The sequence below is a fragment of the Rhizobium sp. PAMB 3174 genome, from assembly GCF_052908375.1.
In genome coordinates, this window is record NZ_CM128608.1 from 168,014 (window position 1) to 223,509 (window position 55,496).

At 62.6% G+C, this 55,496-nt stretch carries 55 protein-coding genes (2 of these 55 running past the window's edge); 25 read left to right on the forward strand and 30 right to left on the reverse strand.

Annotated elements, in window-relative coordinates:
* Positions 1–1,186, reverse strand: the 5' portion of a protein-coding gene (locus ACU5AY_RS00820) for an ABC transporter substrate-binding protein (protein ID WP_446827614.1). It extends 404 nt beyond the left edge of the window; 1,186 of the gene's 1,590 nt are visible here — the first part of the coding sequence; the start codon lies at positions 1,184–1,186; its stop codon lies beyond the left edge, outside the window.
* 104 nt (positions 1,187–1,290) lie between these two features.
* Here ACU5AY_RS00820 and ACU5AY_RS00825 point away from each other — a divergent pair, with 104 nt between their 5' ends.
* On the forward strand, positions 1,291–1,647 hold the full coding sequence (locus ACU5AY_RS00825) for a hypothetical protein (protein ID WP_446827615.1): 357 nt from the start codon (positions 1,291–1,293) through the stop codon (positions 1,645–1,647).
* Positions 1,648–1,886: 239 nt separating this feature from the next.
* Here ACU5AY_RS00825 and ACU5AY_RS00830 read toward each other — a convergent pair whose 3' ends face one another.
* On the reverse strand, positions 1,887–3,395 hold the full coding sequence (locus ACU5AY_RS00830) for a carnitine 3-dehydrogenase (RefSeq protein WP_446827616.1): 1,509 nt from the start codon (positions 3,393–3,395) through the stop codon (positions 1,887–1,889).
* Positions 3,395–4,309 (reverse strand): 3-keto-5-aminohexanoate cleavage protein, encoded by a 915-nt coding sequence (locus ACU5AY_RS00835; RefSeq protein WP_446827617.1) that lies wholly within the window; start codon positions 4,307–4,309, stop codon positions 3,395–3,397. Before ACU5AY_RS00835 ends, ACU5AY_RS00830 begins: the two co-directional genes overlap by 1 nt.
* A gap of 123 nt (positions 4,310–4,432) precedes the next feature.
* On the opposite strand from ACU5AY_RS00835, the gene ACU5AY_RS00840 reads away from it, so the two are divergent.
* Complete coding sequence (locus ACU5AY_RS00840; protein WP_446827618.1) at positions 4,433–5,410, forward strand: GlxA family transcriptional regulator; 978 nt, start codon at positions 4,433–4,435, stop codon at positions 5,408–5,410.
* Between the two features lie 22 nt (positions 5,411–5,432).
* Here ACU5AY_RS00840 and ACU5AY_RS00845 read toward each other — a convergent pair whose 3' ends face one another.
* From ACU5AY_RS00845 to ACU5AY_RS00855, 3 genes are read right to left on the reverse strand one after another with little or no spacing between them, the layout of a single operon-like run.
* Entirely contained in the window at positions 5,433–5,837 is a 405-nt protein-coding gene (locus ACU5AY_RS00845; protein ID WP_446827619.1) for a DUF2177 family protein, read from the reverse strand.
* A gap of 25 nt (positions 5,838–5,862) precedes the next feature.
* Positions 5,863–6,534 carry a ChrR family anti-sigma-E factor gene (locus ACU5AY_RS00850; RefSeq protein ID WP_446827620.1) on the reverse strand — a complete coding sequence of 224 codons (672 nt, stop codon included), beginning with the start codon at positions 6,532–6,534 and terminating at the stop codon, positions 5,863–5,865.
* A complete protein-coding gene (locus ACU5AY_RS00855) occupies positions 6,531–7,331 on the reverse strand; it encodes a sigma-70 family RNA polymerase sigma factor (RefSeq protein WP_446827621.1) in 801 nt (266 codons plus the stop codon). The genes ACU5AY_RS00850 and ACU5AY_RS00855 overlap by 4 nt, the downstream gene beginning before the upstream one ends.
* Here ACU5AY_RS00855 and ACU5AY_RS00860 point away from each other — a divergent pair.
* The 3 genes from ACU5AY_RS00860 to ACU5AY_RS00870 are packed head-to-tail and all read left to right on the forward strand — an operon-like array spanning position 7,324 to position 10,701.
* Positions 7,324–8,682: an NAD(P)/FAD-dependent oxidoreductase gene (locus ACU5AY_RS00860; RefSeq protein ID WP_446827622.1), complete on the forward strand. Its 1,359-nt coding sequence runs from the start codon at positions 7,324–7,326 to the stop codon at positions 8,680–8,682. The two genes, ACU5AY_RS00855 and ACU5AY_RS00860, sit on opposite strands and share 8 nt — an antisense overlap.
* Positions 8,679–9,491: a DUF1365 domain-containing protein gene (locus tag ACU5AY_RS00865; protein WP_446827623.1), complete on the forward strand. Its 813-nt coding sequence runs from the start codon at positions 8,679–8,681 to the stop codon at positions 9,489–9,491. The genes ACU5AY_RS00860 and ACU5AY_RS00865 overlap by 4 nt, the downstream gene beginning before the upstream one ends.
* 58 nt (positions 9,492–9,549) lie before the next feature.
* Positions 9,550–10,701 carry a class I SAM-dependent methyltransferase gene (locus ACU5AY_RS00870; protein ID WP_446827624.1) on the forward strand — a complete coding sequence of 384 codons (1,152 nt, stop codon included), beginning with the start codon at positions 9,550–9,552 and terminating at the stop codon, positions 10,699–10,701.
* Between the two features lie 3 nt (positions 10,702–10,704).
* Here the strand turns inward: ACU5AY_RS00870 and ACU5AY_RS00875 are convergent, their stop codons facing one another.
* The 3 genes from ACU5AY_RS00875 to ACU5AY_RS00885 are packed head-to-tail and all read right to left on the reverse strand — an operon-like array spanning position 10,705 to position 13,072.
* Positions 10,705–11,235 (reverse strand): hypothetical protein, encoded by a 531-nt coding sequence (locus tag ACU5AY_RS00875; RefSeq protein WP_446827625.1) that lies wholly within the window; start codon positions 11,233–11,235, stop codon positions 10,705–10,707.
* Positions 11,232–12,257: an SAM-dependent methyltransferase gene (locus ACU5AY_RS00880; RefSeq protein WP_446827626.1), complete on the reverse strand. Its 1,026-nt coding sequence runs from the start codon at positions 12,255–12,257 to the stop codon at positions 11,232–11,234. The genes ACU5AY_RS00875 and ACU5AY_RS00880 overlap by 4 nt, the downstream gene beginning before the upstream one ends.
* Complete coding sequence (locus tag ACU5AY_RS00885; protein WP_446827627.1) at positions 12,254–13,072, reverse strand: DUF1295 domain-containing protein; 819 nt, start codon at positions 13,070–13,072, stop codon at positions 12,254–12,256. Before ACU5AY_RS00885 ends, ACU5AY_RS00880 begins: the two co-directional genes overlap by 4 nt.
* Positions 13,073–13,211: 139 nt before the next feature.
* On the opposite strand from ACU5AY_RS00885, the gene ACU5AY_RS00890 reads away from it, so the two are divergent.
* Positions 13,212–13,586: a DUF2147 domain-containing protein gene (locus tag ACU5AY_RS00890; protein ID WP_446827628.1), complete on the forward strand. Its 375-nt coding sequence runs from the start codon at positions 13,212–13,214 to the stop codon at positions 13,584–13,586.
* Positions 13,587–13,665: 79 nt separating this feature from the next.
* On the opposite strand, the gene ACU5AY_RS00895 is transcribed toward ACU5AY_RS00890, so the two are convergent.
* Positions 13,666–14,700: a glutamine synthetase beta-grasp domain-containing protein gene (locus ACU5AY_RS00895; protein WP_446827629.1), complete on the reverse strand. Its 1,035-nt coding sequence runs from the start codon at positions 14,698–14,700 to the stop codon at positions 13,666–13,668.
* Positions 14,701–15,123: 423 nt separating this feature from the next.
* Between ACU5AY_RS00895 and ACU5AY_RS00900 the strand changes: the two genes are divergently transcribed.
* The gene (locus tag ACU5AY_RS00900) at positions 15,124–15,330 is read left to right on the forward strand and encodes a DUF2735 domain-containing protein (RefSeq protein WP_446822959.1); all 207 of its coding nucleotides are present in this window, start codon (positions 15,124–15,126) and stop codon (positions 15,328–15,330) included.
* Positions 15,331–15,460: 130 nt separating this feature from the next.
* Here the strand turns inward: ACU5AY_RS00900 and ACU5AY_RS00905 are convergent, their stop codons facing one another.
* Positions 15,461–16,288, reverse strand: coding sequence for a 3-keto-5-aminohexanoate cleavage protein (locus ACU5AY_RS00905; RefSeq protein WP_446827630.1), 828 nt, complete (start codon positions 16,286–16,288; stop codon positions 15,461–15,463).
* Between the two features lie 79 nt (positions 16,289–16,367).
* Here ACU5AY_RS00905 and ACU5AY_RS00910 point away from each other — a divergent pair, with 79 nt between their 5' ends.
* From ACU5AY_RS00910 to nagB, 3 genes are all read left to right on the forward strand, one after another.
* Entirely contained in the window at positions 16,368–17,690 is a 1,323-nt protein-coding gene (locus ACU5AY_RS00910; protein WP_446827631.1) for an aspartate aminotransferase family protein, read from the forward strand.
* A gap of 93 nt (positions 17,691–17,783) precedes the next feature.
* A complete protein-coding gene (locus ACU5AY_RS00915) occupies positions 17,784–18,989 on the forward strand; it encodes an ROK family transcriptional regulator (protein ID WP_446827632.1) in 1,206 nt (401 codons plus the stop codon).
* A 171-nt stretch (positions 18,990–19,160) separates the two neighbouring features.
* The gene (gene nagB, locus ACU5AY_RS00920) at positions 19,161–19,913 is read left to right on the forward strand and encodes a glucosamine-6-phosphate deaminase (RefSeq protein WP_446827633.1); all 753 of its coding nucleotides are present in this window, start codon (positions 19,161–19,163) and stop codon (positions 19,911–19,913) included.
* Between the two features lie 47 nt (positions 19,914–19,960).
* On the opposite strand, the gene ACU5AY_RS00925 is transcribed toward nagB, so the two are convergent.
* From ACU5AY_RS00925 to ACU5AY_RS00970, 10 genes are all read right to left on the reverse strand, one after another.
* A complete protein-coding gene (locus ACU5AY_RS00925) occupies positions 19,961–21,274 on the reverse strand; it encodes a branched-chain amino acid ABC transporter permease (RefSeq protein WP_446827634.1) in 1,314 nt (437 codons plus the stop codon).
* Positions 21,271–22,284 carry a branched-chain amino acid ABC transporter permease gene (locus ACU5AY_RS00930; RefSeq protein WP_446827635.1) on the reverse strand — a complete coding sequence of 338 codons (1,014 nt, stop codon included), beginning with the start codon at positions 22,282–22,284 and terminating at the stop codon, positions 21,271–21,273. Before ACU5AY_RS00930 ends, ACU5AY_RS00925 begins: the two co-directional genes overlap by 4 nt.
* Positions 22,285–22,286: 2 nt before the next feature.
* Positions 22,287–22,991: an ABC transporter ATP-binding protein gene (locus tag ACU5AY_RS00935; protein ID WP_446827636.1), complete on the reverse strand. Its 705-nt coding sequence runs from the start codon at positions 22,989–22,991 to the stop codon at positions 22,287–22,289.
* Positions 22,988–23,770, reverse strand: coding sequence for an ABC transporter ATP-binding protein (locus ACU5AY_RS00940; RefSeq protein WP_446822966.1), 783 nt, complete (start codon positions 23,768–23,770; stop codon positions 22,988–22,990). Before ACU5AY_RS00940 ends, ACU5AY_RS00935 begins: the two co-directional genes overlap by 4 nt.
* A 63-nt stretch (positions 23,771–23,833) precedes the next feature.
* Positions 23,834–25,015, reverse strand: coding sequence for an ABC transporter substrate-binding protein (locus ACU5AY_RS00945; protein WP_446827637.1), 1,182 nt, complete (start codon positions 25,013–25,015; stop codon positions 23,834–23,836).
* Between the two features lie 278 nt (positions 25,016–25,293).
* On the reverse strand, positions 25,294–26,913 hold the full coding sequence (locus tag ACU5AY_RS00950) for a TRAP transporter large permease (protein WP_446827638.1): 1,620 nt from the start codon (positions 26,911–26,913) through the stop codon (positions 25,294–25,296).
* Positions 26,914–26,917: 4 nt separating this feature from the next.
* Positions 26,918–27,604: a TRAP transporter small permease gene (locus tag ACU5AY_RS00955; protein ID WP_446827639.1), complete on the reverse strand. Its 687-nt coding sequence runs from the start codon at positions 27,602–27,604 to the stop codon at positions 26,918–26,920.
* An 82-nt stretch (positions 27,605–27,686) separates the two neighbouring features.
* On the reverse strand, positions 27,687–28,688 hold the full coding sequence (locus tag ACU5AY_RS00960; protein WP_446827640.1) for a DctP family TRAP transporter solute-binding subunit: 1,002 nt from the start codon (positions 28,686–28,688) through the stop codon (positions 27,687–27,689).
* Positions 28,689–28,994: 306 nt separating this feature from the next.
* Entirely contained in the window at positions 28,995–30,374 is a 1,380-nt protein-coding gene (locus tag ACU5AY_RS00965) for a sigma-54-dependent transcriptional regulator (protein WP_446827641.1), read from the reverse strand.
* 3 nt (positions 30,375–30,377) lie between these two features.
* A complete protein-coding gene (locus tag ACU5AY_RS00970) occupies positions 30,378–32,123 on the reverse strand; it encodes a sensor histidine kinase (protein WP_446827642.1) in 1,746 nt (581 codons plus the stop codon).
* A 209-nt stretch (positions 32,124–32,332) separates the two neighbouring features.
* On the opposite strand from ACU5AY_RS00970, the gene ACU5AY_RS00975 reads away from it, so the two are divergent.
* Positions 32,333–33,550, forward strand: coding sequence for an argininosuccinate synthase (locus tag ACU5AY_RS00975; RefSeq protein ID WP_446822973.1), 1,218 nt, complete (start codon positions 32,333–32,335; stop codon positions 33,548–33,550).
* A gap of 51 nt (positions 33,551–33,601) precedes the next feature.
* Here ACU5AY_RS00975 and ACU5AY_RS00980 read toward each other — a convergent pair whose 3' ends face one another.
* Positions 33,602–34,843: a multidrug effflux MFS transporter gene (locus ACU5AY_RS00980; RefSeq protein WP_446827643.1), complete on the reverse strand. Its 1,242-nt coding sequence runs from the start codon at positions 34,841–34,843 to the stop codon at positions 33,602–33,604.
* Entirely contained in the window at positions 34,843–35,325 is a 483-nt protein-coding gene (locus tag ACU5AY_RS00985; protein ID WP_446822975.1) for a MarR family winged helix-turn-helix transcriptional regulator, read from the reverse strand. The genes ACU5AY_RS00980 and ACU5AY_RS00985 overlap by 1 nt, the downstream gene beginning before the upstream one ends.
* A gap of 306 nt (positions 35,326–35,631) precedes the next feature.
* On the opposite strand from ACU5AY_RS00985, the gene ACU5AY_RS00990 reads away from it, so the two are divergent.
* The 12 genes from ACU5AY_RS00990 to ACU5AY_RS01045 all read left to right on the forward strand — a co-directional run bounded on the left by ACU5AY_RS00990 (position 35,632) and on the right by ACU5AY_RS01045 (position 47,859).
* Positions 35,632–37,698, forward strand: coding sequence for a M3 family metallopeptidase (locus ACU5AY_RS00990; protein ID WP_446827644.1), 2,067 nt, complete (start codon positions 35,632–35,634; stop codon positions 37,696–37,698).
* Between the two features lie 22 nt (positions 37,699–37,720).
* The gene (locus ACU5AY_RS00995; protein ID WP_446827645.1) at positions 37,721–38,428 is read left to right on the forward strand and encodes a prolipoprotein diacylglyceryl transferase family protein; all 708 of its coding nucleotides are present in this window, start codon (positions 37,721–37,723) and stop codon (positions 38,426–38,428) included.
* Positions 38,429–38,460: 32 nt separating this feature from the next.
* On the forward strand, positions 38,461–38,910 hold the full coding sequence (locus tag ACU5AY_RS01000) for a hypothetical protein (RefSeq protein WP_446827646.1): 450 nt from the start codon (positions 38,461–38,463) through the stop codon (positions 38,908–38,910).
* A complete protein-coding gene (locus tag ACU5AY_RS01005) occupies positions 38,907–39,095 on the forward strand; it encodes a hypothetical protein (RefSeq protein ID WP_446822979.1) in 189 nt (62 codons plus the stop codon). The genes ACU5AY_RS01000 and ACU5AY_RS01005 overlap by 4 nt, the downstream gene beginning before the upstream one ends.
* Positions 39,096–39,163: 68 nt before the next feature.
* On the forward strand, positions 39,164–39,325 hold the full coding sequence (locus ACU5AY_RS01010) for a hypothetical protein (RefSeq protein WP_446827647.1): 162 nt from the start codon (positions 39,164–39,166) through the stop codon (positions 39,323–39,325).
* A gap of 39 nt (positions 39,326–39,364) precedes the next feature.
* Entirely contained in the window at positions 39,365–40,768 is a 1,404-nt protein-coding gene (locus ACU5AY_RS01015; RefSeq protein WP_446827648.1) for a radical SAM protein, read from the forward strand.
* 88 nt (positions 40,769–40,856) lie between these two features.
* Positions 40,857–41,846, forward strand: coding sequence for an ABC transporter ATP-binding protein (locus ACU5AY_RS01020; RefSeq protein WP_446827649.1), 990 nt, complete (start codon positions 40,857–40,859; stop codon positions 41,844–41,846).
* 4 nt (positions 41,847–41,850) lie between these two features.
* On the forward strand, positions 41,851–42,639 hold the full coding sequence (locus tag ACU5AY_RS01025; protein WP_446827650.1) for an ABC transporter permease: 789 nt from the start codon (positions 41,851–41,853) through the stop codon (positions 42,637–42,639).
* Entirely contained in the window at positions 42,639–43,442 is an 804-nt protein-coding gene (locus tag ACU5AY_RS01030) for an ABC transporter permease (RefSeq protein WP_446827651.1), read from the forward strand. The genes ACU5AY_RS01025 and ACU5AY_RS01030 overlap by 1 nt, the downstream gene beginning before the upstream one ends.
* Positions 43,443–43,566: 124 nt before the next feature.
* On the forward strand, positions 43,567–45,144 hold the full coding sequence (locus ACU5AY_RS01035) for an alkaline phosphatase D family protein (RefSeq protein WP_446827652.1): 1,578 nt from the start codon (positions 43,567–43,569) through the stop codon (positions 45,142–45,144).
* Positions 45,145–45,310: 166 nt separating this feature from the next.
* Entirely contained in the window at positions 45,311–47,143 is a 1,833-nt protein-coding gene (typA, locus tag ACU5AY_RS01040; protein WP_446822986.1) for a translational GTPase TypA, read from the forward strand.
* 209 nt (positions 47,144–47,352) lie between these two features.
* Positions 47,353–47,859, forward strand: a complete 507-nt coding sequence (locus tag ACU5AY_RS01045; protein WP_446827653.1) for an N-acetyltransferase family protein — start codon at positions 47,353–47,355, stop codon at positions 47,857–47,859.
* Positions 47,860–47,862: 3 nt separating this feature from the next.
* Here the strand turns inward: ACU5AY_RS01045 and ACU5AY_RS01050 are convergent, their stop codons facing one another.
* Positions 47,863–48,486 (reverse strand): hypothetical protein, encoded by a 624-nt coding sequence (locus tag ACU5AY_RS01050; RefSeq protein WP_446827654.1) that lies wholly within the window; start codon positions 48,484–48,486, stop codon positions 47,863–47,865.
* Between the two features lie 175 nt (positions 48,487–48,661).
* Here ACU5AY_RS01050 and ppa point away from each other — a divergent pair, with 175 nt between their 5' ends.
* Positions 48,662–49,195, forward strand: a complete 534-nt coding sequence (gene ppa, locus ACU5AY_RS01055) for an inorganic diphosphatase (RefSeq protein WP_446822989.1) — start codon at positions 48,662–48,664, stop codon at positions 49,193–49,195.
* Between the two features lie 10 nt (positions 49,196–49,205).
* On the opposite strand, the gene ACU5AY_RS01060 is transcribed toward ppa, so the two are convergent.
* Entirely contained in the window at positions 49,206–49,520 is a 315-nt protein-coding gene (locus ACU5AY_RS01060; protein ID WP_446822990.1) for a DUF167 family protein, read from the reverse strand.
* Between the two features lie 16 nt (positions 49,521–49,536).
* Complete coding sequence (locus ACU5AY_RS01065; RefSeq protein WP_446822991.1) at positions 49,537–49,827, reverse strand: YggT family protein; 291 nt, start codon at positions 49,825–49,827, stop codon at positions 49,537–49,539.
* 232 nt (positions 49,828–50,059) lie between these two features.
* Here ACU5AY_RS01065 and ACU5AY_RS01070 point away from each other — a divergent pair, with 232 nt between their 5' ends.
* Entirely contained in the window at positions 50,060–51,301 is a 1,242-nt protein-coding gene (locus tag ACU5AY_RS01070; protein ID WP_446827655.1) for an MFS transporter, read from the forward strand.
* Between the two features lie 34 nt (positions 51,302–51,335).
* Here the strand turns inward: ACU5AY_RS01070 and ACU5AY_RS01075 are convergent, their stop codons facing one another.
* The 4 genes from ACU5AY_RS01075 to ACU5AY_RS01090 all read right to left on the reverse strand — a co-directional run.
* Positions 51,336–51,827: a tellurite resistance TerB family protein gene (locus tag ACU5AY_RS01075; protein ID WP_446827656.1), complete on the reverse strand. Its 492-nt coding sequence runs from the start codon at positions 51,825–51,827 to the stop codon at positions 51,336–51,338.
* Positions 51,828–51,866: 39 nt separating this feature from the next.
* Positions 51,867–53,543, reverse strand: coding sequence for a heme biosynthesis HemY N-terminal domain-containing protein (locus ACU5AY_RS01080; protein ID WP_446827657.1), 1,677 nt, complete (start codon positions 53,541–53,543; stop codon positions 51,867–51,869).
* 13 nt (positions 53,544–53,556) lie between these two features.
* Positions 53,557–54,819 (reverse strand): mitofilin family membrane protein, encoded by a 1,263-nt coding sequence (locus ACU5AY_RS01085; protein WP_446827658.1) that lies wholly within the window; start codon positions 54,817–54,819, stop codon positions 53,557–53,559.
* 67 nt (positions 54,820–54,886) lie between these two features.
* Positions 54,887–55,496: the 3' portion of a uroporphyrinogen-III synthase gene (locus tag ACU5AY_RS01090; RefSeq protein WP_446827659.1), read on the reverse strand. The gene runs 125 nt beyond the window's last position; the window shows 610 of its 735 coding nt (coding positions 126–735); its start codon lies off the right edge, out of view — the gene reads right to left on this strand; its stop codon occupies positions 54,887–54,889.

The window sequence follows — 55,496 nt, forward strand, 5'->3', positions numbered from 1 at the left end:
TCTTGGCGCTTTCCTGATAGAGAACCGCCGCATCGACGGCACCCGGGAATGCGACTTCGGAGGTGCGCAGCAGAACGCTGCCGTCATGGCCGGACTTCTTGTAGTGGAAGGCGGCCTTGTCGGGATCGTAGGCGCGCTGCTCGATCCCTTCCGGGAAGAGTGCGTAGGTCTCGTTGATCGGGAAGTCGTTGCCGACCTTGCCGTAACCGCCGAGGATCTTGTCGACCATGGTCTCGCGGTCCATGGCGTATTTCAGAGCAAGGCGCAGGTCGTTGTTGTCGAACGGCGCCGTATCGCAGTGCATGATGAAGACGTAGTGGCCACGGCCGGAAGTGTTGAGGATCTCCACCGTCGGTGCACGCTTCAGGAGGCTGACCGTCTTCGGGTCGACGCGGTTGATGAAGTGGACCTGGCCCGACGAAAGCGCCGCGATACGCGCCGTCGCATCGTTCATGGTGATGACTTCGATGCTGTCGACGTAACCGCGATCGGAGCGCCAGTCGTTTTCGTTGCGCTCGAAGGTGGCGCGCACGCCGGCTTCCCAGCCGGTCAGCTTGTAGGGGCCGGTGCCGATGGCGGCCGTCGGCTCGTCAAATCCACCGCCCGGCTGGATGATCAGGTGATAGTCGGAGAGAAGCAGCGGCAGGTCGGCGTTGCCTTCGGTCAGGGTCAGCACCAGGTCGTCGCCATTGGCTTCGATCTTGGTGATGGACTTCATGACGCCGAGTGCGCCGGATTCGGACTTCTCGTCGGTGTGGCGCTGGAGCGTCTTGACGACGTCGTCGATCGTCATTTCCTTGCCGTTGTGGAACTGCACACCCTTGCGGATCTTGAAGGTCCACTGCGAGGCGTCTGCGGACGGCTCCCAGGATTCGGCGAGTGCGGCGACAGGTTCACCGGTCGTCGGGTGGGATTCGACCAAGAGGTCGCCCCAGTTGCGGTTGACGCAGAAGAGCACCTGCGACAGCGCCTTGGCCGGGTCGAGGCTGTCGGTTGCCGAACCGCCTTCGAGGCCAAGCTTCAGATGGCCGCCACGCTTTGGCTCCTGCGCCGAGGCGGAGGATGCGTAAAGGCTGCTGGCTGCGGTGAGCGTCAGGCCGGCTGCCATGGCACGTCCCATGAATTCGCGGCGGTTCATGCCGCCGGACGTCACGCGGCCTGCGAGAAATTTGGTGTAGTCACTCATTCCCTTGTTCCTTCTCTGGTTACTTTTATTCGTTGCAGGCGGAAGTTTTTGATTGTTTTGATATATTCCGCTGAATTCCGGCGGGACTATAAGGCTTTGCGGCCGTGCTTGAACCCCTTTCCTCCATCCGTCGATCCTTCGACGGTCAGTGCTCCTTCCCTGAATGCAGCCTGTTCGACTTGTGTGACAGCTTCCAACCTCTTGAGCGACAGGCAATCCGGGCATTTCCAGGCACGACGGTTGCGGCCATCCGGCCGGCGTCCACCATTGCTGTGGAAAACCTGACGTTAGGGGATGAAGATGCGCCCAAGGCGTGGAGAATCAGCGGGATGAGCCCCGAATTGACAGGGTCTAACCTGAGCATTCCTGCACAGTCTGCCATCGCTCGGCTCATGGCCGTGTCCCCGCATATTCGAGAAGGAAACCCGGATGAGGCTTCCTTCGATCACTTCTTGTTATGACTGAATTCTTAGCAGGTTGTGATCCTAATGAGGTCGCTTGTGCGACATATCCTGCCGCGGTGGGGCCAGTCATCGCGATCTGATCACCAAGGGCGACGCGCATTTCGGCAGACGTGGATACGGCAGCGCCGGGCCGGATAGACTGCCGGCGCCGGCGGATGTTCCGTGTTTGGTTTTCCGCCGCGGGCATGCCGCGCGCGGTGGGTGTCAGCATCGTTCCATCCTGACCCTTGCGTTCATTATTCAGCCGCCTCCCTGGCCTTCTTCTGCCCGACTTGCCGCCCGGCACCGTCCGGCCATGGCAGTCCGGCATGATCGGCGGCAATGGCGTTCAGCCTGTCGAGAACCCAGTCCGGCGCATTGGCGGCCTTGCCGGCAACGCTGTCGACATGCAGCAGCATCTGCTCGGCGGTAGCCAGCAGCGCATCGCTTGCCCCGTCGTGAATGCGATGGAAGACATGCAGGCGCTTGGCATCGACGGCAAGGATCTGGCAGGTCGAATAGATTGCCTGGCCGACCTTGGCCTCGCCGAGGTGGCGGATATGGGTTTCCACGGTGTAATAGGAATGTCCGGCCTCGACATAGGCGAGATCCACACCGATCAGGCGCAGCAGCGCGTCGGAAGTGTCGCCGAAGACCTGCAGATAGCGGTGCTCGGTCATGTGGCCGTTATAGTCGGCCCAGGACGGATTGACCTTGGTCTCGACGAGACGCAGCGGCTGGCCGGCGGATGCCGCGATATCGACCTCCGGCGCCTTGCTCCACAGTGATGTCTCGAATTCCTTCAGGAGCTTGCCGGCGCCCCAGCCTTCGCCGCCGCGCGAGCCTTTCAGTGCATGGAGAATGCCGACGAGATTCTCGTCGCGGATGCGCTCGAGTTCGCGGATCGACAGGCCATCGGCCTGTTCGTCGGACTGTGCGCCGATCTTTTCCACCAGCGCGTCGTCGAGGTCGACGACGTCGGTGAGCTTCGTCCACGGCCATTGCAGGCAGGGGCCGAATTGCGCGAGGAAGTGGCGCATGCCTGCCTCGCCGCCGGCGATGCGGTAGGTCTGGAACAGACCCATCTGCGCCCAGCGCAGGCCGAAGGAATAGCGGATGACGTCGTCCAGCGTCTCGACCGTGCAGATGTCGTCCTTGATCAGCCACAAGGCCTCGCGCCACAGCGCTTCGAGCAGGCGGTCGCCGACGAAGGCCTCGATCTCGCGGGCGATGTGGACGCCCTTCATGCCGATCGATTCCAGAACAGCGGAGGCGCGGGTGATGGTATCCGGCGCGGTCTTTTCGCCGCCGACAAGTTCGGAAAGCGGCAGCAGGTAGACAGGATTGTAGGGGTGCGAGACGAAGAAGCGTTCGGGATGCTTCATGTGCGCCTGGAGTTCAGTCGGCAGCAGTCCAGACGTCGAGGAACCGATCAGCGCGTCCGGCTTGGCGGCGGCGTCGATTGCGGTCAGGACACGGCGTTTCAGTTCCAGCTGTTCGGGCACGCTTTCCTGGATGAAGTCCGCGTCGGCAACAGCCTCTTCCAGTGTCTTGACGAAGGTCAGCGTGCCGCGCGGCGGTAGCGGCGCTGACGTGAGCATGCCATAGGCGCGCTCGGCATTGGCGATGACTTCGCCGACGATGCGCTGGGCTTCCGGATGCGGGTCGTAGACCGCCACGTCGATGCCGGAGAGCAGGAAACGGGCGATCCAGCCGCCACCGATAACGCCACCGCCGACACAGGCGGCCTTGCTGATCTTGGTCATCACTTCACCGGTGCCCTCTTCTGGAGTTTCAGTTTCGCACGGACCGCGTCCGGCCCGATGATTTTCGCGCCCATGCCTTCGATCACGGTGACCGCTTTTTCGACGAGCTGGGCGTTGGTCGCAAGCTGCCCCTTGCCGATGTAGAGATTGTCCTCAAGGCCGACGCGGACATTGCCGCCGGCGAGAACGGAGGCCGCCGGATAGGCGAGCGCATTGCGGCCGATGGAGAAGGCGGAGAAGGTCCAGGTCGACGGTACGTTGTTGACCATCGCCATGAAGGTGTTGAGGTCGTCCGGCGCACCCCACGGAATGCCCATGCACAGCTGGATGAGGACGGGATCCTCGATCAGGCCTTCCTCGACCAGCTGCTTGGCAAACCAGAGGTGGCCGGTGTCGAAGGCCTCGATTTCGGGACGAACGCCGAGATCGGTCATCATCTTCGCCATGGCGCGCAGTGTGCCGGGCGTATTGGTCATGACATAGTCGCCGAGGCTGAAATTCATGGTGCCGCAGTCGAGCGTGCAAATTTCCGGGCGGCATTCGGCGACATGGCTGACGCGTTCCGTCGCGCCGACGATGTCGGTGCCGGCGGGATTGAGCGGCAGGGGCGTTTCGACGCCGCCGAACACGACGTCACCGCCCATGCCGGCCGTGAGGTTGAGAACGACATCGATCTCGGCGTCACGGATGCGCTCCGTCACCTCGCGGTAGAGGTCGTTGCGGCGGCTCGGCTTGCCGGTCTCGGGTTCGCGGACGTGGCAGTGGACCACGGCGGCGCCAGCCTTGGCGGCGTCGATGGCGGAGGCGGCGATTTCGGCCGGAGTGACCGGCACATGGGCGGATTTCGCGGTGGTGTCGCCTGAGCCGGTGACGGCACAGGTGATGAAGACCTCACGGTTCATGGCAAGCGGCATGTTTTGTAGCTCCCTGTCGTTGCAGGGATTAGGCGGCATAATGCCAGGCTATGCTTTGCATTATCGGATGCAAATTGTACATTATCGGAAATTCCGAGTGCAGAATGGATGCCTGAACGTCAAATGGCTGAAACCACGACCATCGATCTTCTGGTTCTGCCGGACATCAACCTGATCCTGCTGGCCTCCGTCATCGAGCCGATGCGCGGGGCGAACCGTATTTCCGGCCGGGAACTCTATCGCTGGCGTATCCTCTCGCCGGATGGCAGGCCGGTCGTGACCACAAGCGGCATTCCCGTGCCGGTCGATGGCACCTTTCCGCCGAAGGAGGAGACCGCTCCGCTCTTCGTACTGTCCGCCTATTACTGGCAGCGGCATGCGACGGCGCAGGTCAAGATGATGCTCTCGCGCAGCGCGCGAACGAGGCCCTATGTCGCCGGTATCGAATCCGGCACCTGGCTGATGGCGGAAGCGAGCCTGCTCGACGGATTTTCGGCGACGGTGCACTGGGAGGATTTCGAGGAATTTGCCTCCGCCTATCCGCAGATCAACGCGGTGAGGGGCCGGTATGTCGTTGACGGCAAGAGGGTGACGGCCGGTGGTGCGCTTCCGACACTCGACCTGATGCTGGAGCTTATTCGGCGGCGGCACGGCTATTCGCTGGCGCTGGAGGTCTCACGGCTGTTCATCTACGAGCCCGGCGGCACGGCGGCGGCCGCACCGTCGCTGCCGCTGGCGCCGAGCCAGCGGATTACCGACGAGCGCGTCGTTTCAGCCATCAGGATCATGGAAGAACAGATCGAACAGCCGCTGCCCGTCAGCCGGATCGCGCGCCGGGTCGGCGTCAGCGCCCGGCATCTGCAATCCCTCTTCAAGGAGCATATCGGCGTTCTGCCACATGTACATTATCTGGCGCTGCGGCTGAATGCGGCGCGGCGCAAGGCAGTGGAGACGCGGCAGGCCTTTACCGAGATCGCGGTCGCCTGCGGCTTCAACTCCGTCTCGGCTTTTTCGCGCAGCTACCGCGCGCATTTCAGGGAGAGCCCGAGTGGTACCCGCAAGCGGTTGCGGCAGGCAAAGCCGCCGGCCGATCCGGCCTAGCCTTCAGGCGCATGCCTGATCGTTAGACCGAGAGCCGTCGTCCGGCGAGGTAACCGGCGGCCGAGGCCGAACCGGTGACGAATGCGCCCCAGGCAAGGTCGACGAGGGTGACCGACAGAGGCCAGTCCTTCATCGTGGCCATGTTTGTCAGATCGTAGGTACCGTAGGCGACGAGGCCGAGGAACGCACCGGACAGCGTGGCGCTGGTCAGGTTTCCGCGCGTCACTGCCGGCGCGACTGCAAAATAGAGCACGCCGAGGAGATAGAGCACGTAGAAGCAGGCCGCGGCCAGGAAGTCGGGCTCCGCGGCGAGCAGATGGCCGATCGTTTCGCGATAGAAGCCGATCGCCACGACGCCGAGCCAGATGGAATCGAGCAGAAGGAACACGAAGGCCGTGGCGGCAAATGCCGTTGCATAGATACGCATGGTTTGCTCCTTCTCCGGGACCTGCTCAGATGCCGAGAAGCGGCTGGATGAGGCGGACGATCCGGCTGCTGAATTTCAGCGGCGCGTCGGTGACGGCCAGGCAGATACAGTCTTCGCCCTTCTCGGCGATCGGCTGATGGTTGACGCTTTCGTCGGTTTCCTCGAAGTCGCCGGGACCGAAGCGGTCGTCGCCGTCGCGGAAAGCGCCCTTCAAGACGAGCGTCAGTTCGCGGCCGCCATGGGTGTGCTCGGGCACCGGCTTGCCTGCCGGAATGCGAAGCAGCCTGACCGAAATCTGCTTGTCCTTCGTCGGGATAGGATAGTGATAGGCGCCGAGCCCGAGCGCTCGCCATTTCAGCGTGTCGAGATCGCCGCCGAGATAGGAATTAAGCGGTTCCGGGACGCGGCGCGGCGATGGCGCGGCCGCTTTGCGGGGCGAAGCCGCTTCCGTCACTTTCGGAGCAGCGGCGAGCTTTTCGCGAAGCGCCGCCCAGGATTTGTCGTCCGTTTCCGAAGGTTCCGCCTCGATGCCCTCGAGCAGTGCGCCGGCGGTCGCTTCGATAGCCTGCAGGCGTTTGCGACAGGCAGGGCAGAGCGCCAGGTGCGTGGCGACGGCGATGCTCCAGCCCTCTTCGAGCGAGCCGTTGGCGTATTCGACGAGAAGTTCATCGCTGATGTGGTGATTGATGGATGTCATCGTCCTTCTCCCAGCAGGTCGCGCAGCCGTGCGAAGGCGAGGCGGATACGGGATTTGACGGTGCCGAGCGGCAGGTTCAGGCGTTCGGCGATCACGCTGTGGGACGCCTCCTCGAAGAAGGAGAGGCGGAGAAGCTCCACCTGCTCGGTCGGCAGCTTCTTCATTGCCTCGTGCAGGCGGTCGGCCTCATCTCCGGCCTCGACGATGGCGTCGGCGGCTGGAATGTCATCCGGCACGAAAGCCGGGTCGTTGGGGTCGAATTCGGGCCGGTTGGTCTTGCGGAACGTATCGATGCGCACATTGCGTGCGATCGTGAAGATCCAGCTCGACACCGATCCGCGGGCCGGATCGAACTGTTCGGCCTTCTTCCAGATCATCATCATGGTTTCTTGCATCAACTCTTCTGCCAGCTGCCTGTTGCCGCCGCGCTTCATCATGTAGGCGCGTATCTTCGGGCCGAAGTGCCGAAAGAGGACCTCAAACGCGTCCACGTTCCGATCTCGTCCGACTGCGGCTAGACAGGCTTTCAAATCTTGCCCGTCCGTTTCTCCCAGGGGTTCATTCATTTGGATGCGTCGCGGCTTTCGTTCGTGCAACGCCTTTCCTCTTTCCAGCAAGAGGAGCGGCATTTTCCGGTTATCGATGGCCCTGGCGGAAACGACTGTCTGCATGTCAGCGGTTACGGCGCCCAAGGTTCGGCGGATCACACCATCGAAGAATTTTCTCTTCTTTTCAATCCATTTGCCGGGCGACCGCGTAGTGAGTGTCAGACGCCAAAGGAACCATGCAATGCTCAAGTCCATCCATGAAAGAGATTTTTCACGCCCTTGCCGGGTGGCCGTCATCGGTTCCGGCATTTCCGGGTTGAGCGCCGCGTGGCTTTTGAGCAAGAGCGCCGAAGTGACGCTGTTCGAGGCCGACGGCCGGATCGGTGGACATTCCAATACGGTGGACGTCGCCTGTGACGACGGGATCGTTCCGGTCGATACCGGATTCATCGTCTATAATGACTGGAACTATCCGAACCTTGTCGAACTCTTTTCGACGCTGAACGTGCCGAACGAAGCGTCCGACATGTCGTTCTCCGCCTCGCTCGACAGTGGCGCGTTCGAATATTCCGGTACCAGTTTCGCGGCGATGCTCGGCCAGAAGTCCAATATCATCCGCTTCCGCTTCTGGCAGATGATCAGCGATATACTGCGCTTCTACAAGCGGGCGCCTCTGTATGCGAAGCAGGCGATGGCGGCGGAGATGACGCTCGGCGAGTTCCTGGATGCGGAAGGCTATTCCAAGAGCTTCGTCGACAATCACATCCTGCCGATGGGCGCGGCGATCTGGTCGACCACGGCACGGGAGATGCGCTCCTATCCGCTGGTTGCCTTCATTCGCTTCTTCGAAAGCCACGGGCTGCTGTCGCTCTCCAACCGCCCGGTCTGGCGCACCGTTAAGGGTGGATCGAAGGAATATGTGAAGCGCATTCTTGCCGACTTCAACGGCACCGTCCAGTTGCGCTGGCCGATCCACCAGGTGCGCCGCGTCCGGGCCGGCGTCGAGGTGGTCTCGCAAGGCTCCGAGGCCGAACTGTTCGACCATGTGGTGATCGCCACCCACGCCGATCAGGCGCTTGCGATGCTTGACGATGCCGCGCCGCAGGAACAGGCTCTGCTGGGCGCATTCAAATACACCCATAACCGCGCCGTGCTGCACAGCGATATCCGCCTGATGCCGAAGCGCCGGCGGGTGTGGTCGAGCTGGAATTATATCGGTAATCGCGACGACGGCCCTGACGCGCAGCTTTGCGTGAGCTACTGGATGAACAAGCTTCAGAATCTGAAGACCCGCACCGATCTGTTCGTGACGCTCAATCCGAACAGCGAGATCAGCGAAGACAACATTCACGCCGCCTTCGATTATACCCATCCGCTGTTCGACAATGCCGCGCTGGCGGCGCAAAAGGCGCTGTGGGATATCCAGGGCTCGGGCGGAGTATGGTTCTGCGGCGCGCATTTCGGCAGCGGCTTCCATGAGGACGGGCTGCAGTCCGGTCTGGCGGTGGCGGAAGCGATCGGCGGCGTCAAGCGCCCTTGGCAGGTCAAAGGGGAGTCGAGCCGCATCTACCTGCCAGAGCCGATGATGGCGGCGCAATGACCGGGGTTTCCTCGCTCTACGCCGGGCATGTGGTGCATACGCGCTCGCGTCCGAAGAAGCACAGCCTGAAATACCGAGTGTTCTCGCTGCTTCTGGATCTCGACGAGCTCGATCAGCTCGACCGGTCCCTTCGTCTCTTCGGGCATAATCGTCGCGCCCTCTTCAGTTTCTGGGACAAGGATCACGGTTCTCTGGAATCGGGAGTGAGCCTCAAGGATTGGGCGGTTGCCCATGTGCGCTCGCTCGGTATCGAGGACGACGGGCTGCGGGTGCGGGTGCTCTGCTATCCGCGCATTTTCGGCTATGTCTTCAATCCGCTGACGGTGTTCTTCTGCTACCGCAAGGACGGCGCGCTGGCGGCGATCCTCTATGAGGTCTGCAACACGTTCAATGAACGGCATACCTATGTCATTCCGGCCGAAGGACAGGCGGGAGCCGTACGGCAGAGCTGCGACAAGGCGCTCTATGTCTCTCCGTTCATGCCGATGGATTGCCGCTATCACTTTACCATCGAACCGCCTGAGAGCGGCGTTGCGGTCCGTATCGTGGAGACCGATGCAGAGGGCAAGCTGCTCTATGCGGCCTTCGAAGGCAGGCGCAACGCACTTTCGGATGGTGCGCTCATGAAAGCACTCTTGACCTATCCGTTAATGACCGTGAAGATTACCGCCGCGATCCACTGGGAGGCGCTGCGGCTGTGGTCGAAAGGCATCCGCGTGTTCCGGCACAAGCCGGCGGATGAGGCCGTGGCAAGCTCGCTGGTGGACACCAAGGAGCGGGGTGATTTGCATGAGCAAAGCTACGCATGATCGCGGAGCGGCAGCCGGATCGGTTCCGGCGGGCAGGCTCTCTCTATGGCAGAAAATCATGTGCAGGATGGTGGACCGGATCCAGGTGGGCAGCATCACGCTGCAGTTCCCGGGCGGGCGAAGCCACACGGTGGCGGGTGCGGAGCCGGGACCGGACGCGACCCTCTATTTGAAAAATCCGCGGCCGATCATTCGCCTGATGACATCCGGCGATCTCGGCTTCGCGAAATCCTACATCGACGGCGACTGGGACAGTCCGGATATCAGCGCGCTTCTCAATTTCGCGCTGCTGAACGAGAAGGCGCTGCGATCGGTGATCGCCGCGTCGGCCATCTGGGGCAAAGTCGCGCTGCTGCGCCATCGCCTGCGGCGGAACTCGAAACGCGGCAGCCGGCGCAACATCGCCTATCATTATGACCTCGGGAATGATTTCTACCGGCTGTGGCTGGACGAGACGATGACCTATTCGTCGGCGCTCTTCGAGGAGCCGCATTTGACGCTCTCCGAAGCGCAGACGGCGAAATATGCCCGTATCGTGCGCGAGCTGGAAATCGGCCCTGACGACCATGTGCTCGAGATCGGCTGCGGCTGGGGCGGCTTTGCCGAATATGCGATCCGCCAGACCGGCTGTCGGGTGACGGGACTGACGCTTTCCAAGGAACAGGCGGCCTTTGCCACGGACCGGCTCGACCGCGCCGGGCTTGGCGAGAAAAGCGATATCCGCATCGAGGACTACCGCGACTGTGGCGGCGAGTTCGACAAGATTGTTTCGATCGAGATGTTCGAGGCCGTCGGCGAGGAGAACTGGCCGGTCTATTTCTCGGCTGTCCGCGACCGCCTCAAGCCGGGCGGCAAGGCGATGATCCAGACGATCACCATCGACGACGAGCGCTTCGACGACTACCGGCGCAATGCCGATTACATCCAGACCTATATCTTCCCCGGTGGCATGCTGCCGTCGTTCGCAACATTCCGCAATGCCGCCGGAAATGCCGGGCTTGCGGTGAAGGACTGGCTTGGCTTCGGCAAGCATTATGCCCGCACGCTGTTGACCTGGGAGCAGGACTTCATCGCCCAGTGGGAGCGCATCCGGCCGATGGGTTTCGACGAACGCTTCAAGCGGATGTGGCGCTATTATCTCCACTATTGCGCCGCCGGTTTCCAGGCCGGCAGTATCAATGTGCTGCAGTTCAAGCTGGAGAAGGCCTGACGGTCAGGCCTTCGCTTGCCGCATGGGGAAGCGAAGGCCGATGAAGGCGAGCAGCGAAAACGCGCCGAAGACGTTCAGCGTGTAGAGCGTGTCTATGTCGCTGGCCGACAGCGAAAAGACCGGTGCGCCGTAGCGGCCGAAGAACACGGCGAACAGAGCGAAGACTGCGCCGATCAGGACGCGGGCCGTCCACTTCTCGGTCTCGTAGAAGGACAGGAATGCCAGCAGCAGGCAGGGGGCAAGGAACAGCCAGGCACCGCTCGCCTCGCCGAAGAACTTGGTGATCGCCAATGTGTCGAGCGTACCGGCCAGAACCATTCCTATTCGCGCGACGAACGGATTCTTCCGATAAAGATAGATGACGGCCGCGTAGAGCGGCAGGGACGCGGCGGTGACCAGCGACGCCTTGAAGGCGTCTTCCGCCAGCCACCAGACGTAGAGCGGATAGACCGGCTTGTTGAGGGCGATGACGACCGCGACCGAGCGGCTGGCGGCGCTGAGGCCGTCCAGCCCGGCCTTCGGTGCGCCGCTCATGCCGGCGTCAGCAGGTAGTGGGAGACGCCCCAGGTGGTGCCGCCATCGTGGCCGAACAGGCCGGCGGTCGCCAGGAAGAACAGGCGCCAGCGGCGGTGCCACAGATCGGCGTCCTTGCCGTATGTCTCTTCGAGGATCGCACGGACGGCGTCGTCATTGCGGTCATAATTTTCAAGCCAGTGCAGCGCCGTCTTCTCGTAATTGCGCCCGGACCAGCGCCACTCCTTCTCAACGGAATAGAGATCGGGAAAGCGCTTGATCAGGTCGTGGGCCGGCATGATGCCGCCGGTGAAGAAGTATTGCGCGATCCAGTCGGCCTTGTCGGTGTGGTCGAAACGGTAGGACCGATCCTTGTGGGTGAAGACGTGAATGAAGAGCTTGCCGTCCGGCTTCAGCCAGTCGCGTGTCTTCTCCAGCAGCGCCTGCCAGTTGGACATGTGCTCGAACATCTCGACCGAGACGATGCGGTCGAAACGGTCGGTCGCCTCGAACTCGGTCATGTTGGCGGTCTTTACGGTGAGGTTCGAGAGGCCGAGCCGTCGTGCTTCGTCCTCGATGAAGGCGCGCTGCGACGCGGAGTTCGAGACAGAGGTGATGCGGGCGTTCGGCATCCGCTCAGCCATGTAGAGCGAGAGCGAACCCCAGCCGCAGCCGAGTTCGAGAATGTGCTGGCCGTCATGGAGGTCTGCATGCGCCATGGTCTCGTCGAGCGCGGCGATCTCTGCCTCATCGAGCGTGGTTTCCTCTGTCGGATAGAGGCAGCAGGAGTATTTCTTGCGCGCGCCGAGCGCTTCCGCGAAGAAGGCGGCGGGCAGTTCGTAGTGCTGCTCGTTTGCCTCTTCGGTGTGAACGGCGATCGGAAAGCGCTTCATTTCCTCGGCGAAGTCTTGCTCGCTGATCGCCTCGGTGCGCGACAGCCGGCGCTTGGTGCGGCCGACCAGGAAGTCGACGCCGGCCGCGGTCAGCCAGTCGGGGACAGGGATGCGTTCAACGGCATTGATGGCATTGGCAATGATCGTCATCTTGCGATCTCCTCGGAGGCTGACGAGCGGCGGGGGCCGGGAAAGAAGGCGTTGACCTTCGACTGATAGATGCGGAAGCGCTCGCCGCGCGAGGCGAGCATATGGGCTTCGAGCGGCGGGATGCCGGAGACATGGACGAGCAGCCAGTACATGAGTATTGGAGCGAGAAGGGAAAGCAGCAGCGGCAGGCCGATGGCCGCATGACTGCCGAGCGCCATGACCGGCCAGGCGCACCAGAACAGCCATTCGAAGAAATAGTTGGGATGTCGCGACCAGCGCCAAAGTCCGACATCACAGATCGCCTTGCGGCCGGCATTGTCCTTGCGGAACTGTGCAAGCTGCCGGTCCGAGATCGCCTCGCCGGCGAGCGCCACCAGGGCGACGGCAGCCGCCAAGCCGTCGGTGATGGAGGGGAACGCGGCGTCGCCCGTCGCTGCCGCAAGGGCCGACAGAACGAGGATGAAGGCGGCTGCGGCCTGCGCCTGCAGGAACAGGAAGAGGCGGGATGATGCCTTGTCGCCCCATTCCTTGATCAGGGCTTCGTAGCGAGGGTCTTCGCTCGCACCGGCGCTGCGTCCGCCGATGTGCGTGGCAAGCCGTGCCGCCCAGAGAAGCACGAGCACGGCGGCCGTCCACTTGCGGCCGGTATCCCCGGTTGCCGCAAAAGCCAGAGCTGCGAGCGTTGCGATGCCGACGGATGCCGACCAGATGGTGTCGACCCAGCCGCTGTTACCGGTTCGCCGTTGGATGGCCCAGGCAAACGTCATGGCAGCGCAAAGGCCAACCGCAATCAGAAACAGCAGGGCGGACGTCATGGGTGTGGCACTCCTCTAAAACGGACACTTTCCAATACGCAGGAACAAGCTGGCCGGATTTCATCGCGTGGCGCGGCAAATGATCCGAAAGACGTTTTTCTGCGTATGACCGGATAGCTGTCAGATGAAGGAGGCCTTCATGCGCATGATATCGACCGCAGCATTGCTGCTTGCATTTCCCGCCGTGGCCGTGGAGGCCGGAGAAGGAGCGATCAACGGGCTTTGGGCCCGGGGCGACGGCAAGGCGCGTGTGAAGATCGAGAAATGTGGCGGCGATCTCTGTGCGGTCAATGTCTGGATTAAGCCGGGGACGAGCGGCGAGGCGGTCGGCGACCGCCTGGTCATGGATGTTGAGCCGGTTGCCGACGGCCGCTACGAGGGCCGCGCATCGGACCCTAAGCGGGGGCTGACCTACAACATCACCATCAATGCCGGCTCCAGCAGCATGACGACGCGGGGATGCGTCCTCGGCAAGCTGCTCTGCAAGTCGGTCAGCTGGTCGCGACTGCAATAGACGATCGGCAATCCTGCAAACGAAAACGGCGCCGGCAAAATTGCCGACGCCGTTCTTTTATGCCGGGTGTCTGTGCCGATCAGGCGGCAGCAGATGCCGATACCGGAACTTCCGAGATCGTCTTCAGAACCTGGGAAGCGATCGCATAGGGGTCGCCCTGGGAGTTCGGACGGCGGTCTTCAAGGTAGCCCTTGTAGCCGTTGTTGACGAAGGAGTGCGGAACGCGGATCGAGGCGCCACGGTCGGCAACGCCGTAGGAGAACTTGTTCCACGGAGCCGTTTCGTGCTTGCCGGTCAGGCGCATGTGGTTGTCCGGACCGTAAACGGCGATGTGGTCTTCAAGGTTCTTTTCGAACTGCGCCATGAGGGCTTCGAAGTATTCCTTGCCGCCAACTTCGCGCATGTACTTGGTCGAGAAGTTGCAGTGCATGCCCGAGCCGTTCCAGTCGGTGTCACCGAGCGGCTTGCAATGCCATTCGATGTCGATGCCGTACTTTTCGCACAGACGGAGCAGGAGGTAGCGAGCCATCCAGATCTGGTCGGCGGCCTTCTTGGAGCCCTTGCCGAAAACCTGGAATTCCCACTGACCCTTGGCCACTTCGGCGTTGATGCCTTCGTGGTTGATGCCGGCTGCGAGGCACAGGTCGAGGTGCTCTTCAACGATTTCGCGAGCGATCGAACCAACGTTCTTATAGCCGACGCCGGTGTAGTACGGACCCTGCGGAGCCGGGTAGCCGGCTTCCGGGAAGCCGAGCGGGCGACCGTTTTCGTAGAAGAAGTATTCCTGTTCGAAACCGAACCATGCGTCTTCATCGTCGAGGATCGAAGCGCGGGTGTTGGTCGGATGCGGGGTGACGCCATCAGGCATCATGACTTCGCACATCACGAGTACACCATTGGTGCGGGCCGGGTCGGGGTAAACGGCGACCGGCTTCAGCACGCAATCCGAGCTGCGGCCTTCGGCCTGTTCCGTCGACGAGCCGTCGAAGCCCCAGAGCGGCAGTTCGCCGAGAGAGGGGAACGTGTCGAATTCCTTGATCTGCGTCTTGCCGCGAAGGTTCGGTACCGGCTTGTACCCGTCGAGCCAGATGTACTCGAGCTTATACTTTGTCATTGCGAATCTCTCTTTAGGTTCTCGTTGCGTTTCAGCAAACCCCGAAATGTGACGGGCCTCCAGCTGACGCGCGGGCGCAGCCGGTGGGTACAGAAATAGAAGCATAATGCGTGCCAATTCGAATTCCCCGGCGCGCCTGCGGGTGTGATTCGAGGCTGCTGCGACATTTTGGCGTGTATGAGCGGGATCTTATGGCAGGGTTGGCGCGTTTCATCTCCGTCAGCCCTGATCCAGCAAGCTGGCGGATAGTCATTCCGTGCGAAAAATGTTCCTGATTGCCGCGACTGATCGATACCTGGCTGACTTTCGCTCAGAGAGATCGCAGTTTGTGATTATTTTTTTTGCAATTGGAACAAAAATTGTGCAATCTGTTTGCGTGTGGCTCCAAAACTAGTGCGCTGGATCAATCAGAAAGGCGATACGATGGCTACAGGTACATATAGAGAGACGGCGAAGATTATCGAATTTCCCCGTAACGGCCGCAAGCCGGCCGGCGGATACAAGGAATTCGGAGCCGTGACAGAGACGGCAGCGATGCAGCCGTCGCCAGCCGTATGTGATGCGGCGTTCGGCGGCAGCTGGTATCACGAGGAAGCGCTTCGCGAAGCGGAAGACGCGCTCAAGCATTGAGGCGCAATGATCGTCCATCGGCCGGGCATTCAGCCCGGCGCGGGAGGGGTTTGCCCGATTTTGCGTGGCCGGCGGAGGCCAAAACAGATTTTGTATGAAGAAGCGCCGGTAGGCGCTTTTTTGTTGCCTGCTACCAGCCCAGGGGGCGCCAGGCAGAAGCGTCGCCGAGCTTGAGCCCTGCCGCGGCCGTTGCGGCTGCGGTTGCCGCGACGATCTCGGCGTTCGATCCGGCAACGCCGCCGCCCGGAAGCCAGAGGTTGTTTTCAAATCCGACGCGCATGTGTCCGCCGAGAAGGGCCGCCGTCGTCACGCAGCCCGTTTCGCGCGGACCGAAGGCGCAGACGCTCCAGTGACCGAAGGACGGCAGGCCGGGTGCGAGGAAGGGCAGAAGATCCGCGGGTTCGGACATCTGCTTTTCCGTATAGCGGCCGAGCACGTAGAGGACCGGAATGTCTTCGGCGGGGATGAGACCGCGGCGCATCATGTCCGAAAGCCGGGCGGCTTCCTCGGGCGTGTAGAGGATGATCTGCGGAACGACATGCTCTGCCTTCATCCAGGACAGCAGCTCTGCGAAGGCCTTCTCCTCGCTCTCGTCAGGCACCAGTTCGCGCAGCGCCAGCGACGCGGATTGCGGCCTGACCTCCCGCACGACGGCGCGCTGCGCCTCGGGCGCATACTGGCCGAGCGCTTCGGAGGTGATCTGGACGACCATGCGATCGCCGGTTTCCGCCTTTATGGCCGCTGTTGCCCGCAGATAGGCGCCGGCATCCAGCAGATGTGTGCCGTCCGGCGTGCGGACATGCACATGGATCATTGCCGCGCCGGCCTCAAGGCATTCGGCGGCCGTCCGTGCGAGCTCCGCGGCGGTCAGCGGGACGGCGGGATGATCCGCCTTCGTCTTGCGCCCGCCATTCGGTGCGACGGCGATAGTGGCCAGGTTTCGTTCGCTGTCTGTCATTTCCGATCTTGCCAAAATCCGGTCGATGCCCGCACAGTCGTAGACACATTCTCCTGTCGTGCAACCGGGAAAATCTGCCGTGACCCATCTTCTGCATCGCGCCGCCAATGCCGTCATGCCGGTCGCCACCGGCAGCAGGGGCGTGGAAATCTTCGATCGTGATGGAAAGGCCTATATCGACGCCTCCGGGGGTGCTGCGGTGTCCTGTCTCGGTCACGGCCATCCGGACGTGGTGGCCGCGCTGCATGAGCAGCTCGACCGGCTCGCCTATGCACATACAGGCTTTTTTACCTCCGAGCCGGCGGAGGCGCTTGCCGATCATCTCGTCGCACATGCGCCCAAGGGGCTCGATCGCGTCTATCTCGTCAGCGGCGGGTCGGAGGCGGTGGAGGCGGCGCTGAAGATGGCGCGGCAGTATTTCGTCGAGACGGGCGAGCCGCAGCGCCGGCATGTGATCGCACGGCAACAAAGCTATCACGGCAACACACTCGGCGCGCTCGCTGCTGGCGGCAATGCGTGGCGCCGGGCACAGTTCAGTCCGCTCCTGATCGAGACGCATCATATTGCTCCTTGTTATGCCTATCGTCATCAGATCGAGGGAGAAAGCGAGGAGGCATACGGCCTGCGCGCGGCGCAGGAACTGGAGGACAAGATCCTCGAGCTTGGCGAAGGTTCTGTGATCGCCTTCGTCGCCGAGACGGTGGTTGGCGCGACGGCCGGCGCGGTGCCGGCGGCGCCCGGCTATTTCCGGCGTGTCCGCGAGATCTGCGACCGTTACGGCGTGCTCCTGATTCTCGACGAGGTGATGTGCGGCATGGGGCGGACCGGAACGCTGCATGCCTGCGAGCAGGAGGGTGTTTCACCCGACCTGATGACCATCGCCAAGGGGCTCGGCGGCGGATACCAGCCGATCGGCGCGGTCCTGCTCAGCGGCAAAATCTTCGACGCATTCGCCAATGGCTCCGGCTTCTTCCAGCATGGTCACACCTATATGGGGCATCCGATGGCGGCGGCTGCGGCGCTCGCCGTGCAGCAGGTGATCCAGCGGGACGGGTTGCTGGGCAACGTCGTCGATATGGGAGAGCGTTTGCGGGCTTCGCTGCAGGAGCGCTTCGGGCAGAACCCGCATGTCGGCGACATCCGCGGCCGCGGACTTTTCCAGGCCATCGAGCTCGTGGCCGATCGCGATACCAAGGCGCCCTTCGATCCGGCGCTCAAATTGCACGCCCGCATCAAGCGCGAAGCGATGGCGCGCGGGCTGATGGTCTACCCCATGGGCGGTACCATCGACGGCGTGTTCGGCGACCATGTTCTGCTGGCGCCACCCTTCATCGTGACGGAAGAGAATGTCGAGGCCATCGTCATGCGGCTCGGCGAGGCCGTGGATGCCGCCATCGGCTGAGCGGCGGGCTTGCGTCGCGGGATTTCCCTCCATAAAAGATTCAGTCAGGACAATCGCGCGGAGTGTTCAAGTGGCTGAGGGAGCGGGCAGACGATGAGGATCAGTGACAGCCAGCCACCTGTCCTCCGCCAGTTTTCCGTTCGCGCCGTCATCGATGTGCTGTTGCACCAGGGGCCGACCTCGCGCGCCGACCTCGCCAAGATCACCGGGTTGTCCAAGCAGACCATGTCCGAGGTTATCCGGGCGCTCGAAGAGGGCGGCTGGGTGAGGGTGCGCGGCAAGACCGGCGGTCACGTCGGGCGCCGGGCCGTCACCTATGAGATCGATCCGGATGCGGGCTACGTTGCCGGCATCGATTTCGGCGTGTCGTCGCTTCGTGCCGTGCTGGCCGACCTTTCGGGACGGGTCCTCGTGGAGGTCGCCGAGCAGGCGACGCCCCGCCCGCCGGAAGAGCCGTTGTCACAACTGCACCTCATGCTGCAAGGCCTGATCCGCAAGGCGGAGCTGGCGCCGGAGAAGCTGTTGTTTGCGGCCGTTGCCATGCCGGGCGTCATCGATCCGGACAGTGGCCGGCTGGCGCTTGCGCCAAACCTCGAAGACATGAGTGGCTTCGACATCGCCGGAGCGCTGTCCGAGCGGCTCGGCTGTGACGTTGCCGTCGAGAACGACATCAATGCCGGCGCGCTCGGCGAGGCCTGGCTCGGCGAGGCCGATCGCGGCGGGACGTTTGCCTTCGTCTCGCTTGGCGCCGGTGTCGGCCTCGGCCTGCTGGTCAATGGCAAGCTGATGCGCGGGTCCAGCGGTGCTGCCGGCGAAATCGGCTTCCTGCCATTCGGTGCGGATCCGACCGCGCCCGAAAGCCTGAAGCGTGGGACGCTGGAAAGCGCGCTCGGCACCAAGGCGATCCTGGAGGCCTATGTGCGGGAGGGTGGCTCTCCCTTCGCGACCGTCGCCAATCTCTTCGAGCAGGCGCGCGCCGGACAGAAGGCCGCGGTCTCGATCGTCGGCCAGGTCGCCGATCTCGCTGCACTCACCATCGTCGCGGTGTCGGCCTTCGCCGATCCCGGAAAGATCGTCGTCGGCGGGCCGATCGGGCGCCAGCCAATCCTGCTTCCGCTGATCCGCGAGAGCCTGAAAAAGGTCACGGCGCGCAAGCCGTTGATCGAGGCCAGCCGGCTCGGCGAGCGGGCGATCCTCATGGGGGCAATGGCGATCGCCCTGCAGCAGACACACAACCTGCTGTTCTCGCCCCATTCCCTGCCGACCGACATCAATCTTCCCGCTCCGCCACGCGGATAATTGTTGCAAACGGCTTCGCCGCCTATTGCGAAAGATTTTGCCGCCTCATATATTCGTCATCTTGACGAACTAATATTGTATTCGAACGGTTATTTGACGGGAGCGGCCGGCGTTGGCGTGATCCTCCGCCGTCAATCTGCGAACTCAAACGACCCCGAGCCACAGAGGCCCATGTACACAGTTTTCGAAAACAGCAGGGATGCTGCGCAGGCGTTGGCCGATCTGATCATCGCCCGTATCAATGAAAAGCCGTCCATCGTGCTCGGTCTCGCGACCGGCGCGACGATGGAGCCGGTCTATGCGGCGCTGATCGAAGCGCACAAGGCCGGCCGGGTGAGCTTTGCCGGCGTGACGAGCTTCAATCTCGACGAGTATGAGGGGCTTTCGCCGCGCCATTCGGGATCCTACAGGGCCACCATGGATCACCTGCTGTTCGACCATGTCGATATCGACAAGGCGAGGACGCACCTGCCGGATGGCATGACGGATGATCCCGAGCATGAGGGTGAGCGCTACGAGCGGCTGATTGCGGAGGCGGGCGGTGTCGATCTGCAGCTTCTCGGCATCGGGCGCAACGGGCATATCGGTTTCAACGAGCCCGGTTCGGCCTTTTCCTCCAGGACGCGGCTTGTGGTGCTCGAAGAGGAAACGCTGGAGGCCAATGCCGGTTTCTTCTCCGACCGCAGCGTGCCCGAGCGCGCGCTGACCATGGGGATCGCCACCATTCTCGATGCCCGCGAGATCGCCGTTCTGGCAACCGGCGCCGCCAAGGCGGACGCCGTGGCGCGCGCGCTGTTTTCGGAGCCGGACGCTGATTGCCCGGCTTCCGCGTTGAAGGTGCACGACAATGTGCGGTGGTTCCTCGATCGCGCGGCCTCCGCCGAACTGCCGGACGTCGATGTCCGGCTTCGGGCAGCCGACTGACAATCTGAACAAGGAAAGCAGCCGGCAGGAGCCGGCTACCTCTTCGCCTATCGGCGTTCGGGGATCAGTCCGTTCGGCCGGAAGCGCATGACAAGCAGCAGAAGCAGGCCCATCATCACCAGGCGCATCTGCTGGGCATTGTCCGTCAGATGCTGGCGGATGGAGCTGTCCGGGCCGAGGTTCGCGGTCAGGTGCTCCAGCAGCCAGACGCCGAAGGGTTCGGCTTCCATCCAGAAGAACAGGATGAGGAAGCCGCCAAGGACGGAGCCCCAGTTGTTACCGGACCCGCCGGCAATCACCATCACCCAGATGAGGAAAGTGAAGCGCAGCGGCTGGTATGAGCCGGGCGTGAACTGGCCGTCCATCGTCGTCAGCATCGCGCCGGCAAGACCGATGACGGCGGAGCCGAGGATGAAGACCTTCAGGTGAATGCGCTTGACGTCCTTGCCCATGGCTTCGGCGGCAACCTCGTTGTCGCGTACGGCGCGCATGGTGCGGCCCCACGGCGATTTGAGAGCGGTTTCCGCAAGCAGGAGCAGGACGGCGATCACGGCAAGGAACAGGCCGCCATAGCAGAGCTTGACGAAGATCGAGGCGAAGTCGGCGATCGGCATGTTCACCTTGTCGGCGAGATCGATAAACCACTGCGCGCCGCGCAAATCCACTTCATAGGGGACCGGACGGGGAAGACCGACAACGTTTTTCACGCCGCGGGTCAGCCAGTCCTCGTTGCGCATGATGGTCACGAGGATTTCGGAAATGCCGAGCGTGGCGATCGCGAGATAGTCCTCGCGCAGACCGAGGGCCACCTTGCCGATGACCCAGGCCGCGCCGGCGGCCAGCAGCGCACCGCCGATCCAGGAAAACAGGATCGGCATGCCGAGACCGCCGAGATAGCCCGTGGCCGACGGGTTGACGGCTTCGATGGCGCTGACGGCGGGATCGTAGAAATAACGCGAGCCGAAATAGCCGATGGCAATCACGACTGCGGTCGCGAAGGCGCGGAAGCGGCGGTTCTCGCGGCCGATCGCCTTGCGGACATAGACCGTCGCGGCAATGGTCGCGAGCAGCGCGACGCCGGCAAACAGAATGCCGGTGCCGCCGGCCGTCCAGGCTTCCATGACCGGGCTGGAGGCGACGAAGACCGCAGCGACGCCTCCAAGCGCGGCAAAGCCCATGACGCCGAAGTTGATGAGGCCGGCATAGCCCCACTGGATGTTGACGCCCAGCGACATGATCGCCGAGATGAGGCAGAGGTTGAGGATGTAGAGCGCCGAATTCCAGCTGTGCAGGTAGGCATCACCCGCCAGAAGCAGGAACATGAGCGCGAAGAGCGCGACGTTGCGCAGTGCGGAACTCATGACGACCTCCCGCCGAAGATGCCGGATGGCTTAATCAGCAGCACCAGCACGAGAATGATGAAGGAAACGGCGAACTTGTATTCCGTCGACAGCAGTTGGACGAGCCCGTCGGGCGCCCAGCTTTCCGGAACGAGATAGGTCAGCACCTTCTTGTAGGAGTAGGTGACGGCGACTTCCGAAAAGGCGACGATGAAGCCGCCGGCAATGGCGCCGAGCGGATTGCCAAAGCCGCCGACGATGGCGGCGGCGAAGATCGGCAGCAGTAACTGCTGGAAGACGAAGGGCTTGTAGCTCTTGTCGAGGCCGTACAGCGTGCCGGCGATGGTCGCGAGTGCTGCGGCGATCACCCAGGCGAAGGTCACGACGCGTTCCGGATTGATGCCGGAGAGCAGCGCCAGGTCCTCGTTGTCGGAGAAGGCGCGCATCGACTTGCCGGTGCGGGTGCGTTCCAGGAACCAGAAGAGCAGGATCACGCAGATGATCGCGGTCACCAGAGTAATGACCTGAGAGGCACGGATCGCCAGGCCTTCCTGCAGCCCGGTCCAGGCCTTGAATTCGCCGGCGGTGATGAGGAAGCGTGCGCCGTCGGCAAAATTCTGGTCGTCCGGTCCAATAATGAAGCGGATCAGGCCGGCCATGAGGAACATCACGCCGATGGAGACGATCATGAAGATGACGTTGTGCGAGCGCTGGCGGCGATAATAACGGTAGACCAGACGGTCTGTCGCGAGCGTCATCGCGGCGGCGCCGATGATGCCGATCGGCAAGGCGAGGAGGGCGGTCGCCAGCGGTGCGATGCTGACGCCGGCCGACTGCAGCGCCCAGGTAACGAGCACGGTGAGCATGGCGCCGAAGGACATGAGTTCGCCGTGGGCGAAGTTCGAGAAGCGCAGGATGGCAAAGACCAGCGTCGCGCCGAGCGCGCCGAGCGCCAGCTGGCAACCATAGGCGGTCGCCGGTACGATGATGTAGTTGGTCAGGACGACGAGGGCGTTCAGAAGGTTTTCCATGATCAGCCCCCGAGGAATGTCTTGCGGACTTCGTCGTCGGCGATCAGCGCCGGCCCGGTGTCCGTGAAGCGGTTTTCGCCCTGGACCAGGACGTAGCCCTTGTCGGCGATTTCGAGTGCCTGCTTGGCGTTCTGCTCGACCATCAGGATGGCGATGCCGGTCTTGGCGATCTCGATGATGCGGTCGAAGAGTTCGTCCATGACAATGGGTGACACGCCCGCCGTCGGCTCGTCGAGCATCAGGACTTTCGGGTTGGTCATCAGCGCGCGGCCGACGGCGACCTGCTGGCGCTGTCCGCCGGAGAGTTCGCCAGCGAGCTGGCGACGCTTTTCCTTCAGGATCGGGAAGAGGTCGTAGATCTGCTCCATCGTGGTGGAAATCTCGTCTTCACGAATGAAGCCGCCCATCTCCAGGTTTTCCTCGACCGTCATGGAGGTGAAGATGTTGCGGACCTGCGGCACGAAGCTCATGCCCTTGGCGACGCGCGCCTGCGGCGCGAGATTGGTCACGTCCTCGCCGTCGAACATGACCTTGCCGGTCCGAAGCTTCAGCATGCCGAAGACCGCCTTCATGGCGGTCGACTTGCCGGCGCCGTTCGGCCCGACGATGACGGCGATTTCGCCCTTTTCCACGCCGATGGTACAGTTGTGCAGGATGTCTGCACCGCCGTAACCGCCGGTCATGCTTTCCCCGATCAAAAAGCTCATATTCTTTCTTTTGGTTTGTTCTTCAGGCCTGTGCCAAGGTAGGCCTCGATGACTTCTTCGTTGGATTTGATTTCGTCCGGCGAACCGGTTGCCAATACCGCGCCTTCGGCCATCACGATCACCGGATCGCAGAGACGCGAGATGAAGTCCATGTCGTGTTCGATCATGCAGAAGGTATAGCCGCGTTCGCGGTTGAGCCTGAGGATCGCGTCGCCGATCTCGTAGAGCAGCGTGCGGTTGACGCCGGCGCCGACCTCGTCGAGGAAGACGATCTTCGGATCGACCATCATGGTGCGGCCGAGCTCGAGAAGCTTCTTCTGGCCGCCGGAGAGATTGCCGGCGCGCTCGTCGGCGACGTGGCTCAGCTTCAGGAAGTCGATGACCTCGTCCGCCTTTTCGCGGACTTCGCGGTCGGCGGCCCTGACGGCGCCGGGCCGGAACCAGACATTCATCAGCTTCTCGCCGGGCCGTCCGGGCGGAACCATCATCAGGTTCTCGCGAACGCTCAGCGAAGAAAATTCATGGGCGATCTGGAAGGTTCTCAGCAGTCCCTTGCCGAAGAGTTCATGCGGCTCGAGGCCGGTGATGTCCTCACCATCGAGAAGCACGCGTCCGGAAGTCGGCTTGTGCAGTCCGGCGATCACGTTGAACAGCGTGGTCTTGCCGGCACCGTTCGGGCCGATCAGGCCGGTGATGGATCCCGTCTTGATGGTGAGTGAGACCTTGTTGACGGCGAGCAATCCGCCGAAACGCTTTTCGATCTGTTCAACGACGATCATGCAAACAAAAGTCCTTCAACGGAAACCGCCCGGAAGGTCCGGGCGGTCCCCTCAATCAGAAAATCAGCGATAGCCGACGGTAACGATCTTTCCGCCTTCGATCTTGATCTCGCGGAACTTGCCGGCGCTTTCGCCGCCGCCGATCAGCTCGACGTCGGACGCGCCGACATAGTCGATGTCCCCGCCGTCAGCAAGGATTTTGAGGCCCTTGGCGAGTTCGCCGGGAAGAATCTTCTCGCCCGGTGCGTTGGCGACATCCATGACCTTTTCCTTCAGCTTGGCGCTGTCGGGCGAACCGGCGGCCTGCATGGCGAGCATGATCAGGGCAGCGGCATCATAGGCTTCTGCGCCATACGGGCCGACCTTGCCGCCGGCACCTTCGATCGCCTTGGCGTAGAGCTCGGCGCCGTTTGAATCCGTGCCGGGACGCTCGCCGTAGGAACCGTCGAGAGCCGGGCCGATCGCGGCCGGAAGGCTGTCGCCGATCATGCCGTCGGGCAGTACGAAGGTTTCGAAGGCACCGGCGTCGAGTGCGCCCTGGATGATGCCCTTGCCGCCCTGGTCGAGATAGCCGACCACAATCAGCACGTCGCCGCCGGCAGAAGCCAGCGCGCCGACTTCGGCCGAATAGTCGCCCTTGCCGTCGTCATGCGGCGCGGAGATGGTGATCTTGCCGCCCTTGGCTTCGAAGCTGGATTTGATGGCGTCGGCAAGGCCCTTGCCGTAGTCGTTGTTGGTGTAGGTCAGCGCCGCGGACTTCACGCCGTGATCGGAGAGAATGTCGGCGAGGATTTCGCCCTGGCGGGCGTCGGACGGCGCGGTGCGGAAGAAGAGGCCGTTGTCCTCGACGGAAGACAGAGCCGGCGAGGTCGCAGACGGCGAGATCATCACGACGCCGTTGGCGAGCGCGACGTTCTGGAGAACGGCGGTCGTGGCGCCGGAGCACATGGCGCCGACGATGGCGTTGACCTTGTCGGAGGTGACGAGCCGCTCGGCTGCAGCCGTTGCCGCACCAGCGTCGACGCAGGTGGAATCGCCGCGGACCGGAGTTACCTTCGAGCCGTTCAGCAGCGCGCCGCTGTCGGAGACTTCTTTCATGGCGAGTTCCGCGCCGGCGGCAATGTCCGGGGCAAGCGATTCCAGCGGGCCGGTAAAGCCCATCAGGACGCCGAGCTTGATATCTTCGGCCTTGGCCGGCAATGCCAGCATTGTCGTTGCTGCGAGGACCGCAAACATCCGTTTCATAGGTTCACCCTTTTTGATGTCCAGAAGTGTTCTTGTGTATCCGGGCGGAAAATCGCCCGTGTTGATCCCGTGCGTGCACAGGCAGGATTTCATCGCCCTTGATCAAGTCGTTCCCCCTGCGCAACTGCCCGTTTCACCGGATTTCCCCATGGGAAAGCCTGTTTCCCGCGCGCACATGCGGACAATGCACCCCCGAATGGCTGGAATCAAGAATAAATTGTCCAAATGGAAAACGGGCGGCGGATGGCTCCGCCGCCCGTTTTTGTCACTGCTGACGGCTACTGGTTGACGATCTCAGGCCCCATCAGACTGTAGGGAAGCCAGGTGGAAAGCGCCGGGACATAGGTGACCAGAACCAGGAAGAGCAGCAGCACGCCGACGAAGGGCATGGCCGCCTTGACAACCTGGACGAGGCTCATGCCGGTGATGCCGGACGTGACGAACAGGTTGAGCCCAATCGGCGGCGTGATCATGCCGATTTCCATGTTCACCACCATGATGATGCCGAGATGGATCGGATCGACGCCGAGCTGCATGGCGATCGGGAAGACCACCGGTGCCACGATCAGGAGCAGGCCGGAGGGTTCCATGAACTGGCCGCCAAGCAGCAGCAGCAGGTTGATCGCGATCAGGAAGGTGAACCAGTTGAAGCCGTAGGACAGCATCAGCTGTGTCAGCGTATCCGGAATGCGTTCTGCCGTCAGCACATGGGCGAACAGCAGCGCGTTGACGATGATGAACATCAGCATCACGGTCGTGCGCGATGCGTCGATCAGCACCTTGCGGGTTTCCTGGTGGAAGATCGCCGGAACGGCCTGCCTGGCCATGGCGCCGAGGTTGCGGCTCCAGATCGGCAGGCTGGCGGCGAGGTAGCTCGGGATATGCGCCGGATTGCTGCCCGGGTCGCGCCAGATGGTGTAGGCGACCAGGATTACGAGCGAGATGATCCCGCCGACCCAAAGGCGGTCCATCGCAGTGATGTTCGGCCAGTCGGCCGTTGCGAAGTAGGACAGCACCATGAAGACGAACAGGAAGGAGACGGCGTAGACCAGAGCCTTGAAGCCGAGCACCGCCTTGCGGCTGTCGGTTTCCCGGATCCAGACGATGTCCTTCATCGGCCCCATGTCGCGATAGATGAAGATGGCGACGAGGAAGGAATAGACGGCTGCGACGGCGGCGGCTTCGGTCGGCGTGAAGACACCGCCATAGATGCCGCCGATGATGATGACGATCAGGAACAGGCCGAAGCCGGCTTCCTTGCCGCCCTGCAGGATTTCGCCGAAGCCGCGCCATTCCCCTGCCGGCAATCCCTTGCGGCGGGCGATGATGTAGATCGCGCCCATCAGCATGAGGCCGGCGACGATGCCCGGCACGACGCCGGCGAGGAACAGGCGCCCGACCGAGACGTTGGTCGCGGCGGCATAGACCACCATGACGATCGACGGCGGGATGAGGATGCCGAGCGTGCCGGCATTGGCGATGATGCCGGCGGCGAACTCCTTCGAATAGCCGACCTGGCGCATGCCGGCGATGGCGATGGTGCCGATTGCGACCACGGTTGCCGGCGACGAACCGGACAGCGCGGCAAACAGCATGCAGGCCAGAACCGAGGCGATGGCCAGGCCGCCGCGCAAATGCCCGACGCTGGCAATGGCGAAGTGGATGATGCGTTTCGCCACCCCGCCTGTCGACATGAAGGCGGAGGCGAGGACGAAGAAGGGGATCGCCAGAAGCGTGTAGTTCTGCGAGGCGTCCATCATCTGCACGGTGACCGACGACATCGAATCCCGCGAGAAGAAGGCGGTGATGAGGATCGAGGAGAGGCCGAGAGAAATGGCGACTGGGACGCCGAGGAACAGAAACGTCAGGACGAGGATAAACAGGATCAGAGGTTCCATGACGTCAGTCCTTCAATACGTCTTTGTGCTCGGCGACGAGGTCTTCCGCCTCGTGGCCGGCGATCATCAGTTCCCGCTCGCCGCGTGCGATCTGCACGAGGGCCTGGGCGGAGCGCAGGCCGAACAGGGCGAGACCGACGGGCATGATCAGATAGGCTGACCAGCGCGGCAGGCGCTCCTTGATGCCGAGAGCGTCGACCATGATCTGCGGCCATTTCATCTCGTCGAGGCCGGCACCGGTGCGGTAGATGGTCGACCAGTAAAGGACGGCGCCGCCCTTGGTGTTGGTGCCGAGCACCTGCATCCAGGCGGAGCCCAGCAGGATTGCGGTATAGAGAATGCAGGCGAGGGCGCCGAAGATGGCGACCGCCCTGAACAGCGGAGCGGGGAACATGCGCACGAAGGCGTCGACCCCGAGATGGGTGCCGGTGCGCACGCCGTAGCTCATGCCGAAGAGGATCAGCCAGGCAAACAGGATGCGCTGGAATTCAAGCGCGCCGCTCCAGCCGGAATTGAAGCCGTAACGCGCGATCACCTGGGTAAAGGCGACGAGCGTGATGACGGCCAGCAGCAGGGCGAGCGTGTTTTCCTCGAACCGTGCCAGTCCCTCGGGATAACGGCGGTCGAGAATGAAGTAGACGACGACCAGGACGACAAGAAGCACCCATGGCCCGTACGGCAGGAATGACATTGGATCCCCTCCAGTGCAGTTTTTGAAAAGCCCGGCCGCAACAAGAGCGGCCGGGCTGTAATCGACACGTCAGCGGTGCGGATTACTTGTTGTTCGAAGCGACCGCGGCTTCGATCATGTCCTTGCCGACATCGCCTTCGAACTGATCCCAGACGGGCTTCATCGTGGCGACCCATTCCTTGCGCTGTTCAGGCGAAAGTTCGCGAACGGTGGCGCCGGCCTTGATCATGTCTTCCTTGCAGGTCTTTTCCTTGCCGGCGATGGAATTGTTGAACTCGTCGGTGACCTCGTCGAGGATCTTCATGAACTGGTCGCGAACGTCCGGCTCAAGACCGTCGAGCCAGTCCTTGGACGTGACCACCAGATAGCCGAGGAGGCCGTGGTTGGTCTCGGTCACGCCGTCCTGCACTTCGTAGAACTTCTGGGTGTAGATGTTGCACCAGGAGTTCTCCTGACCGTCGACGACGCCGGTCTGCAGGGCACCGTAGACTTCCTTGAAGGCAAGCTTCTGGGCGGATGCGCCCAAGGCTTCGATCATCGCCTGGGCGACGTCGGACGGCTGGATGCGGAACTTCAGGCCATTTGCGTCTGTCGGAACGAGCAGCGGCTTCTTGGCAGAGAACTGCTTGATGCCCGAAGCCCAGAAGTGCAGGCCGGTGAAGCCGACGTCGTCGACCGCGTGCAGGAGCTGATTGGCCGCGTCGGAGTGGTAGAAGCGGTTGACGGAGGCCAGGTCGTCGAACAGGAAGGGAAGGTCGAACAGGCGATACTTCTTGGTGTAGGCCTCGAACTTGGAGAGCGACGGCGCGGCGAGCTGGACGTCGCCGAGCAGCATGGCTTCCTTGACCTTGTCGTCGTCGAACAGCGTCGAGTTCGGGAAGACCTCCATGCAGGCCTTGCCGTTCATTTCCTTGTTCACGCGCTCCGCCAGCATCTTGGCCGCGACGCCCTTCGGATGGCTTTCCGCCACGTCATGGGCGAATTTGATGACGATCTCTCCAGAATCGCAATCATCGGCGAGTGCGGTGTTGGCGCCGGCTGCCAGCGTGAAAAGGCAAACGCCTGCGAGAAGCAGTTTCTTCATTCTGTAAGTCCTCCACTTTGGGCCCCCACGGCCCATGAAATCGGAATGATCCGGCTTGTTGCCGGATGCCGGGAAGACGTTGGGAGGAAACAGGGCCAAGGGTCCGCTTTCGCGGACACGGCGGCCGAAACATCCTCCCAATGTTCGCGGCGCTAATAGTGTAGCAATCCGCGTGCCAACCAGATCGGTGAATATATTATTCAATAAAATTAGGTACTTGATATGCGGACTCGTCTGGCGTCCGCCGAAGATGTATCCGGTGTGGGTAGCTGGCTACACGCCCGCTACGGCGCGTTGTGTCGCGTTCTACCCATTGAGGCTTTCGCCGCTTCCCTCGGTTCCGCTGATGCCGAGCCGCTTCATCTTATCGTAGAGACCCTTGCGGGAAATCTGCAGCGCTTCGTAGGTCGGTTTCATGGCGCCGTTGTTGCGGGCAAGTTCGGCTTCGATGACAGAGCGCTCGTAGCGGTCGAGGAGATCGGCAAGCGATCCCTCCGATGCATTCGAGGCTGTTTGCGGCTCTTCGCTCTCGCTGTAGAAGCCATTCCACATGCCGAGAACGAAACGGTCGGCATAGTTGCGCAGTTCACGCACATTGCCCGGCCATTCATAGGTCATCAGCTGCAGTTCGAGCCCGGCGTCGAGGTGCGGGATTTCGCGGCGGAAGCGGGCGCGAGCCTGCCGGGCCAGATGAAAGAAGAGCAGCGGGATGTCCTCGCGCCGGTTGCGCAGCGGCGGGATGGACAAGGTGACGACGTTCAGGCGGAAATAGAGGTCGGCGCGGAAGTTGCCCTGGTTGCTTGCCTGGCCAAGATCGGACTTGGTTGCCGCGACGAAGCGAATATCGAGCGGGATCGGCTTGTTCGATCCCAGCCGCTCTATGGTTCGCGTCTCGATGGCGCGCAGCAACTTGGCCTGCAGGTCGAGCGGCATGGATTCGATCTCGTCGAGAAAGATCGTGCCGCCATGGGCATGTTCCAGCTTGCCGATGCGCTGCTTCTGGGCGCCAGTGAAAGCGCCGGCCTCATGGCCGAACAGTTCCGCCTCGATGATGTCCGAAGGCAGGGCGGCGCAGTTGATGGCGACGAAATGGCCCTTGCTGCGGGTCGAGAAGTCGTGCAGGGCGCGGGCCACCACCTCCTTGCCGGCACCGGTCTCGCCGAGGATCAGCACGTCGACATCGGTATCGGCCAGCATGACGATCTGCTCGCGCAGCCGCTTGATGCCGGGCGTGCGGCCGACCAGCCGCTCGGACAGTTCGTCGCGTTCGTTCAGCTCCGAGCGCAGCGTGCGGTTTTCGAGAACCAGGCGGCGCTTTTCGAGGGCCCGCTCGATGACGGTGTAGAGGCGCGAGACCTGGAAGGGCTTCTCGATGAAGTCATAGGCGCCGGCGCGCATTGCATCGACGGCCATCTGCACGTCGCCGTGTCCGGTGATCAGGATGACCGGCATGGTCGGATCGATGGCAAGCGCCGCCTTCAAGAGTTCGAGACCGTCGACGTCCGGCATGCGGATATCGCTGACGATCACGCAATAGGCGTCGTGGGCGATCGCCGACAGAAGCGATTCCGCCGTGTCATGGACGGCGACCGGCAGTCCCTCGAGCTCAAGGCCCTGGGCGAGCGCATCGCGCAGGTCGTCATCGTCGTCGACGAGGTGGACTGTGGGCGTTACCGATTCCGTCATGCTTTATTCGGCTGCTTTTTGCTGTTGGTCGGCGGCAACGAGATGGACGGCAAAGGCGCAACCGCCGTTTGCCGATTCCTGCAACTCGATGCGGCCGCCGAAGTCATGGACGATATTGTAGGCGATGGAAAGCCCCATGCCGACGCCTTCGCCGGCCTGCTTGGTGGTGAAGAACGGATCGAAGACGGAGGCGCGAAGCTCCTCCGGAATGCCGGGTCCGTTGTCGGCGACGATAACGGTGGCGAAGCCGTCCTGGCTTCCCGCCGTGACGGTGATGCGGCTGTCCTTCTGGCCGGACAGGGCATCGATCGAATTGGAAATGAGGTTGACGATGACCTGTGAGAGCCGGACCCGGCCCCCCATGACGGTGTAGTCCCGCAGCTTCGGGTCGACCGTCAGCATCACGCCGGCCTTGCGCGCCCTCGGCTTGACGAGGATCAGCGCCTCGTCGACCACCGAGCCGAGATTGACGGCGCTGATGGTGGTGCCGGGCTTGCGGGAGAAGGAGAGCAGCGTCGAGGAGAGCTCCGCCATGCGGTCGACCATGGCGCCGATGCGGCCGAGATTGGTGGTCGCCTGTTCGAGCTTGCCGGCGGCAATCATGCGGTGTGTGTTGTCGGCATAGGTCTTCAGCGCGGCAAGCGGCTGGTTCAATTCGTGGCTGAGTGCGGCCGACATCTGGCCGATGACGGCGAGCTTGCCGGTCTGGACGAGTTCGGCTTGCGTCTTCTTCAGCTTGTCCTCGGTCGCGCGCCTTTCGTCGATCTCGCGGGAAAGCTCGCGGTTCGTGACGCTGAGCGCCCTGGTGCGGTCGCGGACGGTGCGTTCCAGCCTCAGTGCCGTGGCCCGATCGCGGCGCAACTGCAGGATCGTGCGCTCCCGCCGCATGATCCAGAAGAAGATCATCATGGCGCAGACCAGGCAGGCCATGGCGGCAAGTGCCGCGCCCCACAGGCCGGCGGCTTCGACCGGGCGCATGTCGCCGAGCACGTGCAGGCGCCAGTCGAGCAGCGGCAGGTCGCGCACCATGTCCAGATGCGACACCGCCTCACGCCCCAGCCGGTAGATCATGGTGCCGGACGTTTCATTCGAAACCGCCTCGACCGATTTCAGGCGCCATTCCGGACGGTTGGCGATCAGGATCGTGCCGTTGCGGTCGCTGATGTAGATCGGACTGGTCAGCAGGGACCACGTGGCCTCGATGCGCTCGAAATCGACGTAGACGGTCACGAGGCCGAGCGTCTCTCCGCCGCGGCGGACAGCGGCGGCGAAGGCGTAGGCGCGGGTGTTGTTGTCCGGCGAAATGACGGTGCGGCCCAAGCGGCCCTGCAGCGCGGCACCGAAAAGCTGGTTCAGGCCGGCGTCGCTGTGATCGAAGATGTGGCGTGCCGAAGCCAGCATCCGTCCGTCCGGCCAGAAGAAGGCGACGTCGCGGGCGCCGGAGAGGCCGGCGGCTTCCTCGGCCTTGAAGGCCGCCATTGCCGGATGACCGCCGGCGCGGAAGAGCGAGGCGATATCGTTCTGCCGCGCAAGCAGTGGCGGGAGGACCCGGTATTTCTCGAACATGCCGGCCAGCACTTCCGTCTGTATCGACAGCGTCTCCATCGCCTGCTGGCGGATCGTCACCATGGCCCTGTCACGCCAGTAGTCGGATGCGACGGTGATGGCGCCCAGCGACAGAATGACAATGCCGACGAGCAGGCCGAACCGGATGGCCCGGAACCGGCGACGCAACTTCCTCCCGCTCATTCTGCCGGACATCGGCTCCCCATGCATTTCTCTCGTCCCGGCGAGCTTATAGAAAATGACCGGCGGCAGAAAGTCCCGGTCCGGCATATGCCTCGGGACCGTTGCCGGATAAGCTGCCGACGACCCTTGCGCCTGCCGATAAACTCGCTAAAAGTGCGCCAAATTCAACAGAAGGGCGGTCCCGCCCGCGTTCGAAGTGGATCAGTCACATGGCATCGCATAAAGACGTGAAGAAAGTCGTCCTCGCCTATTCCGGCGGTCTCGACACCTCGATCATCCTGAAATGGCTTCAGACCGAACTCGGTGCAGAAGTCGTGACCTTCACCGCCGACCTCGGCCAGGGCGAAGAACTCGAGCCGGCGCGCAAGAAGGCCGAAATGCTCGGTATCAAGGAGATCTTCATCGAGGACGTCCGCGAGGAGTTCGTTCGTGACTTCGTCTTCCCGATGTTCCGCGCCAATGCCGTCTACGAAGGCGTCTACCTGCTTGGCACGTCGATTGCCCGCCCGCTGATCTCCAAGCACCTGATCGAGATCGCCAAGAAGACCGGCGCCGACGCCATCGCCCATGGCGCGACCGGCAAGGGTAACGACCAGGTTCGCTTCGAGCTTTCGGCCTACGCGCTGAATCCCGACATCAAGATCATCGCACCGTGGCGCGACTGGTCGTTCAAGAGCCGCACCGATCTGCTCGACTTCGCCGAGAAGCACCAGATCCCCGTTGCCAAGGACAAGAAGGGCGAGGCTCCGTTCTCCGTCGACGCCAACCTGCTGCACTCCTCGTCCGAGGGCAAGGTTCTGGAAGATCCCTCTCAGGAAGCCCCCGAATACGTGCACATGCGCACCATTTCGCCGGAAGCCGCTCCCGACAAGGCGACGGTCATCAAGATCGGCTTCAAGAAGGGCGATGCGGTGTCCATCAACGGCGTCGCCATGTCGCCCGCTACCCTGCTCAAGGCGCTGAACGACTATGGCCGCGACAACGGCATCGGCCGTCTCGACCTCGTCGAGAACCGCTTTGTCGGCATGAAGTCGCGCGGTGTCTACGAGACCCCCGGCGGTACCATCCTGCTGGCCGCCCACCGGGCCATGGAATCGATCACGCTCGACCGTGGCGCCGCTCATCTCAAGGACGAGCTGATGCCGCGCTATGCCGAACTGATCTATTACGGCTTCTGGTTCTCGCCGGAGCGCGAAATGCTGCAGGCCGCGATCGACCGCAGCCAGGAGCATGTCGAAGGCGAAGTGACGCTGAAGCTCTACAAGGGCAATGTCATGGTTACCGGCCGCGAGAGCGAGAAGTCGCTCTATTCCGACAAGTTGGTCACCTTCGAGGACGACCAGGGCGCCTACGACCAGAAGGATGCCGCCGGCTTCATCAAGCTCAACGCGCTGCGCCTGCGCACCCTCGCCAAGCGCGACCGGTAAGTCCGGCATTCAAATGTTTTGATGGATGACGGGGGCTTCGGCCCCCGTTTTTCATTCCGCAGGCTGTTTGCCGTTCTGCAACGGCGCGACAAGGCTGCTTTTGCGCACGGCGCGCAGATACACGAGGTAGCTCGCCAGGCAGATCACGCTCATTCCCGGCACCACGGTCATGAAGGCGAGCAAGGGCACGCCGATGATCGCCGCCGCCAGCCCGCAGGCAAAGCCTGTTCCCATCTGCAGGAAGCCCATCACCGCCGACGCCGAACCCGCCGTCTGATGGAATGGCACAAGAGCGGCGGTCGTCATGTGCGGCATGACGAAGGAAATGCCGAAAGCGTAGAGGCCGACGGGCATCATGATGGAGAGATAGGACGGCGGCAGGAAGCGGGCGGACAGGAACGCCGCCAGCCCGCCGGCGAACACGAACAGTAGACCCGGGATGACCAGCTGTTCGGCGCTCCATTTGCGCAGCAGCAGGCGGAAGAGGACCGAGCCGAAGAAATACATACCCGTCTGCATCAGCATGCCGATGCCGAACTGGAATTCCGTCAGGCCGACATCCTTGACGAGAACGAAGGGCAGGATGGTCGCCAGCGTGTAGAGTGCGCCGACGGCGAAGGAGAGCGTCAGCGCGGCCGAGACGAACTGCGTGTCGGTGAAGATGCGCCGGTATGTCCTCAGCAGGGGCCCCGGCTTCAGCCTCGTGATGTCCGGGACAGTCGTCTCCTGCATCAGGAAGTAGACGACGCCGACGGCCGTCAGGCCGAAGCCGACCATGATATAGAAGATCGCCTGCCAGCCGGAAATTTCCAGGAGAACACCGCCGATGGTCGGCGCCATCGCCGGCCCGATCGCCAGCATGATGTTGATCATGTTCATGATGCGCGACGATTGCGCGCCGGTGAACTGGTCACGCACGATGGCGCGAGATGTCGTCAGGCCGATCGAGGCGCCAATGCCCTGGACGAGCCGGCCCGCCAGCAGCATGCCAACCGTCGGCGCCAGCGCCGACATGACGCTGCCGATGAAATAGATGGACAGGAAAAGGATCGCCGAACGGCGGCGGCCGAGCGCATCGGAGGCAGGTCCGCACAGAAGCTGCGTCAGCGCAAAGCCGGCGAAGTAGAGCGAGAGGGTCAGTTTGACGGCGGCGGGCGAGGTGTGAAACGCATCCACCAGAACCGGCATGGCCGGGGTGTAGAGCGACATGGACATGGGGCCGATGGTGATCAGCAGCGCCCCGATCATGCTGGTCCGGCTTTCGCTCATGCGGCCGGGAACGGACAGACTCATTACGCCTTTTCTTTTTCTTCCTGTGCTGCCGGCTCGTCACCGAAGACCAGCGACTGGTTGTCGCGCATCTTGATCAGCGCCTGGCGAACGAGTTCCCGGGATTCCGCATCCACGCCCTGCTGCAGCTTGTCGACCACATCCTTTGCGAGATACCGGACCTTGCTGACCATCGCCGCTGCATCGTCTGTCGCGTAGATCAGTTTCGCGCGGCGGTCCGTTTCATCGGGGGTGCGGCTGATGAGGTCCAGCTTTTCAAGGCGGTCGAGATAGGCGCACAGCGTCATCGGCTCGATGCCCATCCTTTCCGCAATCGCCGTCTGGCGGAATCCGCCACAGGTGGATGCGTGCAACAGAGCTCGCGCTTCGCCTGGTGTTATCCCCAATCCGGCTTCGTTGATGCGCTTTTCAAACGCCGACCGGATGATGCGGGCGACATCGTTGATCAGGAACCCAACGGAATTGGGATCAGCCTTCATGGGCATTTTGCATTCCTCATTTTGTAAGTCTCACTTATTATTATTTTTTCGTGAGTTTTGCAATGGCTGTTCGCCGGTTGATCGATTGCGGCCGATCGCGGGCGAGACAGAACGCTTTCATAACCTTGCCACACTTCTCGGCCGCTGTGCCGTTTAATTTCCGCCGCTGCTTCAAATTGTGACGCCGAATTCCGCTTTTCGCGTCGCCGTCCCCGATTGTTTCCGCTGCGGGCTTCCCATATGCATGAGGCAACCATATCTGAAACGGCATAGATCCTATCGCCAGAACTCAAATTCCGGAGGGAATTTCACATGCAGGCAGAACCCGTCGTCAGCCCCGAATTCATCGACTGGAGCGGCCTGAACGGGCTCCCTCGCTTCGAGGCAATCGACGACAAGGACTTCGAGGCCGCTTTCGACGCGGCGCTTGCCCTGCATGATGCCGAGATCAATGCGATTGCCGACAATCCGGAGCCGGCGAGCTTTGCCAACACTGTCGACGCCCTGGAGATTGCCGGGGACGAACTGTCACGGGTGTCGTCGCTGTTCTGGAACCGGGCCGGCGCGAACACCAATCCGGTGGTCCAGGAACTGGAGCGCAAGATCGCGCCCAAGCTTTCCCGGCATTACTCGAAGATCGGCATGAACGCCACGCTGTTTGCCCGCATCGATACGCTCTGGAATACGAAGGATACGCTCGGCCTGACGCTGGAGCAGACCCGGGTGCTGGAGCGCCACTGGAAGGGCTTCGTGAAGTCCGGCGCGAAACTGCCGAAGGAAAGGCAGGAGGAACTGGCTGGCATCAATGAAACGCTGGCGGGTCTGGGCGCCAGCTTCGGTCAGAACGTGCTCGCCGACGAGAAGGGTTGGGTCCTGTTCCTCGGCAGCGAAGACGAGCTTGCCGGCATTCCGGACTTCCTGAAGGATGTCATGGCGTCCGCCGCGACCGAACGTGGCGAGGAGGGCAAGTTCGCCGTCACCCTGTCGCGGTCGATCATCGAGCCGTTCCTGACCTTTTCCGAGCGTCGCGACCTGCGCGAGCAGGCGTTCAAGGCGTGGATCGCCCGGGGCGCGAACGGCGGGGCTACGGACAATATCGGCATCATCCGCGACACGCTCGCCCTGCGGTCCAAGAAGGCCGAGCTGCTCGGCTACGGCAATTATGCGGAACTGAAGCTCGACAACACGATGGCCAAGACGCCGGAGGCTGTGTTCGGCCTGCTCAGGCAGGTTTGGGCGAAGGCCGTGGCTCGCGCCAAGGACGAAGAGGCCGATATCGCCGCGCTGATCGCCGACGAGGGCAAGAACCACGACGTCATGCCCTGGGACTGGCGCCATTACGCCGAGAAGATCCGGGCGCAGAAGTTCAGTTTCTCCGAAGCCGAACTGAAGCCCTATCTGCAGCTGGAAAAGATCATCGAGGCCTGTTTCGATGTCGCCGGCCGGCTGTTTGGCATCAAGGCCGTCGAGATCAAGGGTGTGACCGCCTATCATCCGGACGTCCGCGTCTTCGAGATCCGCGATGCGGCAAGCGGCGCGCTGAAGGCGATGTTCCTCGGCGATTATTTCGCCCGCTCCTCGAAGCGTTCCGGCGCCTGGATGAGTTCGTTCCAGTCGCAGCACCGGCTGACGCTGAAGAACGGTGCGCATGGCGAACTGCCGATCATCTACAATGTCTGCAACTTCGCCAAGCCCGCTGCCGGCAAGCCGGCGCTGCTGTCGCTCGACGATGCCCGCACGCTGTTCCACGAGTTCGGCCACGCGCTGCACGGAATGCTGTCGGACGTGACCTATCCGTCCGTGTCCGGCACGGGCGTTTCCCGCGATTTCGTCGAGCTGCCCTCGCAGCTTTACGAGCACTGGCTGACGGTTCCGGAAATCCTGAAGACCTATGCCGTGCACTACCAGACCGGCGAACCGATGCCGCAGGCGCTTCTCGACAAGGTTCTCGCCGCCCGCACCTTCAATGCCGGTTTCGCGACGGTCGAGTTCACGTCGTCGGCGCTGGTCGACATGGCCTTCCACACGGCAGGCAAGGTCGACGATCCGATGGCCTTCCAGACGGAATACCTGAAGGAAATCGGCCTGCCGCAGTCGATCGTCATGCGGCACGCCTCGCCGCACTTCCAGCACGTCTTCGCCGGCGACGGCTATTCGGCCGGTTACTATTCCTACATGTGGTCGGAAGTGCTGGATGCCGACGCTTTCTCGGCCTTCGAGGAGACCGGCAACGTCTTCGACCCGGCAACGGCCAGGAAGCTCAAGGACAATGTCTATTCGATCGGCGGTGCGGTCGATCCGGAAGACACCTACAAGGCCTTCCGCGGGAAGCTGCCAAGCCCGGACGCGATGTTGAAGAAGAAGGGCCTCGCGGCCTGACGACTTCGGGGAGGGCGTCGACGTGCTTCTCCATACGATCTTCGACGCTCTCGCCTGGCTGACGTCCTTCGCCGCCCTCTACGCTTTGCGGCGGACGTGGTTTCCGAAAAATCCGGTGAGCCGGCCCCTGCGGGGCGGATACATTGCAGCGGTCGTTTTCGGGGCCGGTGTGAGTGCGTGGGTCTTCGGATCGCTCAATCTCTGGCTTTCGGGCCAGCCCGGTTTCGGCCGCTCGGTGGAAGGCGCTCTGTTTGGTGCCATCGTCTCGGTGGAGCTCTACAAGCGCGCCTCCGGCATCTTAGAGCGGACCGGGGCGATCTACGCCCTGCCGGTGGCGCTCGGCATTGCCGTCGGGCGGATCGGCTGCCTTATGTCGGGCATGGAGGATTTCACCTACGGCATTCTGACCGGCGCAGACTGGGGCTGGGACTTCGGCGACGGTATTCTGAGGCATCCGGTGGCGCTCTATGAAAGCCTCGCCATGGCGTCGTTCGCGATCGTCTATATCGGCATGATGCTGCGCGGCTCGGCCTACTGGCGGGCAAATGGCTTCTATCTCGCCGTCGGTTTTTACGGCCTCGAGCGTTTCGTTCTGGAATTCTGGAAGCCCTACGGAGCGGTGATTGCAGGGCTCAGTGTCTTTCAGCTATTGTCCCTCCTCATGGTCGGCTATGCGCTGGTCATGCTGCAGGGGAGCCGGAGCGCGGTTCAGCCGGAAGGTGCCGGATGAAGGCGCGGGCGTCGGGTCAAGGGGGAACCTGAATGTTCGATCCGAATGGAGTGCCGGAAGAAAAGCGCGGCAATGCCGGTGTCACGTTGCGTGTCCTGCTCGGTGTGCTCTTCCTGTTGCCGGGCGCCTGTGGCGGGCTGTTTTACGTGGCGGCGCTGTTCGAATGGATTTCTGGCGGCTTCCGTTTTCGCGGCCCCGATAATTTTACCGGCGTGTTCGTCATCGTGGCCGCGCCGTCCATCCTGCTTTCCACGGTCTTGATCGGCCTCCTGCTGCGCTATGCATCCTGGCGCCGGGCACCGCAGGCCAGTCTTGCGCTTGCGATCATCTCGGCGGTGGTCATTCTGTTTTCTGTGCTGATGCTTTACGACGAGATGGGCATCGACGCGCCGGATGACATCATCATCACCATTCTGGTTACGGCCTTCGCGATCGGCGTCTCGGTTGTTCCGCCGTTCCTGCACTGGCGGGGAACGCGATGATTGCGCGCATCTTGCTGGTCGTCGGTGGCTGCATCCTGCTTCTTCCCGGGCTTTGCAGTCTCGCATTCAGCAACATGATCTTCATCGGTAACAGCATCGACATGGGCGTCCTGCCGATCTGGGGCGTCGGCATCCTGATCGGCCTCGGTGGCGTGAAGATGATTTATGATGGTTTGAGTAAGTGACTATCCGCCTGTGTCCTCCGTCTGGTAATGTCGGGGACTTGCGGCTCTTTCATCAGGTGGGGAAACAGATGACTGTGCGCCTTCTCACTATTCTCGGTGGTCTTTGCCTGCTGCTGCCGGGTATCTGCGCGACGCCCAACTTCCATTTTGAACCGTTTTCCGCTGTGTTGCTTGCGATCGTAGGCCTCATGGCCTTCAATGTGCAGTCAGTCCTGCCGGTCCGGCGCTGATCTGCGATCCTTTTGCCTCTGTTGCCACCGGAAGGCTGCATGAACCATCACGCCCATTCGCCGCGCAAATCCAAGCCGTATCTCTTCTATGGCGAAACGCGATCCATGTGCGGTACCTGCATGAAGCTGGTTCCGGCGAAGATCCTGATCGAGGGGGACGACGTCTTCTACGAGAAGCGCTGTCGCGAACACGGGGTCCAGAAGGTGCGGATCTCGTCCGATGCGGATTACTACCGGGCCGAGCTTTCCTTCCTGAAGCCCGGCGACCGGCCGCTGGAGGTGCAGACCCGCACCGACTTCGGCTGTCCCTATGACTGCGGGCTCTGTCCCGATCACGAGCAGCATTCCTGCCTGGCGATCATCGAGGTCAACGAGGCTTGCAACCTGACCTGCCCTGTCTGTTTCGCCGGTTCTTCGCAGGCGCTGACCGGCCACAAGCCGCTCGAGACCATCGGGCGGATGATGGATGCCCTGGTTCGGAGTGAAGGCGAGCCGGACCTGTTGCAGCTCTCCGGCGGCGAGCCGACCATTCATCCGGACATCCTCACCATCATCGACATGGCGAAGGCGCGGCCGATCCGGCACCTGATGATCAACACCAACGGCCTCAGGATCGCGACCGATCCTGCCTTCGCCGATGCGCTTGCCGAGCGGAAGAAGGGGCTGGAAATCTATCTGCAGTTCGACTCGCTCGAGCCGGACGCGATCCGTAACCTGCGCGGCGCCGATCTTTCCAAGGTCCGTCGCAAGGCGCTGGAGGCACTGGAGGCGAGGGGCATTTCGACGACCTTGGTGGCGACGGTGAAAAAGGGCGTCAACGACCACGAGATGGCGGCGATCATCGATCATGCGCTCGGCTTTTCCTGCGTGCGCGGCGTCACCTTCCAGCCGGTGCAGGATGCCGGGCGCAACGAGGATTACGATCTCAAGAAGAACCGCGTGCTGCTCTCCGACATTCGCCGGCGTATCATCGAGGACAGCGGTATCTTCGGCGAGGCCGACATGATCCCGCTGCCGTGCAATCCGACGGCGATCTCGATCGGCTATGGTCTCAGGAACGGCAAGACGGTCATTCCGGTGACCTCGATGATCCCGAAGGACGAGCTGGTCGAGGCGGTGCCGAACGCGGTCAATTTCGAACGCTATCCCTCACTCAAGCAGAAGATCTTCGATCTGTTCTCGCTCTCCACCATCGAACCGAACGTTGCCGGTCGCCTCGGCGATCTCCTCTGTTGCCTGCCGCAGGTGCCGGTGCCGGAGGGATTGTCCTACGAGAACATCTTCCGCGTGGTGATCGTCAATTTCATGGACCGGCACGATTTCGACGTCGGCAACGTCAAGCGGTCCTGCATCCACTTCGTCACCGAAAACGGGCAGCTCATTCCGTTCGAGACCTACAACCTCCTTTACCGGGACGGATCGGTCGCGCGCTTTCGCGATTGACCTGCAGAATTCAGGGTTCCCGGATGCAGGGTGCCGGGGCTAGAGTGCGCGCGCAACGTGCCCCGCATCCGATTCTCCAGGTCCCGCCATGTCTCCCATCATTCGTGCCGACCGCGCGGCAAAGATCTTCCGCCAGCGCATCCGCCAGCCGGGCCTGGCCGGATCGCTGCGCTACTATCTTGCGCCGGAGACGAAGGAAGTCAGGGCGGTCGAGGATATTTCGTTCGAAATCGGCATGGGCGAGGCGGTCGGCTATCTCGGCCCCAACGGCGCCGGCAAGTCGACCATGATCAAGATGCTGACCGGCATCCTGGTGCCGACGGCGGGCGAGGTGCGGGTGCTCGGGCGCACGCCTCACGAGGAGCGGATCGCCAATGCCCGCGAGATTGGCGTCGTCTTCGGCCAGCGCAGCCAGCTTTGGTGGGACCTGCCGCTTGCCGACAGTTTCGACCTCCACCGGCGCATCTACAGGGTTGATGAGGCAAATTATGAGCGGACCCGTGACGAACTGGTCGCGATGCTACAGATCACGCCCTACATCGACCGTCCCGTCCGCCAACTGAGCCTCGGCCAGCGCATGCGCGCCGAAATCGCCATGGCGCTCATGCATTCGCCGAAGATCCTGTTTCTCGACGAGCCGACGATCGGCCTCGACGTCGTCGCCAAGGACGTCGTGCGCAAGTTCCTGGCCGAGATCAACCGCGAGCGCGGCACGACGATCATCCTGACGACGCATGATCTCAAAGACATCGAGGAGATCTGCCCGCGGCTGATCATGGTCGATGAAGGTCGGCTGCTGTTCGACGGGCCGCTTGCCCGCCTGAACGAGACCTTCGGCGCGCGGCGGAAGCTGACGCTGGAATTTGCCGACGATCCGGGCCCGGTTGCCGTGCCGGGTGCCGAACTTGTCGAAGGGGAGGGCGTTCTCAGGGTCTTCACGCTCGACCATGACCGCCGGTCGCTGGTCGAGATCATCGCCTCGCTGGGGGATGGCCGGGCACTTGTCGACGTGCGGCTGGAGGAGCCGGATATCGAGGACGTGATCCGCACCTATTACCAGTCGCGAATGGCGGGGTAGGCCGATGTTCTTCGCCTATGCTCTATCGGCGTTTCGCACACAGGCAAGCTTCCGCTCGCAGACCTTCATGCGCATCATCGGCGGTGCCGTGGTGGTGTTCTCCCGCGTGTCGATCTGGACCTCCGTCTACGGCCACGAGCAGTCGATGGACGGAATCGGGCTCCTCCAGATGGTCACCTATGCGATCATCGGCACCACGCTGCTGTCCGCCTGGGACGCAAGCCAGATGGTGCGCGAAATCGGTGCTGACATCCGCAGCGGCGACGTCGTCAGCCAGTTGATGCGGCCCTATAGCTATCCCGTCTCGCTGTTTGCCCGGCAATTCGGCGTGCGCGGTTTCGACATGCTGGCCGTCGGTGTGCCGGTTCTCGCCGGCGCGAGCCTGCTCTATGGCTTCCAGCCGCCGGCGAGCCTTGCTCACGCGCTGATGTTTGTGCCCTTCGTCCTGCTGTCACTCACCATCCTGTTCGGGCTTGCAACCTTCGTCGGGCTTCTGGTGTTCTGGGTGATGGATGTGCTGGCGCTCGACTGGTTCCTGCGGGGCATGCTCGCCTTCTTCTCCGGCGGGCTGGTGCCGCTGTGGTTCTTTCCCGACTGGGCGCAAGGGGTGGTACAGCATCTGCCGTTCGCCTGGGTGACCTTCTATCCGATGGCGGTCTATCTCGGGCAGATGGATGTCGCGACCGCCTTCCTATATCTGGCGTTCGGTGCCGGATGGGCGCTCTTTCTGGCCGGGCTTATTGCCTTTACCTGGCGTCGCGCCTGCCTGCGCCTGGTCATCCAGGGAGGCTGATGATGATCGCGAGCCTCTCCCTCTACTGGTATCTGATCCGGCTGCAATTGCGCACGCGGCTCGAATATCGCGCCAATCTTGTCATCGCCTGGTTCGCCCAGGCCTTCGGCTATGCCAGCGTCTACGGTTCGATCTGGGTGATCGCCAACCGGTTCGAGATGATCGGCGGCTGGACATGGCCGGAGCTTGCGTTTCTCCTTGGCTTTCACGTGCTGGGCTATTCGCTCGGCGCGATGTTCACCTTCGTGCAGCTGCGCAACATGGAGGAGCGGGTGCGCAACGGCACCTTCGACGTCCTTCTCGTCCAGCCGATCAACCCTTGGGCGTTTCTCGCCTTTTCGGGTTTCAACATCGAATATGGCGGCCATGTCACGCTCGGCATCGGCCTGATCGCCTGGGCCGCGCCGAATGCCGGCATCGACTGGTCGATCATCGCCGGCCTGCAGCTTGTCCTCAGCCTGATCAGCGCGGCGCTACTTTCGGGGGCGATCCTGACGATGGTCGCCGCCGTGGCGTTGATCCTGACACGCTCGCGCTATCTTTTCGGCCTCTATTTCGACTTCTGGGAAATGGCGCGCTATCCGCTGACGATCTTCGCCTGGCCGGTGCAGGTCCTGATGCTGACCATCGTGCCGCTCGGCTTCATGGCCTATGTGCCGGTCGCGTCCCTTCTCGGAAAGCCGGTCCCTTTCCTGGGGGATTATGGCGGGCTGGCCAGTCTGCTCGCCGGCCCCGCCGCCGTGCTGGTGGCAGCATGGTTCTGGCGCTTCTGCCTCAGGCGGTACCAGGGCGCCGGCGGCTGAGCGTCGTCTTTACCGTCATCAAACATCCATCAAACTGTCGTGGATCCTTGATCTGACTGACACATGGCCGTGGTCCTTTTCCGGCGCGGGAGTTCGTCCCGTTTCCCATCAAAGGAGAGGTTTGATGTCAAAGGCCCTGATGGCGCTGTCGCGCCGTAGTTTCCTTCGCTCGTCCGCTGCCACCGGACTGGTTGCCGCTTCCGGTCTGGCGCTGCCCGCTTACCTGCGCGCCGCAGATCGTCCCGTCTTCACCCATGGCGTACAGTCTGGCGATGTCGACATGTCGTCCGGCATGGTCTGGAGCCGCGTCGATCGTCCGTCGCGCATCATGATGGAATACGCGACCACCGAAAGCTTCTCGGATGCCGTTCGCCTGGCTCCGCTCAACGCCCTTCCGGAAAGCGATTACGCCGTCAAGCGCCTGATCGAGGGCCTGCCGTCCGATCAGGACATCTTCTACCGCTTTGTCGCCGCCGACCTGCAGGACATCAACATCGTGTCCGAGCCGGTCGTCGGACGTTTCCGCACCGCGCCGTCGTCGAAGCGCTCCGTACGTTTCGCCTGGTCGGGCGATACCGCCGGCCAGGGCTGGGGCATCGACGAGACCGGCATGAAGACCTATGCCACGATCGCCAAGCATCAGCCGGACTTCCTCGTTCACTCCGGCGACACGATCTATGCCGATGGCAGCATGCGGGACGAGGTCGACCTTCCGGACGGCACGAAGTGGATCAACAAGGTGCTGATCGACGAGAAGCGCAATGTCGCCCAGACGCTGGACGAGTATCGCGGCCAGTGGAAGTACAACATGATGGACGAGCATGTGCGCGCGCTGAACGCTGTCTGTCCGACCTTCTTCCAGTGGGACGACCATGAGGTGCTGAACAACTGGTCCGACTCGAAGGACCTGTCGCATGACGATCGCTACAAGGAAAAATCGATCCATGTGCTGTCGGCCCGCGCGGCCCGCGCCTTCCACGAAATGACGCCGATCCGCTACATCCCGGCCGAGCCCGGCCGTGTCTACCGCAAGATCGCCTACGGTCCGCTGGTCGATGTCTTCTTCCTCGACATGCGCTCCTATCGTGGCCCGAACCATGACGGCTTCGAGACCGAGATGACGCCGGAATCGCGCATTCTCGGCGCCGAACAGGTTGCCTGGCTGAAGCGCGAGCTGGCCGGCTCCAAGGCCACCTGGAAGGTGATTGCCGCCGACATGCCGCTCAGCCTGATCGTCTGGGACAACTATTCGGAGCGCAAGGGCGACGAGGCGGTTGCCAATGCCGACAACGGCTTGCCGAAGGGCCGCGAACTGGAAATCGCCGACCTGCTGCGTTTCATGAAGACGGCCGGCATTTCCAACACCATCTGGGTGACCGCCGACGTGCATTACACGGCCGCGCATTATTACGACCCCAGCAAGGCGCAGTTCCAGGATTTCGAACCCTTCTGGGAATTCGTCTCGGGTCCGCTGCATGCCGGCACCTACGGCCCGAACGAGCTCGACATGACCTTCGGTCCGGAAGTGAAGTTCGTGAAGGCGCCGCCGGAAGGCCAGTCCAACCTGCCGCCGTCGGCCGGCTTCCAGTTCTTCGGCCTCGTCGATGTCGATGGGCAGACGGAACAGCTCACAGTCCGCCTGATGGACCGTGACGACAACGAACTCTGGAAGATCACGCTCGATCCGGTTCGCAACGCCTGACAAGGTCAAAACGGCATTCAGCCGGGACGATAAGGCCGGAGCCATTGCGGTTGCCGGCCTTATCCCCCTTTCGCAATCGCGAAAAACAATGTATGAGCGCGCCAAATGTAACTGGCGCGTCCTCCCAATGCCCGTATCGCGCCTCAGCCATCAAGAGATTTGAACAATGCAGATTCGCAACATTGCGATTATCGCCCACGTTGACCATGGGAAGACCACGCTCGTTGACGAGCTTCTGAAGCAGTCGGGCTCGTTCCGCGAAAACCAGCGTGTTGCAGAACGCGTGATGGACTCCAACGATCTGGAAAAAGAGCGTGGCATCACCATTCTCGCCAAGGCGACCTCGGTCGAGTGGAAGGGCGTGCGCGTCAACATCGTCGACACCCCCGGCCACGCCGACTTCGGCGGCGAAGTCGAACGCATTCTCTCGATGGTGGACGGCGCGATCGTTCTTGTCGACTCCTCCGAAGGCCCGATGCCGCAGACCAAGTTCGTGGTCGGCAAGGCTCTCAAGGTTGGTCTGAAGCCGATCGTCGCGATCAACAAGATCGACCGTCCGGACGGCCGCCACGAGGAAGTCATCAACGAAGTCTTCGACCTCTTCGCCAACCTCGACGCCACCGACGAGCAGCTCGACTTCCCGATCCTCTACGGTTCCGGCCGTGACGGCTGGATGAACTACAATCCGGAAGGTCCGAAGGAAGAAGGCCTCGCGCCGCTTCTCGACCTCGTTCTGAAGCACGTTCCGGAGCCGAGCGTCGGCGACGAAGACGGCGCCTTCCGCATGATCGGCACGATCCTGGAAGCCAACCCCTTCCTCGGACGCATCATCACCGGCCGCATCCATTCCGGCTCGATCAAGCCGAACCAGGCCGTCAAGGTTCTCGGACAGGACGGCAAGACGATCGAAACCGGCCGTATCTCGAAGATCCTCGCGTTCCGCGGAATCGAGCGCACCGCGATCGAAGAAGCCCATGCGGGCGATATCGTCGCGATCGCCGGTCTCTCCAAGGGTACCGTCGCCGACACCTTCTGCGATCCGTCTGTCAGCGAGCCGCTGGCTGCCCAGCCGATCGACCCGCCGACGGTTACCATGTCCTTCCTCGTCAACGACTCGCCGCTCGCCGGCACCGAAGGCGACAAGGTGACGAGCCGCGTCATCCGCGACCGTCTCTTGAAGGAAGCCGAAGGCAATGTCGCGCTGAAGATCGAGGAAGCCGAAGGCAAGGACTCGTTCTTCGTGTCCGGCCGTGGCGAATTGCAGCTCGCCGTGCTGATCGAAACCATGCGCCGCGAAGGCTTCGAGCTTGCCGTGTCGCGTCCGCGCGTCGTCATGCACAAGGACGAGAACGGCCAGCTGCTCGAGCCGATCGAGGAAGTCGTCATCGACGTCGATGAAGAGCATTCCGGCGTCGTCGTCCAGAAGATGTCCGAGCGCAAGGCCGAAATGGCCGAGCTGCGCCCGTCGGGCGGCAACCGCGTCCGCCTCGTGTTCTTCGCGCCGACCCGCGGCCTGATCGGTTACCAGTCGGAGCTTCTGACCGACACGCGCGGCACCGCGATCATGAACCGCCTGTTCCACGACTACCAGCCCTTCAAGGGCCAGATTGCCGGTCGCGTCAACGGCGTGCTGCTGTCGAACGGCTCGGGCGAGGCAGTCGCCTATGCCATGTTCAACCTGGAAGACCGCGGTCCGATGATCATCGAGCCGGGCGAGAAGGTCTATGCCGGCATGATCATCGGCATCCACTCTCGCGACAACGATCTGGAAGTCAACGTGCTCAAGGGCAAGCAGCTGACCAACATCCGCGCCGCCGGTAAGGACGAAGCGGTCAAGCTCACCCCGCCGATCCGCATGACGCTCGACCGCGCTCTTTCCTGGATCCAGGACGACGAGCTGATGGAAGTGACGCCGAAGTCGATCCGTCTTCGCAAGCTCTACCTCGACTCGAACGACCGCAAGCGCTTCGAAAAGACGCGCAACCAGGGCGCCGCCTGATAAACCGGTTGATAGAAGACAACAAATCCCCGGCAGGTCTTGCCGGGGATTTTGTGTTTCTGGCATCAGGCTAATCCTGTGTGTTCGTCACGGTGGACCTTGCCGGTGACGTTAAAAAAGCGTTAACGTCCGAATACGCCCATGACGGCGGGTCGGAATAAGTCACCAACCCCGGGCGCGTGTATTTTGTTTTAAGCCGGGGCGACGTTATGAAGACGTTATCGATTGATGTCAGACATGCGGATCCGCAGGACGCGCGGGCGATCTCCGAAGCCCACCGGGCGGCCTGGCGACATACCTACTCAGGCATCATTCCGCACAAGCCGCTGACGAACATGATCGAACGCCGGGGTGAAACCTGGTGGCGAAAGGCGACACGCGGTCCGGCGACGCTTCTGGTCGCAGACGTGGCGGGCATGATCGCCGGTTATGCGACGCTCGGCCTCAATCGCGCCCGCGGCCTGCCGCAGGAAGGCGAGATCTACGAACTTTATCTCCGTCCCGAATATCAGGGCATCGGCCTCGGCACGCTTCTGTTCGGCGAATCGCGGCGGCTCCTGAAGTCGCTCGGCTGCGAGGGCATGGTCGTCTGGTGCCTGGAAGACAGCGAGCAGGGCGAACGCTTCCTGCGCTCCAAGGGCGGTCTCGATCTCGTCGAGGGCACCGAGGATTTCGGCGACAAGAAGCTGAAGAAACTCGGCTTCATCTGGAACTGATATTCATTCGACCTTGAGACGCTCGGGCAGGTGGCGCATCGGCTCGCTTGCCTTGTCGCCACGGTCTCCATGCCAGGCGGGTTCCTGATAGCCGCAGGCAAAGTCGAGGGCCTCGTCGTCGGCCACCTTGCGGGCGATCTCGTTGGCATCCTTGTTGGCTAGCGCATCGACATAGCCGACCGCACAGGATACGCCATCCGCCGGATCGTTGGCGACGTGCGATATGACAAGAACTTGTCCCGCCGTCTTCGGTGTGGTCGCGCCGGTTTCGTCCACATTGTCGATGAACCAGCGGTGGATGGCCGCGAACGGCTTGCCGGCGCCGTCCAGCCGCCACTCGATCTTCGTGCCGACGTGGTTGAAGGCGCCGAAGCTTTCGAAGGCTTCGGCGAGCATGTCGGCGGCGGCTGGGCCGTAGAGCATGGACTGGCGCAGATCACCTTCCTTGAAGTAGACCGGATAGTCCTTGTAACCCTCGCATTTCAGCACGCCGCCGTCGGGGTCCTCGGAGATCGTCTCGCATTGTTTGACGTCGAAGTCGGTGTAGGCGCTCGAATTGGCGACGGCGGTGCCGGCGCCCGCAGCGAGGAGGGCTGCCGCCATCCGCAGTGTCGCTATGCTGGCCATGTCTTCCTCCCTGCCGCTCGTGCCGGCATCATTCCCCATCTACCTGTCAAAGTGAAGCATTCGCGCATCGAAACGTCCCGATGTCTTGCCGCCATGCGCTTCGCGTGTTGCGTTGCGGCATGTTTGCCATTATCGAGACGGCAACAGTTTCGAACCCAGCTCATTGGAGACGTGAATGCGCATTGATGCGATTGCCATCGGCAAGAACCCGCCGGAAGATGTCAACGTGATCGTCGAGGTCCCGGTCGGCGGCCATCCGATCAAGTACGAAATGGACAAGGAAGCCGGCACGCTCGTCGTCGACCGCTTCCTCTATACGCCGATGACCTATCCGGGCAATTACGGCTTCGTGCCGCACACGCTCTGCGAAGACGGCGACCCGCTCGACGTCCTGATCTGCAACACGCGTCCGCTGGTGCCGGGCTGCGTCATCAACGTCCGCCCGATCGGCGTGATGATGATGGAAGACGACGGCGGCAAGGACGAGAAGATCCTCGCCGTGCCGGTCAGCAAGCTGACCCGTCGCTACGAGAACGTCCACAACTACACCGACCTGCCGGAAATCACCCTGCAGCAGATCGAGCACTTCTTCTCGCACTACAAGGATCTCGAGCCCGGCAAGTGGGTCAAGATCGGCGACTGGCAGGGCGTCGATGTCGCCAAGCAGCTGATCCTCGAATCAATCGAGCGCGCCAAGAACGCCAAGTAGGCGTCGGGCGTCAGCCGTCCTCGAAGGCGGCAATCTTGCGCTTCAAATCCTCCGGGTCGCCGTCGATCCGGAGGATTTTTTTACGCGCGGTTTCGCCGCCCTGAAGGGCGATGGATGATTTCGGGATGGACAGTGCCTTGGCGAGAAGGGCGATCAGGGCCTTGTTGGCCTTGCCCTTTTCCGGAACCGAGGTGACGCGGGCCTTGAGATAGGTCTCGCCGGCCGCATCCGTCTCGACGCCTTCAATGCTGTCGCGGCCGGCATTGGGCGTCAGCCGCACGGAAAGCGTCACGTGGTCTTCGAAAAGCCGGAGCGCTCCGGACACCGCGATCCTCCGGCCGTCAGAGAACGGCGTTGGCGATCGTGGTGTTGAGCAGGACCTGGATGAAGTAAAGGATGATCAGCACGACGATCGGCGACAGGTCGAGCCCGCCCATGTTCGGCAGTATGCGGCGGATCGGCCGGTACATCGGCTCGGTGATCTGGTAGAGCGAGCGGCCGATCATGTTGACGAACTCGTTGCGCGAATTGATCACGTTGAACGCGTAGAGCCAGGAGAAGATGGCCGATGCGATGATGATGAACCACAGAATGTTGATAATGAAGTTCAACGTGGCAATGACGGCGATCATGTCTGTCTCCAGTTTCCTGATTGTGATCGACATGTAGACATTGACGGCCAAACACTCAAGGGATTCCGGGCCGGTCGAAGGGAAACATGCTTAACATGCGTACCGTGCGGTTGCAGGGCAGGCTTGACGTCGCCTCCGAAAGGCATATTAGCCACATGATCGTATGGCTCCCTTATCGGCGCGGGAAGGAGCCAACCCCATGCCCGCCCGGCCGGCGCCATCGGAAAGCCTCATGCATTCACAGACCCAGTCCGGACGTTTCGCGGCTTTCCGCCACTCCTCCTACCTCCGCTTCTTCCTGTCGCGCTTCCTGCTGACCTTCGCGGTGCAGATCACCAGCGTCTCGGTCGGCTGGCAGATGTATGACGAGACCGGCAGCGCTCTCTATCTCGGCCTGATCGGGCTGGTGCAGTTCCTGCCGTCGCCGGTGCTCATGCTGGTGACCGGAACCGTCGCCGACCGCTATAACCGCAGGGCGATCATGGCGGCCTGCATCGGCGTGCTGGGCGCTTGTACGGCGGCTATCCTGGCGTTGACGCTGGCCGGCCTCTTTCCACCTTTTGTCATCTTCGCGATCCTGCTGGTTCTCGGCATTGCCCGAGCCTTCATGGGGCCTGCCGTCCAGTCGCTGGCGCCCAACCTCGTGCCGAAGGAAGATCTCGGCAACGCTGTCGCCTGGAATTCTTCCGCCTGGCAGACCGCGACGATCGTCGGTCCGGTGACCGGCGGTCTGCTCTATGGTCTCGGCGCCTCCGTGCCCTATTCGGTCGCGGTCCTGCTCTTCATAGCCGCCGCCGTTCTGGCGCTCCTCATTCCCAAGCCCGCCTCGCGGGGGCCGGCGAAGGCTGTCGGGCTGGAAACGGTGCTGGCCGGGTTCCGGTTCATCCTGTCGGAAAAGGTTGTTCTCGGCGCGATCTCGCTGGACCTGTTTGCCGTGTTGCTCGGCGGCGCGGTGGCGCTGATGCCCATCTATGCGCGCGACATCCTCGTTCTCGGGCCGCTTGGTCTCGGCCTCCTCAGGGCCGCGCCTGCTTTCGGCGCCATCGGCATGGCGCTGTTTCTCGCAAGCGTGCCGATCACCAAGCATGCGGGTGTGTTCCTGTTCCTCGGCGTCGCCGTCTTCGGCGCGGCAACAATCGTCTTCGGGATCTCGCAGACCGCCTGGATATCCATCGTGGCGCTCCTGTTCATGGGCGCGGGCGACATGATCTCGGTCTATGTGCGCGAAACGCTCATCCTGTTGTGGACGCCCGACGAGGTGCGCGGCCGGGTGAGCGCGGTCAACATGGTGTTTGTGGGGGCTTCCAACGAGCTCGGGGAATTCCGTGCCGGCACCATGGCTTCGGTCTTCGGCGCCGTTGCCGCCGTTGTCATCGGTGGCGCCGGAACGCTGGCGGTCGCCGGGCTCTGGTCCCTCTGGTTCCCCAAGCTCCGCAGCATCGATACGCTGGAAGCGCCCAAGCACGTCGATTGATGAGCTTGTCAGCGTCGAAGCGTATCGAGGAAGATCAACCTTCGGACGAGCCCTCAGATGTCGGTGTGTCGGCCAGCGTGCGCGCCTGCGCCTGCTGGCGCATGATGATCCGATCACGGCCGGAAATGCCCAGCAGTTCGGCGATCCGCCAGATGGCGTTGTCTTCGAGCTCGCTGCGTTCGCCGTCCGCATAGGCGATATCCCAGAGGATGCCGATCAGCTCGATGCGCTGCTCCTCATCGAGGGCCCACTTGATCGACGAGGTGAAGCGGTAATAGTCCACCGCCTCGCTTTCGACGTTGCGGGCGGCTTTCACCAGATCGTCTATCCGGCCGTCGTCGAGATCGAAATGCGACTTGAGAACCGAGCGCAGCTTGGCCTTCTCGGAAGCCTCCACTCTGCCATCCGCCTCCATGACCTGGAGGCAGAGGGCGACGATGGCGATCTTCGGATCGTCCGGGGAGAATTCGGACGACGGGCGGGCAATGTTGAGACTTTGGAAGAAAGTCTGAATTCTTTCCAGCATGGGGCTATCCAGTTTGGCCTGACCTTGGGGTGGCGACCCTTAAAAAAGGCGCAGGCGGGTTTTTGGTTCCGTCTCCTTGCTTGGATCCTTCACGCCCGGATCGTCCGGCGGACGCCCGAAGAACGGATCCTCGATCCCCCTGGATTGCTCCTCTTCCCTGTTTTTTGTCGGCTTTGCCGCGACGGTCTCGGTGACCGGCTTCGGCTTGACGGGTTCGACCTTGCGGACCTCGGCAACAGGCTCTGCCTTCTTCGCCTCCACCGGTTCCTCTGGCGGCTTTGCAACGGGCTTTGCAAGGTCCGCCTCGATGATGGTGGCTGTGGTCTCGACACGTGCCTCGGCTACTGGTTCCGGTGCTGGGGCAGGGGCCTTGTTTTCCAGCGGCGGCAGCGGCGGCAGGGAACTGGAATTCTCGATTGCTCCCGGCATCTGCGTAAACGGTGCCTTCCACTCGAACGCGTCGAGCTTGCCGGTCACCGGCGAAACCGGCAGCCATTTCTCCGAAACGAAGCCGTCGGCGATCCAGGCCGGGTCGCGCGGCGCGCGTAGCGCCGCATTCATCCAGTAGCGCACACGACCCTGATCGCCGGTCTCGGCGTCCTCGATGTCGGCCAGCAGCAGGCAGATGCCCTCGCGGGCCTCCATCCGCATCGCCGCCTCGGCTTTCTGGCGTGCTAGCGAGAACTCCTTGGCGTCGAGCGCCGCATGGGCGGTGACGATCAGGCCTTCGAGGTTGTTCGGCTTCAGGCTTTCCAGCTTTTCGGCGCGCTTCAGTCGGTCGACGGCGGACGTGCCGCCCCGCGCATTGATGTAGACGTCGGCGATCTGGGGATGGGGATTGAGCTTCCAGGCCTGTTCCAGAACGCTTGCCGCCTTGCGCAGGTTGTCTTCGCGCAGATAGGCCTTGCCGGCCGCAATCGCCGCCGGCACGAATTCCGGCTCAAGCCTCAGCGCCTCCATGGCGTCCTCGCGGGCACCCTTCGGGTCACCTTCCAGCCGGTCGTTGGCGCGGGCGGTCAGCAAGGCGGCGCGTTTGCGCCTGGCTTCTTCCTTGGTCAGGATCTTGGCGACCTTCTGCTGGTCGACCATGGTCAGCGCATTGTCCCAGTTGCCGAGCTGACAGCGTGTCTCCAGGGCGGCTTGCGCGGCCCAGGGGAGATAGGGTGCCTTTTCCACGGCGCGTTCCGCATACTGGCGGGCCGCTTCGTCGGCGCCGAGACGCTTTGCCTCGAGATAAAGCCCGCGCAGGCCGAGTTCCGCCGTTTCCGGGTCTTCGGCCATCTGTTCGAACTTGCGCCGGGCCTCGTCATGCTTGCCCTCGATCATCGCCGCCTGGGCGTCGAGGAGCTGGATCAGAGGTTCCTGGTCGACCCTGAGCAGGCCGCGGGCGCGAGCGCTCATCTTGCGGGCCAGCAGCGCATTGCCGGCACCGGCGGCAATCATGCCGGTCGACAGCGCCTGATAGCCGCGGTCACGCTTGCGAGCACGGAAAAAGCGGGTGACGCGGTGCGGCGAGGTCCAGATCGAACGCAGCAGCCACCAGACGAGCATGACAGCCGCGACGGCCACCACGAGCAGGACGGCCGCGACCTGCAACTGCATCTCGTAGAGCTGCCCCTCCCAGACGAGGGAGATGTCGCCGGGCCTGTCGGCCAGCCACGAGAAACCGTAACCGAGCGCGAGGACGAGAAGGGCGAATATCAAAAGACGTATCATGCGATCCCTTGTCCTAGTTTGTGCCCGCTACAGCACTTGTCATGATGCTTTCGGCGAGTTCTTCGACCTTGATGCGCTTGTCGAGCGTATCCTTGAAATCGCTTGAGGCCTGCTTGCCGGCGTCCGGAAGGCTTTCCCATTCGATCGCCGCACCCTTCAGGTCGCCGTTCTTCAGCTTTTCCTCCATCCGCGCGACGATCGCCTCGACGCTGTCGCCTTCGACCATGCCGACGGGGCGGACCTTGATCAGCGACTTGGCGCTCGACAGCAGCCGGTCGGTCAGGCTCTCGTCGCCGGCCGGCTGATTGACCGCCTCGATGATCCGGTCGGCGACCGGCGAGAACTGCCGGGCGAGATCCGAGCGCGACGGAACGCCGATAGCGGCATAGGGCGCGAGGTCCTTGACGGGCTGGCTATCCGGAGCAACGCCCTCGAGCGTCGCAAGTTCCGCCTGGAACGGACCGCCGCGGTCGATTGCGGTCTTCAGGGTCGCGGCCGCGACGGCGCGCGCCATGCTGACATCCTTGCGGGGTTCGTCGATCTTCTTTTCCGCGGTCGCCAGACGGTCGGTAATTTCCTGCGTCGTTTCGGTCTGGGCCTCGGTCGTCCTGGCGAGTTCCGATTTCAACGCCGCGACCGTATCGTTGAGACCGGCGATCTGGCTTTCGAGGGCGGAGCTGTCGAATGGCTGCGCGCTGCCGGCGTTCTGCTGGGCCTGCTCGAGAGCGGCAATGCGCGTTTCAAGCTGTGGATCGGCGGTACCGCCGGCCGGAGCGGCCTTCAGGTCGGCAATCTGGCTCTTCAGGCTGGCGATCTCGGTTTCCAGCCCGCTCGCGTCGAAGGACGGTTCGCTCGATGCGGCCGGCTTGGAGGCGGAGGGCAGGTAGCCGGCATATTGCATGGAGCCGGCGAGCGCCAACGCGACGACGCCGCCGACGATGCCGGCTGCAAGCAGTCCAGCGCCGCCGCGGCTCGGCGCCGCATGCACCGGTTCCGTCGGCTTGGGGCCTTCGGTCGGCGGCTCTTCTATCGCCTCGCGGGCGGCCTCGTCCGTGTAGGTTGCCTCCGGTACCGGGTCATCCGCCTTGGCTTCGCTCGGCTTCTCATCCGCAAATGCTTCCGGCGCTCCGGACTGCGGCTCATCCGGCACGCTGTCGGCTTTCGGCTCGGATGTTTCGGCAGACGCCGTCTCTTCCGTCGCCTTCTCCGCTTCGAGATCGATCGTTACCGGGTCCTTCTTGGGACGGGAACGGCGTGCCGGCTTTTCCGGATCCATGACTACCTCTTCATTCTTGCAGTGCAAAGAAACTAGTCAGTGACTCGGGCCATGAAAAGGCCCTTGATCACTTTTGCTTCTCCAGGAGGCGAAAAAGCGTGTCTTCATCGGGGTTTGTCGCGATTGCGACCCTTTCCCGCAGAGTGTCGGGCAGCGCTTCGGCGATATTGGGGCTGAGACAGGCAAACCGCAGCGATTGCAGCCCTTCGCGATCATCCGGATCAAGCGGCAGCGCGAGAAGGCGCTCGGCATTGGCACGCGAGTAGAGAAGAACCACATCGGCTGGCGGATCGAAGAGCGCGCGGCGAACGGTCGCCGGATCGTAGGCGATGTCTTCCATGCGGTAGACGTCTACGGTGCGAAAGGCGATCCCGTGTTCGGCCAACCCGGCCTCGAGCCCGGATGCCCTCGGCGTTCCGGCAAGATAGACGAGCGGATTATCGATCGAGGTCGGCGGGCATTCTTGCTCGATCCGGATGGCGAGCTCACGACCGCTGCCCTGCGACTCGATGATTTTGGTGAAGCCGGCTTGCCTGGCCGCGGCCGACGTTGCCGGGCCGACGCTGAAAAGCGGGATCGAAAGGAGGCTTTCGGGGATTGGCGCGGCGGCGGATAGTGCACGGATCGCTTCCGCGCTGGTTGAGGCCAATGCCGCCGGTTCGGCGCAAAGGATATCG

Bases quoted from the DNA above. Each gene is read 5' to 3' on its own strand.
- ACU5AY_RS00935 (WP_446827636.1), bottom strand. From the start codon at position 22,991: ATGAGCTTTTTGATCGGGGAAAGCATGACCGGCGGTTACGGCGGTGCA.
- ACU5AY_RS00880 (WP_446827626.1), bottom strand. From the start codon at position 12,257: ATGACGATCATTGCCAATGCCATCAATGCCGTTGAACGCATCCCTGTC.
- ACU5AY_RS01075 (WP_446827656.1), bottom strand. From the start codon at position 51,827: ATGCTGGAAAGAATTCAGACTTTCTTCCAAAGTCTCAACATTGCCCGC.
- nagB (WP_446827633.1), top strand. From the start codon at position 19,161: ATGTACACAGTTTTCGAAAACAGCAGGGATGCTGCGCAGGCGTTGGCC.
- ACU5AY_RS00990 (WP_446827644.1), top strand. From the start codon at position 35,632: ATGCAGGCAGAACCCGTCGTCAGCCCCGAATTCATCGACTGGAGCGGC.
- ACU5AY_RS01025 (WP_446827650.1), top strand. From the start codon at position 41,851: ATGTTCTTCGCCTATGCTCTATCGGCGTTTCGCACACAGGCAAGCTTC.
- ACU5AY_RS00950 (WP_446827638.1), bottom strand. From the start codon at position 26,913: ATGGAACCTCTGATCCTGTTTATCCTCGTCCTGACGTTTCTGTTCCTC.
- ACU5AY_RS00955 (WP_446827639.1), bottom strand. From the start codon at position 27,604: ATGTCATTCCTGCCGTACGGGCCATGGGTGCTTCTTGTCGTCCTGGTC.
- ACU5AY_RS00835 (WP_446827617.1), bottom strand. From the start codon at position 4,309: ATGCCGCTTGCCATGAACCGTGAGGTCTTCATCACCTGTGCCGTCACC.
- ACU5AY_RS00960 (WP_446827640.1), bottom strand. From the start codon at position 28,688: ATGAAGAAACTGCTTCTCGCAGGCGTTTGCCTTTTCACGCTGGCAGCC.
- ACU5AY_RS00945 (WP_446827637.1), bottom strand. From the start codon at position 25,015: ATGAAACGGATGTTTGCGGTCCTCGCAGCAACGACAATGCTGGCATTG.
- ACU5AY_RS00860 (WP_446827622.1), top strand. From the start codon at position 7,324: ATGCTCAAGTCCATCCATGAAAGAGATTTTTCACGCCCTTGCCGGGTG.
- ACU5AY_RS01065 (WP_446822991.1), bottom strand. From the start codon at position 49,827: ATGATCGCCGTCATTGCCACGTTGAACTTCATTATCAACATTCTGTGG.
- ACU5AY_RS00925 (WP_446827634.1), bottom strand. From the start codon at position 21,274: ATGAGTTCCGCACTGCGCAACGTCGCGCTCTTCGCGCTCATGTTCCTG.
- ACU5AY_RS01015 (WP_446827648.1), top strand. From the start codon at position 39,365: ATGAACCATCACGCCCATTCGCCGCGCAAATCCAAGCCGTATCTCTTC.
- ACU5AY_RS00930 (WP_446827635.1), bottom strand. From the start codon at position 22,284: ATGGAAAACCTTCTGAACGCCCTCGTCGTCCTGACCAACTACATCATC.
- ppa (WP_446822989.1), top strand. From the start codon at position 48,662: ATGCGCATTGATGCGATTGCCATCGGCAAGAACCCGCCGGAAGATGTC.
- ACU5AY_RS00885 (WP_446827627.1), bottom strand. From the start codon at position 13,072: ATGACGTCCGCCCTGCTGTTTCTGATTGCGGTTGGCCTTTGCGCTGCC.
- ACU5AY_RS00875 (WP_446827625.1), bottom strand. From the start codon at position 11,235: ATGAGCGGCGCACCGAAGGCCGGGCTGGACGGCCTCAGCGCCGCCAGC.
- ACU5AY_RS01000 (WP_446827646.1), top strand. From the start codon at position 38,461: ATGTTCGATCCGAATGGAGTGCCGGAAGAAAAGCGCGGCAATGCCGGT.
- ACU5AY_RS01045 (WP_446827653.1), top strand. From the start codon at position 47,353: ATGAAGACGTTATCGATTGATGTCAGACATGCGGATCCGCAGGACGCG.
- ACU5AY_RS01080 (WP_446827657.1), bottom strand. From the start codon at position 53,543: ATGATACGTCTTTTGATATTCGCCCTTCTCGTCCTCGCGCTCGGTTAC.
- ACU5AY_RS00845 (WP_446827619.1), bottom strand. From the start codon at position 5,837: ATGCGTATCTATGCAACGGCATTTGCCGCCACGGCCTTCGTGTTCCTT.
- typA (WP_446822986.1), top strand. From the start codon at position 45,311: ATGCAGATTCGCAACATTGCGATTATCGCCCACGTTGACCATGGGAAG.
- ACU5AY_RS00900 (WP_446822959.1), top strand. From the start codon at position 15,124: ATGGCTACAGGTACATATAGAGAGACGGCGAAGATTATCGAATTTCCC.
- ACU5AY_RS01020 (WP_446827649.1), top strand. From the start codon at position 40,857: ATGTCTCCCATCATTCGTGCCGACCGCGCGGCAAAGATCTTCCGCCAG.
- ACU5AY_RS01030 (WP_446827651.1), top strand. From the start codon at position 42,639: ATGATGATCGCGAGCCTCTCCCTCTACTGGTATCTGATCCGGCTGCAA.
- ACU5AY_RS00865 (WP_446827623.1), top strand. From the start codon at position 8,679: ATGACCGGGGTTTCCTCGCTCTACGCCGGGCATGTGGTGCATACGCGC.
- ACU5AY_RS00940 (WP_446822966.1), bottom strand. From the start codon at position 23,770: ATGATCGTCGTTGAACAGATCGAAAAGCGTTTCGGCGGATTGCTCGCC.
- ACU5AY_RS00970 (WP_446827642.1), bottom strand. From the start codon at position 32,123: ATGAGCGGGAGGAAGTTGCGTCGCCGGTTCCGGGCCATCCGGTTCGGC.
- ACU5AY_RS00975 (WP_446822973.1), top strand. From the start codon at position 32,333: ATGGCATCGCATAAAGACGTGAAGAAAGTCGTCCTCGCCTATTCCGGC.
- ACU5AY_RS00840 (WP_446827618.1), top strand. From the start codon at position 4,433: ATGGCTGAAACCACGACCATCGATCTTCTGGTTCTGCCGGACATCAAC.
- ACU5AY_RS00905 (WP_446827630.1), bottom strand. From the start codon at position 16,288: ATGACAGACAGCGAACGAAACCTGGCCACTATCGCCGTCGCACCGAAT.
- ACU5AY_RS00915 (WP_446827632.1), top strand. From the start codon at position 17,784: ATGAGGATCAGTGACAGCCAGCCACCTGTCCTCCGCCAGTTTTCCGTT.
- ACU5AY_RS00895 (WP_446827629.1), bottom strand. From the start codon at position 14,700: ATGACAAAGTATAAGCTCGAGTACATCTGGCTCGACGGGTACAAGCCG.
- ACU5AY_RS00870 (WP_446827624.1), top strand. From the start codon at position 9,550: ATGTGCAGGATGGTGGACCGGATCCAGGTGGGCAGCATCACGCTGCAG.
- ACU5AY_RS01050 (WP_446827654.1), bottom strand. From the start codon at position 48,486: ATGGCCAGCATAGCGACACTGCGGATGGCGGCAGCCCTCCTCGCTGCG.
- ACU5AY_RS01085 (WP_446827658.1), bottom strand. From the start codon at position 54,819: ATGGATCCGGAAAAGCCGGCACGCCGTTCCCGTCCCAAGAAGGACCCG.
- ACU5AY_RS00830 (WP_446827616.1), bottom strand. From the start codon at position 3,395: ATGACCAAGATCAGCAAGGCCGCCTGTGTCGGCGGTGGCGTTATCGGT.
- ACU5AY_RS01035 (WP_446827652.1), top strand. From the start codon at position 43,567: ATGTCAAAGGCCCTGATGGCGCTGTCGCGCCGTAGTTTCCTTCGCTCG.
- ACU5AY_RS00890 (WP_446827628.1), top strand. From the start codon at position 13,212: ATGCGCATGATATCGACCGCAGCATTGCTGCTTGCATTTCCCGCCGTG.
- ACU5AY_RS01010 (WP_446827647.1), top strand. From the start codon at position 39,164: ATGACTGTGCGCCTTCTCACTATTCTCGGTGGTCTTTGCCTGCTGCTG.
- ACU5AY_RS00965 (WP_446827641.1), bottom strand. From the start codon at position 30,374: ATGACGGAATCGGTAACGCCCACAGTCCACCTCGTCGACGACGATGAC.
- ACU5AY_RS00985 (WP_446822975.1), bottom strand. From the start codon at position 35,325: ATGCCCATGAAGGCTGATCCCAATTCCGTTGGGTTCCTGATCAACGAT.
- ACU5AY_RS00850 (WP_446827620.1), bottom strand. From the start codon at position 6,534: ATGACATCCATCAATCACCACATCAGCGATGAACTTCTCGTCGAATAC.
- ACU5AY_RS01070 (WP_446827655.1), top strand. From the start codon at position 50,060: ATGCATTCACAGACCCAGTCCGGACGTTTCGCGGCTTTCCGCCACTCC.
- ACU5AY_RS01005 (WP_446822979.1), top strand. From the start codon at position 38,907: ATGATTGCGCGCATCTTGCTGGTCGTCGGTGGCTGCATCCTGCTTCTT.
- ACU5AY_RS00980 (WP_446827643.1), bottom strand. From the start codon at position 34,843: ATGAGTCTGTCCGTTCCCGGCCGCATGAGCGAAAGCCGGACCAGCATG.